This is a genomic window from Pseudomonas neustonica (genome assembly GCF_003797945.1).
GTDB lineage: Bacteria > Pseudomonadota > Gammaproteobacteria > Pseudomonadales > Pseudomonadaceae > Halopseudomonas > Halopseudomonas neustonica.
The window spans coordinates 1-55,303 of sequence record NZ_RKKU01000024.1; the positions used below are offsets into that span (position 1 = coordinate 1).

Genomic DNA, 55,303 nt, shown 5'->3' on the forward strand with positions numbered 1-55,303 from the left:
GGCTTCCTCCAGATTCGCAGTCACCCGCGACACCCTTGCCTCTGGCTAACACTTCCCCTTGCCGGGCGTGTAGAGGACTTTCACCTCCAAGTGAGTGCGCCCTGCCGGGCGCACCATAAAAAAACCCTGCCGGGGCAGGGTTTTCAATGAGTGGTTATTCACCTTTGAAACGATGAAGAATATGCTTTCTCCAATTGCTGTATTAAGTCGTGCATCCGACTATTTATTTCATACAACGCAGGGTCGTCACATGAAAGCACGCGCCTGGGCGTAGCTCTATAGGCATTATGAGCAGTGATTGACTGCCGAACACTTTGAGCATTTACCACCTGCCCATTGTCATCTTTCAGACACAAATGCTGGAGGTTCCTTTCCAGCCTCATCAAGGATGGATCAATGACGGAAGCAATCCGCGCAGCATCATCATCATCCTCACAAGTAAAGTAGGCAACCGCTTGTTCGCAAAGCGCTTCGACTTGGCTTATTGTTCTATCAAGAAATCCTCTGATTTCCTTTCTGGTCTCGCGAGCGTTATTGTCGGCCGAAACAACCTTCCAGCCAATGGCAATAAACAGCGCAGGTACAGCGACACGCAGAAGCTCCCAGGTTGTCTGAGCCCCATCCATAGATTAAACGCTCCTTGCTTCCTTCATGAATTTCCATGCTTCGTCTATGTAACTCTTTACTGAAAACCTAATCTCTAAGCGATTTTTCAACTGCATGTATGTGAAGCCGTGATAACGAATTAAGCCTGCAAACGCCTCGTCCAGGAAAGATGAACCTAGCGCAAGACAGCCTTCCAAATCGACAACTACTCGTTCACTTTCCGCAAAAGCCGGAAGCAAGCGATCAACCCGGAACTCCTCACCTGAGTATGGGCCATCCTTCTTTCTTCTGACGCATGGAAGCTTTGAAAAACTAGTAGCAACTTTGATCATGGTCTCACTCATCTTCATGCCTATGAATTCGATTGAATTCCTCTACGGGAATACTCCACTGAACAATGGTCCCGCCTATGCTTTTTTTGTGGCTTTTGGCAAATCGCTTGCCAAGCTCACCATCAAAACCAAAAATACCGTTGTTACTGTGAATTTCCATCACACCAACCTTGGAGTTTTTAACAACCTTCAAAATATCTTTCAGGCCTTTACCGCGAGAGCCCTCTTCTGTCCTTGTACGACCAAGCTTCAAAGCCAACTCAATCAGCGAGTGATCTTTCGATTTTTTACCCGCTAACCTCATCAAAAACTGCTCAGCCTCTTCGGGCCAAGTGCGCCTCAAAGTCCGAGGGATCCCTGCGCCAAGGTCGCAAATAACAACCCAGAAAATGCCGTCTTTTTCGCGAGCAAATGCCCACCATTTCATATTGACTGGAGAGGGGTTCCCATCGTTCCGTGGAAGTACGTAAGCGTGCTCAGATGAGTTGGCAATCGCCTCAGCCATGCCTGTGGTGACAGCAAGTCGCAGTTCAGTATTCGCCCCCTCAATCAGAACAGAAGGAAGCAATTCAGCTACGGCATCGAAGTCACCCTCAGTACCAGAAGCGTACATCCAGTTCACCACGCTTTCGTGATCAACCTTCTCTATTCTATTCTCGAGACCAAAGCGCTCTAAAAGCCCCACGTGCTGAAAAAGCTGCTCTACTACCTCATCTTCAGGGTAGTTAGGAATGAGCTTCCTCCTGCTCATATCGCACTCCATCAAGCGCTCAAGTTCTGCCAAAAGGAGAATCGTGCCACTTGGATGAAGCATCTTGATTTTGGAGAAGTCAATATAGACGCTGCTTATCCGTCCATCCAGAGCAGCCGACCGAATTTTGTGCAATAGGTCTAATAGGCTGCGCCTATGCGCTTTCGTCGTGATACATACAGTCTCAGGAAGTACAAATTTTCGGCTAGCAAAAAACCGACTGTCCTTTTTTTGCTTCTCTAGAAGGCGCTTCCCGCGCCGCCTAGCCTTGGTTTCACGAAGCAGAGCGCGCTTGATAGCACGCTGCACGCGGCGAACGGCGCGCTTTTGCTTGGCTTTTTCTTCCTTAGAAAGCCTTTTCATGACATTTCATCGCCAAAACTAGGGGGGGGGGCGAGATTATATGAGTTCCAAACTCAACCTACTACCCCATATCAAGATACTGTCAGCAACCGAAGATCCACCAAGTAGGAGCTATCAGCGTTTGAATAGGTCTCTCGCTCCAAAGGCTCTGCTTTCAACGGCGCCCCGCTGCGATCCCAGATAACCATATACTCACGCCCATCAGCCAGCAACAACTCCATTGGCACGCTGGGTTGATCGCGCAGTGCTTCCAGTTGCCGCACTACTGACAGCGGCGTCCACACCCCTCCGTTGCTGCGCAGGTCAATGCTGCGTCCCTGCAGCTTTGTCCCTTCCTGCACCAGCAGCGCCCCAGTCAGCGAGTACTCAATGGTTTGCTCGATGGGGTTGTGATCAAACTCGTTGACCCACTGGAAGTCATCATCCAGTTCTATGCCTGCTAGCCGCATTACATGCTCCTCAATCCAGCTTGCTCAAGAATCCCCAAAAGCGCCTCTTCTTGCCCTTCGCCTACGGTCAGATCCACGGAACTGCCGCGCGCGGTCTCTAGCCGAATAACCTTGCTTGGCTGAGTAGACTGCTGCACTGCGGGGGCTTCACTACCAGGCGCACTGGCTTGCGCTGGATGTTCCCGCTTGCTGCGGCGGGTCTCGTTGTTGATTGATTGCAGCACGCTCATGGCTTCACCCAAGTTGCGCAAAGCCTCACCATTGCCCGCCGCGCGGGCCTCGGCCATTTGCGCCTGCAGATCACGTTGGCGACTTTCCAGCCTGCGCTTCTCAATGGCCTCGGTGTTGCCCTGCAGGCGGTCCAGTTCGTCCCGCAGGCCATCCAGCGTGCTGCGGCTGCTATTGCCTAGTTCCTGCATGCGCTGGCTAGCACTAGCAATGGCCGCATCCAGCTGCTGCAGATCGCTATCTTCCAGCAGATCCAGCTGATTACGGGCGCGTGAGGCTTCGCGAATAAAGTCACCCAGCCCCACCGCGCCTGAGTCGTAGCCCTCCATCAGCGTCTGCAGTGATGCGGTTTGCTCCAGAAACTGCTTCTGCAGCTGCCGACTGGCGAACAGGGTTTCATCTGCCCAGCGCGCAAACGGTCCCCGAAACTGATCAGCCAGCCCCGCCTGCAGGTCGCCTAGCTTCTCATTCACAATGCTCAGCGATGCGGCCGTGCCTTCCAGGCTGCTGGTGTCCAGATCAATATCGACACTGCTGATGCCTTTCAGCGAATCGAACGCCTCCAGCGCCTTGCTACTCAGCTCGGCCAGAGGCGACCGGGCGGCGGTCATCACGTCATCAAAGAAGGTACTAAAGGCATCACGAAAGACGGCCTGCTGCTCAGCACGCGCTGATGCCGCCGCCGCTTCTGCATCAGCCTGCGCTGCCAGTGCTTCGCTGACCGACTGCAGCTGCTTCTCCAGATTGCTCTGAGCGTCCGCCTGGTCGCCGGTGGATTTAGTCAGCTTCTCTTGCTGTTTCTCCAGCGCGGCGACCGCCTTTTTGTACTCGTCAACACTGAGCTTTCCATCCTCATACAGCTTGCTGATGGCTGACCGCAGCTTGCTGATATCAACATCAGTCTGTGCGCTGCCGATAGCTCTCTGCACATCGGCGAAGTCTTCCAGCTCGGCGATTACATCCGAGAGTGACGCAGCCGTTTTCGCAGCTTCGCCGCCGATAGCATCCAGCTTGTCTGCAACAATGCCCAAGCCTGCGGCGTATTCCTGCTGCGTGATAGCGCCCTCTTGATAAGCTCGCAACATCGCAGCCCGCAACCCTTCCAGCTGGGCCACGGTGCTCGCGGTGTCGATCAGCTTTTGGGCTTGAGCAAAATCAGCGATAGCCTCTGTGCCGCTAACCGCCGCGTCAATGGCTGCGTCTTTTATCTGCTCCTGGTTATTGATCAGCTCGTCAGCCAGCGCCTGATTCAGCATGCGCTGTTGTTCTGTTGCACTCGCTACGGCGCCAACAACCTCTCGCTGAGTATCTGCAACGGCATCAGCACCCGATGACCATGCATTGCGGATATCGGCCATATCCTGCTTAAACTGATCTGCTGCGCCATCGGTCAAACCATCAAGCACCTTGCGGGCCTTGGCTACGCCGGCCTGCAGCTTCTCGCCACCCAGCATGTCAGGTATCGCGTCCGCGAACTCACCAATTACTCCCAACGACTTTGAAAGCGTGTACGTCAGAACCGTGACAAACCCCGACAAAAAAGCGGTCACCAGGTTAGCGCCGGTTCGCAAAGGCCGTGTGAACAGCTCTACTTTGCCCGTCAGGTCGTCGATGCGCTGGCCAAAGGTGTTAAACCACTCTGTGCTGTCATCAACCAACTGGTTAAAATCAACAGCGCCCAGCTCGCGCGCGAACGCCTTTACCCGCTCAGTACCTTGAATGAACGCATTGCTCAGTGATTTTGCTAGCGCATCCAACCGTCCATCGCGGTCCATGCCCGCAATAGCATTGCCAACATCCAACAGCTGCCGCTTGACGTAATCCAGCGCCCCGCTTTTTGCGATTCGATCAAGAAAGTCGCCAGCAACATCGCGCAGGTTACTAACGATGCCGGTAAGGCGCGTCATGTTGGCAGCAGCAGAGCCCTCTGCTGCCGCGCCAATCTCTTTGATCAAGTCACTGATTACATCGCGGCCCAGCTTGCCCGCGCTGCTCAGCTTTTGCAGTTGCTCGGTGTTCTTGCCGGTGACCTTCTCTAGCAGATCCCACACCGGCACACCGCGCTCAACCAACTGCAGAATCTCTTCACCCTGCAGCTTTTGCTTAGCCCAGGCCTGGCCGAGCGCCGATGAGATGCCTGTCAGCTTCTCCATCCCGCCGCCCAGCTTCTCAGACTGGTCGGTGATGGCCTGCAGCGTGCCGTCCATAGGATCAAGGCCAAACGCCTTGAGCAACGTGAACGCTTCAGTTACGTCTTGCAGCTGCAGCGGCGTATCACGGGTGAATTTCTTGATCCACTCGGTCGCCTGCTCGCCGCCCTCAATGGAGCCCATCAGCGCCGTTAGCTGGGTCTGCATGCCCTCGAACTCGTCGCCCGTGGACAGCATCGAGATAATGCCATCACGCAAGTACCCAACACCTGCTCCCAATCCCTGCAGGGCTTTGTCTACCAGGTAGATACTGACTAACCACTTGCCAAACCGGATCGTTGCATCAGATACGCCCGTGCGCACGCCCTGCACTGTGCGCTGATACTCATCTGCTGAACGGGTGGCGCTGCGCTGCTGCCGCTCAAGATCCCGCAACTCTGTGGTGTTGTCTTTAAGCGCCCGCTTGGCCTCGTCAACATCAGCAGCCAGGCGCCGCTCTTCGTCTGCAAGTTTGCTGGTATCCACACCAGCATCTTTTGCAGCTTTCTCAATCGCTTGAGTTTCAGCCGTGAGCTTATCCAGCTGCCGGGCAGCACGTGATGCTTCTTTCTCGGTTTCGCGCAGTGATATCTGTAGTCCTTTACTACCGGCGTTTCTCTCCAGTTCATCGCGCAGCTCTGTAGCACGCTTTTCGGTGCGCTCCAGCGTGCTGCGCACTCGGTCAGCAGCATCACTAGTGGTACGAAAAGCCGTTGCCAGGCCTTGGGCCGACTTGGCTTTATCAAACTCGTCACGCAGGCCCCTGCTTTTACTTTGCACATCTTCAAGCGCCTTTGAGACCTTGCGCGCCTCGGGCGACATCTCGTCTTTGCCACGTAGGATGAACTGAATCAGGCGGTCTTTGATGCTCATGGGCTGGATTCCGGGCAATAAAAAACCCCGCACCGGCGGGGTTTTATTTAACTTAATTTGTTATTTCTTAGCAGGTAAGGTCATATCAGATAGGAGCCAGTCGGCAATTCCATGACGATGAAATATAAACCTAACCTCCTCACCACTTTCATCTGTGAAAGTTACAACAAAACGACTCAAGGACTCGTAGCCCATAGACGCGTCTTCAAAAGGTTTCTGAGCAGGCTGCTCATGCTCAGCGGGTAATACAGGTTCTTGCGAGTCTCCAGTGTCAGGCATTTCACCTCCCGCACCACCGGCTTTAACAGCTGCCATTGCAGGCTTTTCTCCCTGCATCATTCTCGCAATACCTGCAGGCGTAATCATCGAATCTACAACAGAGTCAACCACCTTAGATGCTAGAGCAATTCCCATTGCAGCAAACGGATTACCTTCTAGTTCAACAGTTACCTCCTCCATTATCCGCGCATTAACTTGGTCCTTCATATTCTGACGAAAGACAGGGTAATCCACATGACTTGAGAGGGCTTCAGCATCCCGCTGTTCAACTGCTGACTGAATACTGTGAACCACTAGAAAGGGGGAAGCGACTACATAAAGAAGCCCAGCAACCAGCAACGCCCCCACTAAGTAAAAAAGCTTGCTGCCTCCTTTTCTGTCGGACACTTGCCGCAGGTTACTGGCTTCATTAGCGTTTGCAGCTTGGCTTTGACGTGCAAGGTACTTTGCGAAGTAAATATCACACTTCGGACACTTCCCCTCATCCTTCGCCTGCTCAGCCATGGTTAGTTCGTAATTACATGCAGGGCATTGCTTCATTCAGGTATCCCTTCCTTTTTATGAAAGGGAAACCTTAGCACGAGAAAGTTGAGAGCAAATAGCCTTAGCCCGCGAGTTCCATCTGGCAGAACTTGCTGATATCACTTGCCACGACAGTGTCATCGGCCAGCAGCTCACCCGGTGCTTCCAGCTTCAGGTATTCCTGACCCAGCACCTGCAGCTGGCTTACCACGCCCAGTTTCACGCGACGCGGGCGAAGGCTGAAAGGTTCGCCGCTCTGTGCATCATTGAGACCAGCGATGTAGATTTCCAGCTCTACCGCAGGGGCAGTCATCATTTGCAGCACGCTGGAGCCGCGTGGCGTGTAGCTGGCCTTAATACCCGCACTGGTGATGTTGGTGGTAGACATCACAATGATGCCGTGTGGGTTCAGCAGGTAGTCGGTACCCGCTACCAACGGATCATCACCGGCTGTTTTCAATACCGGTGCCGGCGTCATGTTAGGCAAGTACTTGAACGGGATCAGTTCACCCACTATGCCTTCACACGCTAAAGGCTCGTCGACAATCGCGGTGGTAGGTACTTCCGTTACCAGCGAGCGTGTTACCCGTGCAACGTTCTCCGGGGTCAGGTCGTACATGCCAATGCTGGCGGTCACGTCTGTGATGCGCTCACGCACGTTGCGGTTACCACCACCGCCACGGAAGTTTGGCAGCGTGGTGCGGTTGGTCTGGTAAGACAGGTTAAAGGCGTCACAGTTGCCGATATCCAGCAGTGCGGCCTGGCTCTGATAGGCGCGGGCATAGATGATGCCCTCACCCACAAACGAGCGGTCTACTTGTGCCATGGTTGGTCCCTCTGGTTATTGCTTGGCGGCGGGCTCTGCCTTTGCAGGCGCAGCCGTTTGCTTGTCGGTTAGCGATTTGGGTGCTGATACAAACCCGTGTTTGATGGCGTGCTCTGCTACAGCGGGCGGCAGATCCTGCTCGCCCTTTTTGAACAGCAGCACTGCACCGCCCGTGGCGTAATGAAACGCCTGGGTGACATTGTGTTTAGGCATGATGCCTCCGGTTATTTCAGGGGTTGGACGTACGTGATTTGCAGCGGTAGAACGTGAGCAGCCCACACGCGGCCGGGGCCGGGCGGCAATGGCGATTCAGACTGGAACGCAGCCTTTTGCACGCCAATGGTCAATACCCCGGCTTTGTTGCCAGCCAGCGCAACCTTGATGCCCAGCCGCGCAGCCCGGAGCACAGGCGCGAAGCCTCGCACTTTGGTAACCGCGGTGATGTTGATGGTCGTCTGTTCGCGCACGCTGCCGTGCCCAACGCGCTCCAGCTCTTGCGTGTCGCCGGGCTGCAGCACGATGAACTGATCGGGCAGCTCCGGATCGGCAGCATCAAGCACGCGCAGCACGCTGTCTTCAAACACCAGCGCGCCAAACTCTGGCACCGCCGCCAGCCGCTGCTCCAGCTCGGCCAGCAGCAGGCTCTGAACGTCATCAGGCATATCAGGGCCTCACGTAGAAGGTGATCAGGGAACCATCGTCAGACTCGATGCCATCCAGGTGCATAGCCTTGTCGGCAAGTAGCTCGACCGGCTCGCCTGAATTGCTGCGGAACGCTCCTTTACGGTCATAGCCACCCAAAGCGTTTTTCAGCACGCAGATGGTGACTACCCGCTGGACCGCGCCAGACAGCTCATCGATGCGCTCCACGTCTTGCTCGACAATGGCATCAAGCCCCTCGACCGCTACCGAACCGGAAGCGGTGAGGAAATCGACGCGGCCATCCTTGAGCGACGCCAGCAAGGTTGCATCCATCTCGCTGGTCAGATCGGCGAAGCTGGCCATGGTTAGATGGTCAGCTCACGCACCGCCAGTGGCTTGGTGCAAAGGTGTAGCGGGTTTGACTGCGCCTCACCGGCGATACCTTTATCAAAAGGCAGCCGCTCCAGCTTGGCGTAATACGGGAGGCCCTCGGTGTTGACGACTTCCATGTAGTCCGCCGGGGCAAACGCGGAAATAAACAGACCGGGCACGCCATCCGGCACCAGTTTGGCGCGGTCACTAGCAACAAAGGGCTGGCCGTTAACCTTGCCGCGATAGCGTTCCCAAAGGATGCCACCAAACACGAACGCCTGCCGGCGATCGCCGCGCAACGTGCTAGCCCCTTCACTCGCTATATACGTTTCACGCACATTTTTATGGCTGATCAGCTTGTTCCAAAACGCCTGACCACACCAGGCATGCGCACCTAGTCCACTCAAGTTGCCGAGAGCATCTTCCTGCACGTCCAGCACCTCGACACACTTCACGCTTACGTCCGTCTCTGGGTTGTTCAACTCAAAAGAAAAGGCCTTTGGACGGGTCAGACCAAAGCGGTGGTAAATGTCCAACAGCACGTTCTTACCGTTCGCATCCAGCACTTGGCCATTAATGGCCCCTACTCGCTGGTATTCGTGCGTGGCGTCCAGCTGCTTCTGGCACTTTTGCAAGCGGCGCTCAACTACGCGCTGCGCTTGTTGGAGCTCAGTAGTGCTGCCAACCATGCGAATGTTCTGGATCTCATCCGCAAGAATCTGGAAGGTTTGGGGCAGATGCACGGTGTTGAAAGGAATCAAGCTGCGCTTATCACCCGTTACAGCCATACCTACGCCGCCTCGTGCAGCCGCTGGTACTAGCGCCAGGGTGGTACCGTCCTTTTCGATCTGCACGGTGGTGCTGTTAACGCCTTCTTCTTCAAACAGACCGGACGCACCGATCTGACCAGGCACTTGTGGCTCTTCATTGATCACGGCGAGCAACGCCGGAACGCTAAAGGCCTCATCTTCAAAAATGGAAATCTCAGCCATGGTGGGCTCCTTGCAATAAAAAACCCCGCCGCAGCGAGGTTTTGAGGGGTTGGTGTTTCAGGTCAGGTTAGGGGCGAATAACGATGCCCTGTGCCAGCAGATCAACAGCGCCGTTTGCGTCGATGCCAGTGAGCAGGCGTTCCACCACCTCGGCATCCCGCGTTATAGCAACCGCCAAAGCGTCCGTTTCAGTCGCGTCGACCGAGGCATAAAGGATGCCGGAGGCGGCGCGTCGGCCATCGTCCGTGCCGTCATCGTCATAAGGCACGTATTCACCCAGGTTTGCGGTCACGGCCAAAGTGAAGCTGTGCCTTCGGCAAAGTCTGTGCTACCAGCAGCTAGGGTGAAACCCAGTCCCGCCATCTCAAACGCTTCGCCAACCTCCCCGCTGCCAATCACCGCACCGCCAGGCCCGGTAACATCAAAGGTGCCACCTGCTGCTGCAGCTTCTGTAATGGTCAGCAGATAGTTGCCAGACACCGCATCACTGGTTATGGCAATGCTGCCGATAGTGCCATTGCCAGTGTTGCCGCCATCAGCCGTCGGCACCATTGCATTGGCAGCTGTAATAGCAGCCAGTAAGGTGCCAGCCAACACAATACCTGCGCCAGCGGCGACCACGATGTTGGCACGGCTGCGCGAACCGTTAGCCTCCGAAAGGAGGAATTCACCGGCGTGTACGCCTTCAGTTTTGATACTCATGCTTGCGCTCCTTTCGAGGCGTTTTTGTTACGTCGAGCAGCGTAAACAGCGCTCGGGTTAACAGCCTTAACGCTTGGCGCCGGCTGGTCATCCACCGCAGGGTGGTTGCTAATTTCAACTTGGCCGCTACTGGCAACCAACTTGTCGAACAACTTGCCGCGCGCCACGTCAGGCGTCAGGCCATCCTTGATGAAACCGGGCGCCAGATCGGGTTGCTTAGCCATGATGCAAAGCGCCCGCACGTCCTTGGCTTGCTTCACCGCTGCCCGCACGCTGGCTTCATCCTTAAGGCCGCTTGCTTGGATAATCACTTGTGCCTGGTCGGCAATACCGGCTTTGGCACACTCCGCCGTGGCCAGCGCTGCAAGCGCGACCATATCTGGCGGGTCGGCCTCCGGTTCAGGTTCTGGCTCTGGTTCGGGCGGATCAGCGGGTGGATTAGCCATTTGGGCCTTAACCGCTGCCGGCATGTTGTTGTAACGATTGAGGATGCGCAGGCTCGATGCGTTGCTCACACTGCCGGCCCCGGTAAGCACCTCATCAACAAAGCCCTGGTCCTTGGCCTCTTGTGCCGTGAGCCAGGTTTCCGCGTTGATCATGCGGCGCAGCTCTGCATCGTCCACATTCAGCGTGCGGTGCTTAAAGCTGGCCACGATGCCTTCAACCATCTGATCCATGATGTCCGCGATCTTGCGAAACTCTTCGCTGTCGCCAGCGGCAAAGGTCCAGGGGTTGTGCATCATCAGCATGGCGTTGTCGTGCATTTGCACGCGATGTGCGCCCATTGCCACCACACCAGCGGAGCTGAGCGCAAAGCCGTCAATGCGCGCAGTCACTCGCTCTCCGAGGCGCAGCAACGCGTTATGGATGGCAAAGCCGTCACCCATCTCGCCGCCGATGCTGTTGATGGCGATGACGATGTTTCGCTGCCCGTCATCCGCCGCTTTCAGCTCATCTACAAACTGTTTAGAGGTAACACCCCAGGTGCCGATCTCGTCGTATATCTCCACCTCAAGCGGTTTGCTGGGGTCTTCAGACACATTGTTGATGCGATACCAGCCGCCGTCCTTGCTGGAATCGCCAGTGCCTTTGTTCATGATCCGCCAGGGCGAAGAGGCAGCCGCAGCCATCGCCAGGGCAATCATGTATTGCCGGTGTTTCTTCATGGTTAGGTTTCCTCTTCGTTGGTGTTCTTGCCGCTAGCTTCCGTGCTGGCTGAGGTGTCGACCTTGTAGGCAAGGCCAAGCCGTCTTGCTCGCTCATTGTCTTGAGCGTTCTCGTTGTCGATCACCTCAGCGTCATAGCCTGTGCGCAGTGCATGCTCGCTTCGGCTCAACAGGCCGCCGCCGATTTCCAGCAGCTTGCCCTGCACATCCTGTACGGGGTGGTGATAGGCCCAGCCGTGCGGAATCCAGCGCGTGCGCAAATACCCGCGGCGCTTGGCCGGTTCGGCGTAACCCGGAAGTTCGATCGCGCCTGAGAGCACGGCAGCGTCCAACCAGGCAGCACGTACCGGCCTGCAGAGCTGGTGCACATACACAGAGAACTGAAGCTGCTCGATGCGGCGCCTGAAATCGTTAAGCAGAATCCGCAATACGCGATCGCTTATATCCTTCATGTCACCGGTCAACAGTTCATAAGGCAACTCAACACCGGCAGCGGCCGCCTGCAGTTGCTGCCGCATGAAGTCGACATAGGTATTGCCTGCATCTGGCGGGTCTGAGAACTCGACGGTCTCCCCTTCCAGTAGCTCCTGCATGGAGCCGGGCTCTAGCGCGACCATCGGCGTGCCGTCGGCATCTGTCGTTAATGGCTCCCCGGTTACGGTGTCCAAGCCTCGCGGGCCTTCCGACGCAGGTTTCTTGATGAACCCGGCAAACAGGTTGCTCACCTCCTGGCGAAACAGAACCGCATCGTCGTAATTATCCAGAGACCGCAGCCGCAAGAGCACCGGAGCCAAGCGGGGTATGCCGCGTAGCTGGCCTGCCTCAAGCACTTCGTAGATGTGCAACACCTGGTCAGCCGGTATCCGGTGCAAGGCGTTAAAGCCAGCTAGGTGGGCATTCGCATCACCCGGGTTCTGCTGGTACATCCAGTAAGCAGCGCGCCGGCCAACTGCATCAAACTCAATACCGGCCCGCACGATGTTGCCCCGCCGGGTTTTGAAATTGCGATCAATGGGCACGAACTCTGCCGGTAGAATCTGCAACTGAAACGGCACCACCAGCCCGTCTGTATCTCGACGGTAGCGGTACCGCACAAAACATTCGCCGGACTCTTCAACCATCCGGCTGATTAGGGCCTGCTGGCCGTAAAAATCCGTTCGGCCATCTGCGTCGGCTTCGTCCGCCCAGTCCTCCCACAGCTCCTGCAGGATGGTGCGGATCGCCTCATCTTTGATCTGTGGCCTTGGCGTAATGCCAGTGCCAATAATGTTGGTCACCCGCTTGTTTATGGCGCTGAGCGCGTAGGGGTCGTTGCGGACCGCTGCACGGCTTCGGCGACGCAGCAGCGGCAACGCCGGTAGCGAAACGCTGTTCATCGCCACATCAGGTGCGTCCCAGCCCTTTGCGCGCCGACCGGTACCGGCTCCCTCGTAGCTATTGCGGATACGTTTGGCGACTACTCGTTGGCGGCTCATCGGATACCTTTGCCCCCATGGTAAAGCCGCGTGACCCGAGAACGGCCCGAGCTGGCAGCGGACTCTCGTGCGGACTGTTTTATATACTCAGACTCCAGCATCCGTAGGCTGGCCAACTCTGCGCGCTGCAGTTCGCGGTCGCCTTTGCGCATCCGCTGGCCTTTCTGCAAGACCTCATCAATCTGCGCCCGAACACTGTCCAGGCGCTGCTGTGCAGTGCTCATCGTGTGCCTCATCAACTATCGGCGGTTGAGATAACCGCTGCGGGAGGTGCGCCGTCTTGTCGGCTTTGCCGAGGTGACGGGCGTTTGTGGTTGCGGCTCTGAAACCTGCTCTGGAGCTGCCTGCTGCGTATCAGTGCTTATGCTCTGATTAGCCGGTTCAGCAAACAGACTGCGCTGAGTGAACGCTGCTCGCAGGCCTTCCCAATCCACCACGGTGTAACGGGGAATGCCCAGGTAGTGAGCCATGGCCAGGTTGTAAACCAGCAGATCCAGCGCTTCGTTTCGTTCTGCCTTGGCCTTTGTCCATTCCTGACGCTTGAAGCCTTTCACGTAGCGCGTGATTTTGCGTTCGGCTACACACTGGTCATAAAAGTCGTCAGGCAGATCCTTGGAAAAGTGCAACGCACCAGGACCTTCACCCAGCGCGTAACGGTTATAGATCCAGTCTTTGGCCGTATCGGTACCAATCAGCCACAGCTCAGCGCCCTGCTTCTCTACAGTGCCTTTCCAGGTCACATCAACTTTGGACGGCCGCTGTGCAATGACCGGGCGCCCTGACTTACTCGCCCCCTTAACGGCAAACACATTGCGCCAGCGCCGCAAGCGGCAGAACTGATACACCTCATCGGTGTGGTGGCCACCGGAGTCCACTGCCGTGGCGCGGATGGCGAGCTCTATGCCCGACGCATGCAAGTAGCGCCGTTTAAGCTCCACATCCAGCGCGGCCCAGGTGCGCTCGTCTGATGGGTTGCCCTGGATCACCTTGTGGTCAACCACCCAGCGCTCCATACCCTCGCCCCAGCCGATCACCATCAGCTCCAGGCGGTCGCCTTGCGTATCCACCGCCGCCGTTAGCAACAACGCCTCCGCCGGTACTGTGCCGAGGCGGTAATCTTCTGCACGCGCTTTCAGCTCACTGGCCTTGGTCATCTCCTGCGCGGAGTCCCAAACCTCGGCCAAACGAGTGTTGTAAAACACCTGCATCGGCTCAAGGTCGCCCTTATCAGAGGCGATTGATGCCTTGTCGTATTGCTTTGCCAGGTCAGTCCAGGAGAGCCAGCCGGGCGGCATATAAAGCGCAGAGAGCGTGAAGCTGACCGTTTCGCCGTCACCGTCCGCGTGCCCGCGCCACTCGCCTGCAGCCAACATCTGGCCCTTGTGATGCTCTTCGATGAACGCACCAGCACCGCTACAATCAGGGTTGCTGCACAGGTAACCAGCCCAGCTGTAATCTTTGGCCCATTTCAGGTTCTGCCAAAGCAACACCTGGTGCTCGCCACAATAAGGGCAAGGCACGTAAAAGTGCCGCTGATCGCCCTGCATGAACAGGTCATCAATCCGCGATACACCCTTGATTGTGGGTGAGCTGGAAAAGTAGAACTTGGCGTTGCGGCCAAAGGTGGTACCGCGTGTTTCGGCCAGCTCAATCGGGTCGCCTTCGTTATCAACATCAACGTCCCAACGGTCGACCTCATCGCCATAAACAAAGCGGGCTGACACCTCGGCCAGGTTGGCTGCTGAGCCTGCTGTGGTCGCGTAAAGCGTGCCGCCCTCAAACTCCTTGGTGTCCAGCGTGTTGCGTGAATCCCGCGAGCGGGACTGAGCTACACGGTCCCGCAGCACTGGCGTGACCTTGATGGTTTTATCTATCCGGCCACTAACGCGCTTGGCCAGCCCAAGACTAGGCAACAGCGTCAGGATGTTGGCCGGTGCCTGGTGGATGATGCTACCGATCCAGTTCAAGGCGATCTGCGTTTTCATCATCTGCGAGGCGACCTTGGTCACAACCCGCTTTGCCGGATGAGATGGCGACAAGCAGCGCATGGGCTCACGCGCATAGGGTGTGCGATCCGTGCGGTAGGGGCCGGGTTCAGCAGCGCCGGTATCACGCGGAATCCGCATGTATTTGTCAGCCCACTCGTCGGTCCACATCTCCGGATCAGGCAGCAAGCCTCGCACATACGCCGAGCGGTACTGCTCGGCACCGTCCGCGTATTCAATCGTCATGGCATCAGTTCGGTGGGTGCAGCACCTGTTCCAGATCCGCCGCACTCATGCGGCTAGCATCCTCCAGCACGCGCCGCAGGTGGGTGGTAAGCATCCGTTCGAGTTCCCAAGAATCAGTAATCGCGGCCAGGTCAGGCGCAATTTGCTTTGGCAGACCCAGCAGTAAGTCACGCATAGCGCGGCCAGCGATAAAGGCGGCTTGCTCTACAGCAGCGCGATCAACTAGCTCACCTGCCGCCTTGAGGGCTTCGCTTTGCGCGAGCTGCGCAAGGAAGTGTTCGCGCTGCGCACGGGATGACTGGTAATCAAATTTGTCAGCGGGCTTTCCGTCGGGCGGCGCTGTATCTGCCGGCGCGTCAGGTGCAACGTGAACACTAACGCCCTTCTCAACTCGGTCTCGCTGGTGGCGGTCAGCAACACCCGCTTTGCTTGGATCTGCGCTGTTTTCTAGCAGAGCCTTTGTCTCAGCGACCAGCACACGGCCTTTGTCATCGAGTACCAGCCGCCCCTGACTGTTCAGCTTTGATACGTAAGACTTGGAGCAGCCCATCAAAGCCGCAAACTCAGACTTGCTTGCTGTCTCCATTACGCCACCTGTTAACCGTTAACCATGCCCGGTTAACCAGTTCACCGAGTTCACTAAGTCTCACAGCCTCCCGCTAACGAGAAAACGCGAGCCGAATTACCCTTGACCGTTCAGACCTCCAGGGGCCCCCCGCGCACTGGCGCGGCACACTACCAACCAAGCCCCCACCATCACCGCCGGACCTTGGCAATGGCCCGGTCTATCGCCCCTTCAACCAGCGCATCGTTCTCAGCCACCTGCCGAACCACTCGGAAGAAGTCGAAGCGGGCGGCATAGTTGGGTTGTCGCACAAACAACAACACCAGGGCCATGGTCTTGCCCCGTCGCTCTGCGATACCAATGGGGCGCTTACCCCGCTTGAGCACGAAGAACGCCTTAGCGTGGCCTTTCTTCAGGGAGCGTCGGCTCTGGCTGGCCGCAAGGGTTGAGCCTGATGGGTTATCAGCGCCCAGCCCAGAGAGGATCTGTTGCATCTGGCCACGAGACAGGTTGCCGTAAGCATCCATGCGAGCGCCCGGCCCCGGAGCCAGAAACATCCCAGAGGGCAAGATGCCTTTCTCTCGCAGGCGCTTCTCCGACTGTTTCACTCGGCGGTCACCGCCATACACCTGCGGACTAAACCAGGCCTCGGGCGCTTGCCCACCACCAGCACCACTCTTCTCGTCTTTGATCCAAACCGCCGCTTCAGGCCGTGATGCCTTCGCATACAAAACACGGAACGCGTTGATCGTGAAAGGCGTAGGCCGGTCGAACACTGTGCGCGCCTCGCCCTGCAGTTGCTTCACTGCCTCGGTACCCACCTCGTTTAGCGCCAAGGCCAAAGCTGCGTTGCTCTGCGGGCCTAGCCGCTTCAGCTCGGCCAGCGCATCGTCCAGGTCTGTGACGCTGATACTGCCGTCCATCATTCTCTTGGGTCGGGCGGGCGCTGGCTTGGCAAATCACACACCCCTGCCCGCTTGGCAGCCCAACGCTCAAACAAACTACTGGCCACGTCACCGCCCAGCATTGCCGAGAAGATACACAGCGCCGCGCTAAGGTACGGATGCACTGCCAAGGCAAACGCCGCCATGAACACCGCAATGCCCACCAGGCCAGCCGCACCAAAGCGCATGCCGATGCGCGCCGCCAACTGCTTCCAAGTGAGGTTGATCAGCGTAGACGCTCGCAGCATCTCCCCGCTCAACCCAGACGCCAGTGCCAGCAGTATCGCCATCCACAATGGGATCTCGGCAATCGCCTTGCCGATAGGAGCAGGATTGCTTGGGTCAGACATGCGGCCTCCGGCGCAGTGGGCAACCCCTGCACGCGCAGAGGCCAGAAATAGAAAAGCCCCACAACATTCTCATGTGTGGGGCTTTGGGTTGCTGGCAGCCAATCCAGCAGGGGAACAGCCTAGGTGGTCTCGCCTGACGCACCTATACAACGTTAGCCGCTATTAACGCGCAAACCCCCAATGGCGTAAAGGGCTGATTAACGCCATTCCCGGCGCATTGTGTCGGGCGTGTGTGCAAGGTTTGTTGAACGTGGTTTCACACCAAAACGCGCCCGACGAACGGTATTAACTATTTTCATGCCGACCGCTTCAACCATGGCAACTCAGCCAGCAGCAGCGGCTCCAGCAGTACATGCAGCTGATGCAGCTTGCTGCGGTAGGTCTCAGACGATCGCCACTCCATGCGGCGCATCTGGTGCTCTACCAATGGCATCGGGTCTGGCAGGTAGCGCACACGGGCCAACTTCGACAGCTCAATACCCACCTTGCCCTTTCCGCCCACCATCTCAGGTTGGCGCAGCTGCACCAGGGCAGCCTCAACCGCAGCGCCCACCGCACCCAACTCACCAGAAGCGAGGCCCACAGCCCCGCCACCAGCGCCGTTACCCGTACTGCGGATCATCACACCCTGGTTATCAATCGCAGCGCCCAGCGTGCACGGCAGCGCCGCCACAGTGCCGCGCGTCCTGTACTCATGGCCCCACGCAATCAGCGCTCGCTCTACTACTTCAATCATCGCATTCCCCTTAAATTCAGACCCCGGACAGATATAGGCCAACCCCGGACAGCACCCTAGACACTTAAATTCTTTATAAAACATCTACTTGGAATTAACTGTCTAGGGTGTCTAGGGTTGATAGGGTTATTTGCTCACGCATGAGAAAAAAAACTTGAATATCAGCCTTAGATAAATGCGCGCACCCGCGCACGCGTGTAAACCCTAGACACCCCGGACAGTACCCCGCAAAGCCACAAGGCACGCGGCTTTCGGCTGTCTAGGGTTGGGCAAATAAAGGGTAGACACACCCTAGACACCCCAGACAGATCAGTCATCAGTCCTACTCCCAGCCAACGGTGGCACAAACCCTATGCACTTCTCCCACTTGTCGGGGTGCCAGCCCGCCTTCTGCGCAGCCATGCGCCACGCATGCACCTGCGCGCCCACCTGCTTGGCTACCGCCAGATCAAGGTTGGGGTCGGGGGAAGGAGTAAAAAAAATAGATCGTCGCCGGTCGCCGTTGTCATCCGTCCAGAATATCTGCGTCTCAGACTTGAACGTATCTGGCTTGGTCGACAAAAACAGGCTGAACTTCGTCTCGCTCAGTGAGTGCTCTTTTAGCTTCGAGCACCACTCCAAAAACAAATCATGCAGATCCTGCGTGCGACACATATCAAAGGGCACACCCAGCTCACCTGCTTTCCATTGGTGGTAGAACGTATCCCAGCTGGCCCGGCTCAGTTCAACCAATCGCTGACGTGCAGGCGTCTCTGGCGGGCGCGTGCGTTCATCAAAGTCACCCAGGTCATACTCCAACAGGTAATCAAAGAAAGCCTCGATACCGCCGTTTTTCAGCTCATAACCAATGCGCTTTTGTGCCTTTGGCGGCAGCGTCTTCTCTGGCCACAGAATCAGCATGCGCCGGTCATTCTCGCCAATGGGCCAAGGCAGAATCTCATTCGATAGAAACACCGCGTTCATGTAGTTGGCCTCTTCCCAACCGTTCACAAACTTACTCTCGATCCGCACCGTCTTGCCCGTCACCATGTGTTTAATCTTACCCACCTGGTTGTAACGCTGGTCCCGGCTCACTACCTCTTCAAACAACCCGTACAGCTTGTTCGACTGCCATTGCGTCCAGTTGCTCTCCAACTGCGCCTGACCAACAGTCGCACCGTAAGCACCGTAAATCGGACGCATGATGTCGCCAAACAACAGACTCTTGCCCGAGCCCTCCATGGTCGAATGCATCAATACCGCCGTATCCAGCTTGGCACCCACACGCTGCAGCGGGTAGGCCAACCAACGCGTGAGCCAGTCGATGGCGTCCTTCTGGCCATTACACAAAAAGCTGATCAACCAGATCATGCCCTCACAGGCCGAGCGGTTCGGTACCGGCGTCAGCGGCAAGCCCTCAAAAGTATTGATTGTATCCGCCGGACTCTCAATCATCTGCGGATCAAACAGCAGGTTCTCAGCCGGAATAACCCGCCGATCCTTACTGTTCTGCCACAGCGTAAACGCATCGCCCAAGGCCAGCTTCACCGCCCCAGCGGGTAAGCGCTGGCGTAACTGACGATCGTAAATATCCTGCGATCCATCCAGGTACACATAGCGCCAATTAACATCACCGCCCGACTCGCCAGCCTTCAGCCGCTTGCCCAGCTTGGCGTCATTCTCCACCCGCTTCGCATTATCTGGATCGATCGCCTTTTTCTCTGGCAACTCAAACCACTGCTTCGCCAACGCCTTACCCACCAGCGCCTCAAAGCCTGCCTTGCGCACAATGGCCCGGCGGTGCAAATCAAACACCTTGGTCTCACCCTCAACTAACGCAAAGCGCGCGCGCACCTTTTCCAGATGCCAGCCCTCCCCGCACCCCTCAGACAGTTCAGCCGCCGCCGGCGGCTCAATACCAGATGGGGCCGGGGGAAGATCATCCGCGCTCGGCGCAACGCAGCGCACCGGCTCATTAGCCGCAGCCAACAGTTGTTCGCGTACAACCTCAAGGCCAAACTCAACATGCAGATCATTCCAATCCACCTTACGCGCCGCCGTCATGCCGCCACCTGCTCAGGCACAACCGGGAACACCACCGTAAGGCCCAGCTCCGCCGCAATGGCTTCCGCCGCCGTGCGGCCCGGATTCTTGCCGTCTGGCTTGGGGTCATCATCACCCGCCAGAATCAAGCGCGCCGCCGGGTGCTTCTGGCGGATCAACCGCGCAAGCACCGCCATGTTACCCACATCAACCGTCATCACCGTAGGCCACTCGCTGGCCTGGGCAACACTCGCCGCCGTCGCGTAGCCCTCGGCTGCCACAATCACCTCGGCACCATCCAGCGTACCGATGCAATGCATGCAGCCCTGCTTACGCGCAAACTTCGGAAACAGCTTGGTACCGCTGGCCGATATCGCCTGAAAGCTCCACACCACGCCGTCAATATCCCGCAGCGGCACCACAAAAGTGCCCGCGTCCAGCTTCATGAATGAGTGATGGTCAGGTCGCGGGTTAGGCAAGTTGGCAAAAAAACGGGCGATATCATCACCCGCCCACAAATCACAACGCATCAGCTGCGCATCAATGCTCAGCACCACATTGCGCGTGATAAACCGCACACCGTAAGGCGGAACCTGTTTACGTTCCAGGTATTCGCTCTTACCGCGCGCCTGCGTAAACTCCGCCAGCAGCCGCCCGGTAATGCGCTGCACCTCAGCCTGCATTGCCGCCAGCTGCGCTTCATCGGCCTCAACCTCAGCCTGGCGTTGTTTGCGCCGCGCTTCCTGCTCCGCCTTGCGCTCACGCTTCTCTTTGGCGGTGAGCTCGCGCTTAGTCGGCTTCCAGCCGCCCTCTTTGGCCAAATGCACCACCGTGCCGATGGTCACCTTCGCGCCCTTGAATGACTTCCACGCACTCAGCGCATCAGCTGGCTTGTAATCCGGGCTGTTCTGGCTCCAGCTGTTCCAATCGTTAAAGCCGTCTTCTCCAAAGTGCGCCTTAACGCCCATCCCTATCTTCACCCAGCTGTCGCGGTTAGTGTCAGCGTCGATATGGGCCAGCAGGCCGGGCAGATCATCAAGGGTAATATCGGGTAACTTAGACATTGGCCACCCCCGGATAAGCATCATGCAGCACGCCATCCAGCAGGCGCCCCGCCGCTTTGTTGCCTATACGCTGCATCCAGGCATGGTTGTCGCCCTCTGCGCCAAGGTCGCTACCATTCTCGCCTAGGTCAGTCAGGCGAATACGCAGCACACCTTCAACAGATGGATACCCCATCACGGCAGGGCCACGCGGCGCCCACTCGCCCCATTGCTTGAACAAGAATGGCACCCCAGCTCCAACGCACTGATCACGCAACACGCCGGCCCACTCTGGATGCATCGGCCTGGCTTTCGGTCCCGACTCACCGCCAGCCACAACCCAATCAATCCTCCGCATGGGCGTACTGGGCATGCCAAGGCGCGGGTCGGTGCTGATAGCAGGTATCTCGCCCCGCCCAGCGCAGCGGGTACAAGCCCCACCAGGGAAGCGGCCAAGCATCCCGGTACCACCGCACACAGAGCACCAGAAATTCACAAACGGAAGGTTCACAGGCCCCAACAAAGGCTCAGCACTGATCCACCGAACAGCCGCCGGCGCTTCCAGCAACAACGGAATCCGCGCATCAGCCGTAGCCTGATCTTCAACGCTCACGCCGAGCCACACATTCTCATAAGGCCAATTGGGCCCGCAGTTATCGTACCCACCTCGGCCACCGCCTGCTGGCTTCCACTCCAACCCCGGAGGCCAGGCTTCCGCTATCCTGAACGGGTAGTCAAGGCCGTCGCAGGCCCACTCAAAGAACGCCAACATACGCTCAGGCCGCTTGGTCAAAATCTGGTAGGTATGCCGCGTGGTCACGCTCATGATGCTGAAAATCATCGCAATCACATCAAAGGGCACATCCTCGTGAAACAGGTCGCTCATTGAGTTGACGAAGATCCGCCGCGGCTTCACCCAACGGAGCGGCTGGTCAAAGGCCGACTCGACCACCCGCACCTTGCCATTCCACTGCCCACCCTTAGCGATCAGGCCTTCATACGGCATGCCCGGCCCGCTGAAGCGCTTCGCCACGCCCTCGGCGTAACAGTTGCGGCAACCCTCACTCACACGCGAGCAGCCGCGTATAGGGTTCCAGGTAGCGTCCGTCCATTCGATTCCGGTTTTATCGGCCACGGATCACCCCCTGCTGCTCCATAATGCTCTGGCAATCCACGCAGGTTTCCACACCCGGCAGCAGCTCACGACGCTTGAGAGGGATTGGCCTATCGCAGGATTCGCAGAAAAGGTGGTCAATGGGTGATCGAGCGGCCTTGATACGCTGCTCCGTCAGGGCATCATCCAGCATCTGTTGGGCGCGCTCACTCCCCTGCTCGCAAAGATCAGCCATGGTCGCCACCCTCCAGCGCCTGCCGCGCACCCGCGCAGATACCCAAAATCTCGCTGATCACCTTATGCGCGCAGTGCTCCAGCTTCTCGACCTCGTGCTGCTCCCACTTATTGTCTGCCACGCCTTCATGCAGACTGCCAACAAATGCCCCCTCAGCAGCCAGCATCTTGCCCAGCGCCTCAAGCGCCTGGCGGGTGGCCGGTACCGGTTGGGGTTTAAACAGTAGCTTGCCGCGTGCACGGGCAAAGGCATCGTCAATGCGGTCATCGTCTACCGCCTCAGCCACCGCCATAAACTCATGCAGCATCAGATGGTGAGTAGCGTTGGCCACGCTGATTTTCTTCTGAAAGGTGTCGTAAGGCAGCACCACCGTGGCAGCCAAAGCAGTCACCCCACCGCGATAATCGCGGGCAGCAACATAAACGGCTTGGTGGATATCGACCACCGGACCGGCGTCCGGCAGCAGGTGTTGTCTACTCATTGGCGTTAATTCCCCTGTAACGCCGTAGCCAAGGCGCGGCTATACCGCTTATGCTTGGTCTACAGCATCCCACCCCTTTTGCACTGGCTGTGTCGGGGGTGGGTCGTTGAGGCGCCGGGGTGTTACCCGGTACCGGACTGCAGGGTCAGGGTCTTGCTGTGGTAGGTGGGCCCCTGATTCCTGCCTCTCTTTTGCCAGTCGCACTGCGGCTGGCTTATTGTTCTGGCCTATTGGCCCTGTGCCGGTAACGGTCTGCTGGTGAGGCTCCCGCTACCGGCTCCCGCCGCTGAATGACGTGGCTGTGTCTCCGGCGGGTTGTTGTTCATGCGGCTTGATTCTGCGCCTCGTTGCCACGCAGGTAAGCCCAATTGATATCAGACCGAATATCTTCGCAGGTAACCGCGCCGCAACTGGCGATATCGATCCGTATGGCAAGATCTGCACTAGCCCGCCGCCCATAGGCAACCTGCTTGAGCTGGCCGGGGGTTGAGTCGCAAGCCTTTGCGAATGTCTTGAGCTCTGAATCACTCATAGGGCGGATGAATTTAACAAGTTCCATAATTGAGCTTCACCGTAATTGCTCTAAACGATGCGCCAATACTTACTTATAGGTAATGCCAAGTCAATACCTTTGGGATGTTTACTTTTGTGTAACGAACGGCGACCATTTCTGAATGACGACAATTGACACCCGCCGGGCCAACCTGGCGCTCATTTTAGAGAAAAAGCACAAAGGCAATAGAACCGCTCTGGGCCGCGAAGTCGGACGCCAGGGCGGCTACGTGGGCAGCATGCTACCCAACGCAAACAACCAGAGAGCATTCGGCGAAGCCATAGCGCGAGATTTTGAGAAAAAGCTGCGGCTACCCTCCGGATGGTTCGACACGCCTCACGATGAGGTCATGCCTGGTAGTGATTTTGAGCTTGGGCCGGAGATCACCAAGCCTTTTCAACGCACAAAAATTGTAGGGACTGCACAATTGGGCCCAGACGGATATTGGGACGCATTGGCCGAGGCTGATGGCTGGCTGGATGTACCGACAAACGACCCGGACGCTTACTCGCTCCGCGTCAAAGGTGAATCAATGGCGCCTGCTATACGTAGCGGATGGGTGGTGTGGTGCGAACCTAACCACGCATTGATTCCAGGTGAATATGTAATGGTGCGCCGGCGCTCCAATCAGGAATGCATGGTTAAAGAGCTGCTCTATGAGAACACCGAGGAAGTTAGCCTCATGGCCGTAAATGACGGGTACGGGCGGATAACTATCCCTCGCGATGATATTGAGCAAATTCATTACGTGGGCGGGATCGTGCCACCTAGTAAGATCAGGTATTAGCCAATGAGCTCCAAAGAACTAGAAGACTTAAAAGCTGAAGATATAATCGCGTTGTCAGTAGATGATGTCGTTAGAGCCGTAAGTCAGTTAGGGCAAGACAGCCCGTGTTTAATATGTAAAAACCCAGACCACTCATTGGCTACAGATGGCGGCAAAGCTTGCCTAGCGAACAGCACCTTAGTCAGCCATACAGATCAGTCTCTTTGGTTTTACGTTCTGATCTGCAAGAGCTGCGCAAACACCCGATTCTTAGAAGCAACAGTAGTTGCACACCGAGCATTGGAAGGAAAGAACAATGCGGAAAGATAATGTCGTGCTTTTTTCTAACAAAGCCATAAATGACAGCTCTAATGGAAAAGACCATACTGGTAGCGGAAACCCGCCAGGAGGTGGTGAAATGGAAAGACGTATGCAAGCGCTTGAGGCAGCGATTCCAGACATTCGGGATAAGCTGACTCGCTCAGAAACGAAGCTAGACTCCATTGAAAAGCATGGGGCCACCAAAGCTGATCTTGCCTCGACAGAGAGCACTTTGATCAAATGGTACGTTGGCACCGCTTTTGCCTTGGTAGGCTTAACCTCCGCCATGGCATTTGGCGTCGCGCGCTTACTCCAGTAACACACTCTGAACAACAGCCCTGCACGAGCAGGGCTTTTTTATTATTAAAATACTTACTTAAAGGTATTGATTTAATCATTACCTTTAAGTAGATTTGTGTTGAACCCACCTACCACACAGGGTCAACACAATGCGGACACAGCCAAGATCTACCTGCCCGGTCTATTTGCACCCTGCGGTGCTTAAAAATCCGGACGCAATCAATAAAATCGTCGCCGATACCGGGCTCGCGATTGTCGTCGGCGGCAACCGTGCCGCCCTCTCCCTTATCAAACAGCCAGTGCGCACCCCCAACAGCAAGCTGCCAGAGCCTAATGGTTTCTGCCAAGCACTGTGGGCGGTGGCCGCTCGTGCAATTAGCACACCCTCTAGCAACTCCGCGGATGACAGCGGCCCATGGGACGGAGGACATGCTGCATGAGCCGCCTAACCCTCTCTCACAACAGCCTCAACCTGCTGCCCACGCATGTGCGCACCACAGGCACATTCCGGCACAGGCTCATACGCCCGGGCGCATCCGGTAACAGCGTATCGATAGAAGCGGCGCTTACCACCGAGCACACCGACCGCCACCTCAACATCAGCGTGCGCATCGAAGGCACCACCAACAGCTTGAGCATTCCCAAGACGGGCGTGCGCGACCTGGTGCGCAAAGCGCAGGCCTTTATCGAAGCCTGTGCCAACGGCACGCTCGACACAGCGCAGGTGGCGGCATGAGAAAGGCCCAACTGAGAAAAGAGTCACTGCGCTTCATCCGTCAGGCGCTGATCGCCTGCCGCGAAGAGGAGTATTGCTCAAACGATACCGCTTATGGCCGCTGCCTTGGCTCAATCTCTATGGCATCCCGAGTGGGCGCCATCAGCCTGAACGAGCTTGAGCTATTACTGACTTTGGCTCAGAGCGCGGCCAACATGGCAGCGCGCGACCGCCGCGCCAAACCGGAGGCCTCCCATGCCGCATAAATACGACCTGGCCACCGCCGCCAAAATGCTCGGTACCGGGCGCAACCGCCTGACAGCAGAGCTCAAGCGCCGCAAGATTCTGGACTGCAACCGCCTGCCGCGTCAGCAAGACATAGACGCCGGGCGCTTTCATGTTGCGCTCAAGCAGCACACCGGCAACCCACTGATGAACGAGGGCAACGGCGTGGTCTACGCCAAAACCTTCGTTACCAGTAAAGGGCTGCTCTGGCTCGCCAAAGAATTGGGCGTAGAGGTAGTGCAAGTGCCCTCAACACAGGAGCACGCCGCGTGATGAGCCACCCTAAACCAAGCACTCACAACCCCATGCCCATCATCGAAGAGGCCATCGGCGCGCTCAAACTGATGCAGGTGCACTTTGACCACCCCACCACCATCAGCAAAGAGGTGGCCAGCGCCACGGTCAATGAAGCCATCGAGCGCCTACAGCTGATCCAACCCAGCGCCCTGCGCTTGGCAGAAGCCTATGCCTCCGTGCGCACAGTAGCGCCTAAACACTGCACAGTGTGCGTAGCACCCGCCGCCGCAGACGGTTTCCAACTGATTGCCGTCATCCTCAACGGCACCGTAGTTGAGCAACAGGTTATCGCCAGCACACCGCAAGCCCTGGTCGAGCTACTGCGCGTGCGCAGCACAGCCCAAGCCATTGCAGAGGTACCCGCCGCATGAGCAACGCCACTTTGCACCAACTCCAGCGCCGCCACACGCGGCCCTATTTAACGCTCAGCGAACTGCGGGCCGACCATTTCCCGCACATCCAAACAGACCGCCACCTGCGCCGCATCATTGAAGAAGGCCAGGTCGCCATCACACTCCAGCGCCTGCACGACTCCAACCGTGCACCGTTGGTAGTAACCCTGCCAGAGCTGGCTCGCTACCTAGACGCCCAGCTCCAGCAGCACCACGCCGCCTAGCGGCAACCAACCAAGCCAAAGGAACACAACCATGAAAGCAACCGACCCCGGCGAATTTATCGCCAACCTCAACGCTGGCGTATTCAACCAGCAGCTCGGTACCGCCCTCAGCGAAGTAGCCAGTGGTGTATGCGAGCACGGCAAAAAGGGCAAGGTCACCATCACCCTGGAGCTCAGCCAGATTGGTGAAACGCACCAGGTGAAAGTCGCGCACAAGCTCGACTACACCGCCCCCACCAAACGCGGCAGCAAGCGCGAAGACACCGCGCTCGAAACCCCGTTCTACCTCACCGCCAATGGCCTGCAGCTGTTTGCAGATAACCCCACTGGCCAAATGTTCACCAAAGACCAGGCGCCGGTCACCGCCCGCACCTAAGCAGCACCGCAACACCAAACCACCTACCACAAGGAAAGCAACATGACATTGCCACTCGATACACTGGAACGCATCACGGACACCCACGCCGCAGCTAATGGCAAACCGTTGAACACAAACACGCCAGCCATCCTGCTGCCGCACCAATTCAGCGTGGAATCGCTGGAGCAGCTGGAAGCGCACCGCGCACGCTTTCGCGGTCGCCTTGCCACCCAATCGTTCCGCGACTTCTGCGCCTATGTAGAGCAGCACCAGAAGCTGGACGACCTGCCCCAAGGCTTTGTTGACCAGGACGACATGAGCTGCACCGTGCTGTTCAACCTTGGCGACCAGAACCTGCCCGGCCACGGTGACGACAAAGCCACGCTCAAGCTCAAGCCCACTGCTGCCTTCAAAGCCATGCAACAAATGGCAGGCCGCGCCCACAAGCAAGCCGATCTGGCCGAATGGATGGAAGACTGGCACGAATTCATCACCGTACTGGATAGCACTGGTGAGGGAATGCCCGTCTCCGCTGCCGTGCAGAAAATCCGCACCATCACCATCAAAGCCCAAGCCGAGCGCACCAGCACAGAAACTACCTTTGGCGCGCAACGCAGCAGCATGGACAGCATCGAAGCCGCCCACGCCGAAAAGCAGCCCGCCGACTTGCTGTTTCTCGCCTCACCCTATGACGGACTGGAAGCCCGCACCTTCACCCTGCGTCTTAGCATCCTCACCAGCGAACCGCCGGTCATCAAGCCGCGCTGGGTAATGCAAGAGCAGCAAGAAGAGGAAATGGCGCAGGAGTTTAAAGACAAGCTCACCGCCGAGATTGGCGGCCTCTGCCAGCTCACCGTGGGCACCTTCGCCCTCGGTCAGTAATCACCTACAACCAGCCAGCCCGCCGCCGCACCTACCACACACGCGGCGCCGGGCACCGGAGACACAGCCAATGAACAGCCAATACATCATCATCGGGGCAGGCATCATCATTGCCCTCATCATCAGCGCCATCGTCCTCATCGCCGCAGCCTGGCGCGCAGGCAGACGCAACGGCTTTATTGCTCGCAAAACCCGCTACGGCGAAGAGTTGCAGCAACTACGCACCGATTTGCAAACAGCCAAGGCAGAACAGGAACAGCTACGCCACACCCTGCGCAAATCAGAGCAACAAACCCAGCGCCTACGCACTGACATTGAGCGCACACGCGACACAGCGGCCCAAGCCCTAGAGCAACAGCAGCAACGCCATGGCGACGAGCTGGCCGCAGCACAAGCAGGCACGCCCGCCATCACCGAATCAGACCTCAAGAACGTGCAGCGCATGGTAGACAAGCTCAACCACCTGTCGCTCGACCTGCGCAACAAGAACCGCTTCAGGGATTCCAAAGAAGCCGCCAACCGCGCCGCCACCGGCCAGCGCCTGATCGACCGGCTGTTTGAAGAGCGCTTTAAATCCCTCAACACGCCTGATGCAACCAGCACCTTGACCGCAACAGCAGACGTTGCCGCCGACCGCTTTGAAGCGCCCGTCGCCAATTGGGGCCAGAAACCATGACAACCGCCGCCCTCGTGCACGAGCACGAACTCAAAGCCCAACACAGCGCCCACGCAGCCAACATCGCCCTACTACTGCGCACCCCAGCAGAAGGAGCTGCCGCACGCGAACGGCAGCTCAAAACCATCGACAACCTACGCAACCAAATGCTGGCCATCGACACCCAGCTCATGCGCATCAGCTGCGCACAGGAGGTGTGACCATGCAATCACCCGATCAGAACGTAGAGCGCAACCGCCAACTGCTGCTGGACCGCTCACTCACCGGCCTGAAGAAGTATGGCGTCACTACTGAGCGCGGAGACCTGAGCCTGAATGAGTGGCTCCAGCACCTACTGGAAGAGCTGCTGGACGCGGCCAACTATGTGCAGGCGGCGATGAACAATGCTCAGCCGCCTAGCACCAACCTTTACTCTTGTCCGGAAACCAACAGCCCCCCCTGCATCATCGGGATAGCACCAACGCATCTGAACGTTGCACTTGAGCTGCGCAATGAACGGCTGCGCCAGGTCAATGCCGAAGGCTGGCCCCCCGAGCACGACGACGAGCACGCCAGTGATGAAATCGCCGCCTTTGCTGCCCTATACGCCCTGCCCGAAGCATGCCGGGACTGGGACGCCCGCAGCACCGGCTACGGCAACACCCTGGCAGAAGCCATCACACCCAAAGGCTGGCAACCAAAACTCGGTGACCGCCGCCGCGAGCTGATCAAAGCCGGCGCCCTGATCATCGCCGAAATCGAACGACTGGACCGCGCAGCCCAGCGCGACGGGGGTGACATGTGAAAGCCATCCACGAGAACGATTACACCGCGATCGGCAACCAACACGAGCACGTAACCAGCCGCATCAACGACATGCTGATCGAGCTGCAAAATCACGCCTATCAAACCGGCGTAGAGCGCGGCAAAGAGCTGGCCAAGCAAGCCGCAGCCGAGGCAGGCACCATCTCGCCAACGCTCTGCCAGACCATCCATCTCGGCCAGCCCGGCGTCATTATCGAAGCGGGAGCGATGATCGGTCCGGATGATGAAGAGGTCGCCACGCTGACCTTTTCCCGATTTGCCGGTGCCGTGCGCCTGACCTTCCCAACGCAAACCCAGGCACTGGCCGTGCTGGCTGCGGCAACTGCCGAGGACTGCACAGAGGCAGGCGCGCAGCCGGTGGCCTGCGAATGCGGCGACAGCTATCCGCCCGGCAGCTACGGCGCGGGCTTCATCACTCAACTGCTCGCCATGGTTCAGGTACGCATTCTGGAAGCCATGAGCCACGCATGCAGCCCAAAACCGGCAGCGCCTGCCGATTACGATCCAGAGCGCGAGAACGCCGCGTTTGAGTCGTACGTCGCGTCTCTATCCGGCACAGCTAAAAAGTCCTTGTCTAAAGATGACATCGGCTTGTACCTCGACAGCTGGGTCGGTCCCGCTCATGACGGATGGCAAGCACGCGCCCGGATTGGGCAAGCGCCTGCCGCGCAGGATGTTGCGGGGCTGGTTGAGGCGTTGGGACGGGCATTGGATTTCATTCGAGGCGATGGCGACTTTGAACACCGGGAAGCACTGGAGCGCTGCGAGTGCTACGCATGCGTTACGGGCGAGATCATTGATTCCCTCGCCGCCCACCAGAGCGGAGGTGCAGCATGAGCAAAGCAACCGAACTGCTCCGCGCAGCAGCCACGCCCGAAGACCTTGTCACTGATGACGAGCTGAACAAAGCCTGGGGCAATGCAAACTTTGGCGGCATGGAAAAGCGCGAAGTGATCCGTGTCGGCACACTCAAGTGCCTGGTGGGCTACCACCAAGGCTTTACCTCAAAGACTATCTGCACCGAGCTCGGCTTGATAAACGCTAAGTACAAGGTCACGCCAAAAGGCCGGGCTTACCTGTACCTCAGCTGCCGCAACGGGTGCAATCTATGAACCTCCACACCCAATACCAGCTCAACTACGCCAACGACCTGCGCATAGACCTCTTCGCCGGCGGCGGCGGAGCAAGCACCGGCACAGAAATGGCCACCGGCAAACCGGTCGATATCGCCGTCAACCACAGCGAAAACGCCATCAGCATGCACCGGCTCAACCACCCGCACACCCAGCACTTCACGTGCGACGTGTACGAAGTAAAGCCCCACCAGGTCACCAATGGCCGGCGCGTAGCACACCTGCACGCCTCGCCCGACTGCACCCACCACAGCCAAGCCGCTGGCGGCCAACCGCGCAGCTCGGCCAGCCGGTCACTGTCGTGGGTTATCGCCATGTGGGCCGGCCAGGCAGCACCCACGATGATCACCATGGAAAACGTCAAGCAGATCCGCAACTGGGGTCCGCTCATTGCCAAGCGCTGCAAAACCACCGGGCGCGTCATCAAGCGCGACGGCAAAACCGTTGCCGCCCCGGGCGAACGGGTACCGGTCAGCGATCAGTTTCTGGTGCCAGACCCCAAGCGCAAAGGCCAAACATGGCGCGCCTTTCTCAAGCACCTGCAGAGCCTTGGCTACCAGGTAGAGCACAAACTGTTGCGCGCCTGCGACTACGGCGCCGCCACCACACGCGAGCGCCTGTTTCTGGTGGCCCGCCGCGACGGCCTGCCCATCTGTTGGCCAGAGCCCACCCACTTCGAGCACCCCAAGCGCGGGCAAAAGCGCTGGCCAGCAGCGGCGGACCATATCGACTTCACCCTGCCCAGCAAATCCATATTTGACCGCCCCCGCCCATTGGCCGACGCCACAATGCGCCGCATCGCCAAGGGTATTCACCGCTTTGTGCTCGACACCGCCCAGCCCTTCATCGTGCCCATCGCCAACTGGAGCACCGAGAACCTGCACCCCGTTAGCGACCCGCTACGCACCATCACCGCCCAGCCCAAGGGCGGCACCTTCGCCGTAGCAGCGCCCACGCTGGTTAAATTCCGGGCCGACCACATCGGCCAGCGCCTGGATGAACCCCTGCCAACCATCACCAGTGGCGGTGGCAGCAAGCGTCCAGCAGGCGCACCACATGCAATGGGCATCGCTAGCGCAGCGCTCATACCCTTCTATGGAGAGAAAAGCAAAACCGAAAGCCGCTCATCCAGCCTGGAAAAACCGCTCAAAACCCAGACAACTGAGAACCGGCATGGCCTGGCCACCGCCTTCATGGCCCAAATGAACGGCGGCAATAACACCACCCCCGGCCACGAGCTCACCAAACCGGCCAGCACCATCGTCGGCAAGGGCAGCACACAACAGCTGGTCACCGCCAACATGGTTACTCTGCGTCAAAACTGCAGCAGCCAAGCCGCAGACGCACCGCTGCCAGCCATAACCGCAGCCGGACAGCATCACGCCCTGGTGCAATGCACCCTGTCACCCGAAGTGATAGAAGAGAAAGCTCTGCGCGTTGCGGCCTTCCTGATGAGCTACTACGGCACAGACAACATCTCAGCCGCAGACGCCCCGCTGCCCACCATCACCACCAAAGACCGGCTCGCACTGGTCACCGTGGTCTACCAGGGCGCAACCTACGTCATCATCGATATCACCTTACGCATGCTCCAACCCAAAGAGCTCTACGGTTGCCAAGGCTTCCCCAGCAACTACAACTTCGAGCGCGGTCACGATGGCCGCACCTTCTCCAAATCCGAGCAGGTCAAGATGGTAGGCAACAGCGTCAGCCCCTACCCGCAGTGCGCATTGCTGAAGGTCAACAGCCACGACCAGCAGCTGATGCAGGGGGTGGCGGCGTGACCTGCCACCTACACCGCTGCACCAACCTGCCAGAGCCAGGCTACATCGAGCGCGGCACGCGCCCGAAAAAGCCGGTGCCTTGGCTCGTCAACTACCTGATAAAAACCCCGGACGGCAAAACCCACATCGAGAATACCGTCATCCGCCAGCCCGTCACTATCCCCGAGCTGCTGGCCATTATGGACAAGATGATCGAGCGATTCGGCGACGAGGTGGGCAACGTTGCCACCCAGGTTACGTGGGATGCATTCGCCCGAGGCGGGCAAGGGAACAAGAAGAGGGGCAAGCGGAAATGACTCAGTACTTTTTTACAACAGGCAGCACCGACTATCTGCCGCCAGAGCACTCAGGCCGCCGCCTTGCTGTGATCGAACGCAAACAGTCGATACACGCCGGCCCGCTCGACTTACCGCACTTGTGCGATATCTGCGGCAAACGCCGCAACCAGGGCAATCACCAACGCTGCTCGAAGCTGCGCCAACAGATCCGCAGAGGCAGACAACCATGAGCGCCGCAAAGGTACTAGAATTTGAAGAACTGCAGCGCATCACGGGTTACACCCGGCGCGCTGACGTAGAGAAAACGCTGCGCGCACAAGGCATCAGGATATTCGCCGGGCGCAAAGGCCCCTGGACAACCATTGACCTGGTGAACCAGGCAGGCGGGCTTCGCGTTGCCGATAACGACACCTATGGACCTGACATCGTATGAGACGTGGCCGCAAGCGCAAGCACAACCCCCACATCCCGGCACATATCGACCAGGCCGCGCTGCCAAATGGCGTGTACTTCGATCACCGAGGTGAGGGTTGCTGGTATAGGCTCAGCTTCAATGAAGCCGGCAGACGCACACGCCAGAACATTTGCGGCAGCAAGATCACTCTGTCAGAGCTGCACCGACTGATTGAAGATATTGAGGGCATAGACACAGCCAGCCTGGACTACCTCTTTGCCGAGTTCCACGGCAGTGACCAGTTCAAGCAGCTGTCACTCAAAAGCAGAAAGGATTACGAGTATTGCCGCGACGTGCTGGCGGTATTCCCTACCAAGCTGGATCAGCCCTTGGGCAAGCTAGCCGTGCGGCGCTTCACCGCACCCATGATCCAACGCATCATCGACAAGCTGGCCGACAGTGGCCCATCAAAAGCAGCGCACTGCTTGCGCTATCTGCGCCGGGTTATGCAGTGGGGCCGTAACCGTGGCTACCTGGACGACAACCCGGCCAAAGGCTTGGAGGCGCCAAAGGAAAGAAAGCAGCGCCGGTTACCAGACACTCAGGTTATGAACGCTCTGATCCAGCGAGCACAGCAACGCGGCCAGCTTTCGCGCGGCCAACTGGGCGCCTGCTCGCCTTACCTGTGGATTGTGATGGAACTGAGCTATTTATGCCGGTTGCGCGGGATCGAGACCATCACGCTCACCGACGCTAACGAACGGCCGGAAGGCATCCTGACAAACCGACGCAAAGGCAGCAGAGATAATATCGTGGGATGGACTCCGCGCCTACAGAACGCCTGGAACGCCGCCAAGGCAATACGCGCGCAAACGTGGGAGAAGAGAAAGACCGCCGTGAACCTGCAACCCTCACGCCGGCCGATCATCGTCGGGACCAGCGGCAGGGCTTTATCAAAATCAGGGCTGGATACAGCCTGGCAACGCTTCATTACTGCAGCAATAGAGGATGGCGTGCTAACACCAGAACAACGCTTTGGCATGCACGACTTTAAACGGAAGGGAATCACAGACACGAAAGGAACGCGGGCCGACAAGCAGCAAGCCAGCGGGCATAAGGATCAGGCGATGATGGACGTTTACGACTTGAGTGTGCCGACGGTTAGGCCGTCGGCTGACTAGACGCGTCAAGGTCTTTTATTGCTTGCGCGACAAACTTCGCGCCCTGGAAGACCTCCCAGAAAAACGATTTAAGATCTTCTTTGGCAAGCCTGTTCAGCTTTCGGTGTACACAAACATCAGCATGAGAGTGAGCCTCATCGAGAGGTGTTGAAAAAACACTCAGCGTACGCGGCCCCACAGCGCCCTCTACTTCGCTCTCGGTTCGAGCGTTACGAAGCTCACTAGCCTCGCATGCGACAAACCCAAGGTACACCCGCCTGCGCACACCTTCACGCATGGCGCGCTTGACACCAAAATCATCAACCTCTGCTCGTGTAGTCATGTCCAAGCGACGAACCGAAAGCCCTTTATTAAAAGCATCTCCGAACGTAGCAGGCGTACAAGCTAATGACATACGTATATCGGGATCATCTAGCTCAACGTGAGTGGGGTCTTCAATCAGCCGAGCTAAGCTCTCATCGTCGGCCACTGCATCAACCTCCTCCAGCTCTGTCGGCAATCCCTCAGCAATCGCAATATCTGCATCAGACAACTGAAGTGCAGCTAGCGCTTTGCACTTTTCCTTGTCATCGCTGGTAATTATTGGTCTGACACGCTGTGGCATTTGCTGTCTTAGTTACAGAGATTCAATAAATGCCCAAGCTTGCTCGAGCTCTTCCGGATGATGCAGGTTCGCCTCAAAGAGCGTTTTCTGACCGGTTTCTCTGTTGCGGTATACGCATGCCAGCTCGTGACCGCCATAGAATGAAACAGAGAAATACGCCAGACCGGTATCCCAAAAAAGCCCAGGAATCCCTTCCTCGTCAAGCATTGCACTTACATCAGGGCACCTTTCTACTATAGATCCAAGCATATAAAGGAAAGCATCAGCTGCTTCAAGACACTCAGAAGTCGGTGCTAGTGCATCATCTCCATCCCACCCGTCAACCAGAGTCCGATAATGCTCCAACGCAGCATACGCGCGAACGCAGTAATCACGCGAGACCAGCTCTCCATCAGACAAAATGCAAGTGGTCTCAATGGTAGGAGCAACGCTGCTCAATGCGAGAAGGTCCTGAATGTATGTGTCCAAGCTGGAATCGACAGATCCTACTGCCGAGGAACGGTACTGCCCTGCACCATTAAGACCCGCAAGGGACTGTTTAATCCCGTATTGAACAAAGCTCCATACGCGAGCGCTAATCGCTGATGTGGAAATAGATTGCCCTTGAAAGGGTAGCGGCAAAGCAGTCATGGTCATTAACTCCCTGTTCTCAACCCGATGGCGTTAAGCATGTTATCTGACAAGATATCTGTAATATGATCTTTATGCACAGATTTTAGACTATATACCAAGCCATCAAGTTCATCCCCCGGTACAAGTGCAACACCATGAGTTAGGGTTATGTCGACTTGGCTAAAGTACGAACCGTCAAAAGAATCTGCCATTCTGACGTGATTGATCTTGCCCAGATTGAGCGACTCACGCCCTTCCAACTCATCAAAAAAACCGTAATGAGAATGCCAATACTTAGACTGCTGTACAGCCCTTTTTGAGAGCAGCTCTGACTGCCCGTTAAACAACTCTGCAGGCTCCCAGCTTATATCTGGCGACGTAAACTCGTCACGGTACTCTAAAGTCAGCTTTTCAGCTTTAGAGCCAGACACACCAAACGCATTGCGCCCAATGTCAAGGAAATACTTAGCCTCAGCCCAGAAGGAGTTGAAATCAGTATATTCATTGGTGCAGAAAACAGCACGACTGCCCGCCACCTCGAACCATTTCGCCTCGGCACCATCGGGCTTCCTGATGAAGTAACGGTATCCCGACTCCTCTTCGTGAAGCCGATCTGAGTTATCCAGTACCGGAAACGGAATATTGAGGCTCCGGATTACGCGACGCATATTTAGCTTGGAGCGGAAACGTTTGGCCTCCTCCCGTACAAGAGAGAGACCGCCAGCTCCTATCTCACTAGGGAATTCGAGCACCAAGGCAACAGCCTTAATAGAGTGCACATCATTTACAGGCGTGATCACGATCAAGCGTTCCCTTGGACAGGCAGAATCTACCTACTGACAATTGGTTAGCTACTATACCCATGAGCATAGACTCAAGCAATTCTGGCGCCAATAGACCAATCATCAATGTACGTAGATTTGTACGCGGGCTCACAAAAAAGGCCTGCGATCAGACGCAAGCCTTTGTTTTTTATGGTGCCGGCACCAAGAGTCGAACTCGGGACCTACTGATTACAAGTCAGTGTTATTGTCACGCAATCAGAGGCTCTTAAAGACTATAAATCAAACTTTATCTATCTCATCATTTTGTTTATAAAGGATTTATTTTCCGTAAAGCCCAAAACAGGCAATGTATAACCACGAAATAAAAATGGTCAAACTCCTACCCGAATCCTACCCGAAACGCTAAACTCCTACCCGAAACCTACCCCAAAAGGATCGGCCATGAGCAGCAATCGCTCTGCATTGAAAGAACATTTTCTGAAGCGGCTAAAGTACGACCCCGAGAAAGACCGCCAAGAATTCTTCGATCCTCCTCTTTACGGCCAGGGGACTTTCGGCGTACGGGTGAACAAAAGATCAATAGCGTACATCCTGCTATACAGCTTTCACGGCAAACCAAGGCGCCTGACCTTGGGTTCCTATCCAAAGATGTCACTGGCGGATGCCCGAGCCAGATCCAGGCATGCCGCCCAGCTGGTAGAGCAAGGCATCGATCCAGGTCAGAAAAAGACACTTGAACTGTTCGAGTACCGGACGAGCCCTTCCGTCGCTGATGCCGTGGACACATACCTTGAATGGGCCATGGCCAACAAAAAGTCTTGGAAAGAAGACGAGCGGATGCTCAAGAACGATTTTGTAAAATGCATTGGAGACATGAAGCTTCAAGACGTTAAGCGCAGGCAGATTTTGGCTCTACTGGATGACAAGGCCAGAACCGCCCCGGTCGCAGCGAATCGCCTGCAAGCTGTAGTTCGGGCGCTGTTCAATTTCTGCGTAGAGCGCGACATTATCGAAGCCACACCACTGGTGAAGATGAAAAAAATAACGAAAGAAACACCTAGAGAGCGGGCTCTCAATCAGCACGAATTAGTTTGGTTTTTAAAACGCTTAGCAAATCCATCGATTACCGTAGCCACTCGTTTTGCGTTACTGCTTTCCTTGATGCTTGCGCAGCGTTCGGGGACTATTGCTGCAATGCGCTGGGTCGACTTGGATTTGAAGCAAGGGATCTGGGACAGGTCCGGCCGCTTTGAGAAAAACAATAATCCCGTCGCAATCCCCTTGTCCTCCCATGTAATCAAAATCCTGCAACACCTAAAACATCTTCAAACGGTAAAACTTGAAAAGAGCGGCGGTGCCGCAGAACCCAGCCCTTGGGTTCTGCCTGGCAGAGGTACGTCATCACATCAGACTCAACCTTCTTTAAACCGGGCAATGCGCAGACTTTATGACACGTATGTCGCCGACGCAGAGCTTGTGAAGTCTGAAGGGCTGCTTCGAATTGCTGAAGGGTATCCAAGGCCTACTGCTCATGACCTGAGGAGAACCGCCACGACTCATATGTCAGGCCGGGGCCTGGGCAAGAACGTACGCAGCCGAATTCTTAATCACGCGAATCTTAGCGTGGACGCGATCTACGACAGATATGCATATTTCGACGAAAAAGCGAAGGCTTTGGATGACTGGCACGACCATCTGCTCAGCTTATTCAAAGAGTCATTTGGGCACCGAAATTGGCTAAAAGATTATGGCCGCGAAACAACTCAGGCTAACAAGATCGAAGCTAAACCGGCAGTGGTCGAATCTGACGCTCCTCGCGCATTTATGATTGGTGGAAAAGAAATCCCGTTGTCAGAGCCTCAGATCGAATGAAGGGTAAATACGCTTAAAGTCCGCTATACATTGCTTTCACCAATATTTCGGAGTTCACTATTGAGCAACCAGGCCTGTGGCAGCATTTTTGATCGTGGCTGTTCATCGAGTTATGGGCCGTACCTGAGCAAACCAGAAACCAAGGCACTGGCCCACGTCAAATGGAAATGGCTGAAGATCTGGTAAAAGCAAAAGGCTGTATCGGCATCTGGTTTGATACTTTTGATTTTCAGGCTCCCGAGTATTTACCCGAAACAAGGCTTTACTCAACTAGGTCAGCTTGATGAGCTCCCACCAGGACAAAAGCGGTTTTTTTGAAACGACTGATCTGAGAAGAAGAACCCAAAAGACTACCGTCAGTGACACATAGAGACACATTGAAAAGCCTCTTGTTTGCTCCCGCCCCTGGAGTTAACGCACGTTATTCAGCTCGCTCTCCACCAGCTCCAACAAAGGCCCCGGACCGAACTCGGTCAGGCAGAGTTTCTACCCTGAACTAGGGAGTGCATCGCTGTACTAGCCGATGCATTGCTTTTCGCCGACTGCCTTAGGGTTTGTCTGGTGCATCGCCAAACAACTTGCCGGAACCGGCCCAGTCCGATGGCGCCACGTCTTCGAAGATGACGTAAATGTACTCGGCCGGAGTAACCGTGTTTTTCACAATACTCTCGGTAATATCAGCAGCAACAGTGGCTTTTTGCGCGTGCTATTTCCCTTCAAACCAGCTAGCTCGTACGACGGGCATGGTAGATCCTCTTTCACAATGGATAGAAATGAAGAAGGTATCGACCTGATGATCAGGTTCGGCGAGCTCAAGGATGTCGGTGGGCTGGTGGCACGCCGTCTGGCGCGGCAACGCTGGGCTATTTGCGCGGCGCCCAGCTACCTGGAACGATATGGGACACCTCAACAGTTGGAAGATCTTGTGCATCACCACTGCATCGTTGGCCATAGGCGTGGCCAGCCGCTGTCCTGGCGCGTGCAACAGCATTCCCAAACTGTGCGGTTCGCTCCCCCGGTGACCCATCAAATTGGGGATGGCGAGGTAATGATCCTGGCGGCGGTAGCTGGGGCAGGATTGTGTCAGATGCCGCGCTGTCTGTTCACGGATGACATCAATGCCGGGCTATTGGTAGAGGTACTGGGGGCCTATGAGCCCGAGCCCGTTGAAGTGCACGCGGTATGGCCAAAGGTGTCTCACCTACGGCCGAAAGTGCGCTACGTAGTGGACGAACTGGTACAGCTTTTTGAGCGTTGGCGTTGATCGAGGTCCATCCGAAACCACGCTCTGGTATTCCCAGCGATCCTGGGAGCTTTTGCGATACAAAAGTCACCTTCAATTCATTCTCTCTCGGCGTAAACGTTCAGCAACACATAGCAGCCGTAGCCTATTACAACACCCCAAAGCGCGGACGATAACCCGTAGAGAGACATACCGGAGGCAGTAACCAAAAAAGTAACCAATGACGCTTCACGATCCCGGCCCTCCTCCAGCGCAGAAAACAGATTGGAAGCAATCGCTCTCAACAATGCCAGACCCGCCAGCACTGCGACAAACGCGGCTGGCAATGACGTGAACAAGCTCACGATGGTCCCCGCAAACAAGCCGCCGATAAGATAGAAAATACCGTTAAAGACACCTGCGACGTATCTACGCGATAAAGCTTTGTGAGCATCTTCACCAGTGCAGATCGCCGCCGTGATTGCCGCCACTACGATGGTAATACCCCCAAAAAATGCTATAGGTAGCGATAACAAGCCGGTTACAGCGATTATAGGTTTGGCTTTGACCGGATAACCTGCGTTTTGAACGATAGCTATCCCTGGGAGAAATTGACCGGTCAGGCTCACCAGCACCAGAGGAATAGCAAGACTCAGGGTGGCACTCAAGGTCCATTCTGGCCGGATAAATTGCGGAACTGCCAAGTTCAAACCAATACCAGAAAGCGATGCGCCCTCCAGCAATATCGCCAGAACCACACCAGTAACCAATAACAGTATCAGGGTGTACTTAGGGAATAAGCGCCGAAATACCATATAGGCCACAAGCATACCGATCGCCAACTGCGGCGTGTTCTCAATGGCGACGAACGCCCCTACTCCAAACTGGAACAGAATGCCTGCCATCATCCCTGCGGCGATGCCTTTGGGTATTGCGCGGACAAACGTATCGAAAGCGCCCGACATGCCGATGACTACAATGATGAGTGCTGCCGTAATGTAGGCGCCAATGGCCTCATTCAAAGATAACTCTGGAAACAGCGTAACAAGTAAGGCTGTACCGGGCGCTGACCAAGCAGTGACTACTGGCGCTTTGAACCAAACGGACAGAATGATCCCGGATATACCCGCGCCTATCGAAATAGCCCAAACCCAGGAGGTCATCATATCCGTGGATATACCGGCACTTTCTCCGGCTTGAAAAAAAATCGCAAGCGGCCCTGAGTAGGACACCAACACAGCCAGAAAACCGGCAACCGCTGCGGGCAATGATAAGTCTTTCAAAAATCTCGACATAACGTTCCGTTGTGACAACATTATTGTTGGTTAAAAAAGAGCCCCATGCGCTTACGCGCCGGGGCTAAAAGAGGGCTGGACGGAGTTGCCAACCCTGGGTCGCATGCAGGATCCGATATCTAGTTACTGCTGACGTCCATACCAGGGAGCTTTGATACCGGCGCTGACTTAGAGTCAAGTCCACGCCGGCCAACTAGCGCTATGGCCACAGTGGCGATGGCGCCTGGCACTGCAAGTGCGAGGAAATTCATGTGATGCGGCATGGCCGTCGCTAGCAGCGCACCACCCAGCAACGGGCCAACGATGGCGCCATTGCGGCCGATCCCAGAGGCCCAGCCAAGGCCGGTAGAACGAATGGCGGTTGGGTAGTATTGGGCGACGTAGGCATACAAGAGGATCTGCGAACCGATAGTGGTTGCACCGGCGATACCCACCAGCGTGTAGAGGAACCACATCGGACTGTCGTAGCCAAGCATAACCAAGGAAGCTGAGGCCATGATAAAAAAGGTTACCAACACCGAACGCAGCGATAGACGATCCGCTAACCAGCCGCCACCAACCGCGCCGACAATTGCTCCGACGTTGAGCACCATCAAAAACATAAGGCTTGAGCTCAAAGCATACCCGGCGTTCGACATCAATTTAGGTAGCCAGGATCCGAGGGCGTATACCATTAACAGGCAGCAAAAAAATGCTATCCAGAACATCACGGTGCTCATTGCGCGGCCGTTGCGAAATAGCTCCAGCACCGGTGCCTTGCTGTCGTTGGTAGGCGGTACTTCAAGCACATCATCCTTACGGATGTTCATCAGCGGCGCGATTTGCTGAAGCACATAGCGCGCCTCGTTCTCGCGCCGCTGCGCCATCAGGAAGGCTACGGACTCAGGTAGGTATTTCAGCATTAAAGGGAGCAGTAGCATCGGCACGCCGGCCAGATAAAACATGATCTGCCAGCCGAAATTAGGCACGATCCAGATACCCAGGCCAGCAGATATCATCCCGCCCACGGCGTATCCACTGAACATCAGCGCTACCAGGGTGCTGCGTTTGCGCGCTGGCGAGTATTCGCTCATCAGCGACACCACGTTTGGCATAACGCCGCCAATGCCGAGCCCAGCGATAAAGCGCAGCACGCCAAATTGCCAGGGCGTGGTAGCCAGGCCGTTAACCACCGTGGTCACACTGAACAGCACTACGCAGCCAATGATAACTTTCTTGCGGCCCACTCGATCCGACAACATACCGAACCCCATAGCGCCGAACATCATGCCAAACAGCGCACTGCTGCCTAGCAGGCCGGCAACGTAGGGGCTTAGTTGCCACTCGTCCATGAGGATAGGCAGTACCACACCGTAGATCACCAGGTCGTAGCCGTCGAAGATGATAATCAGGGTGCACCAGAAGAGCACCCTCCAGTGAAAGCGGCTGAATGTGGCGTTATCGATAACGTTGTTTACGTCGATATTTCTCATCGGTCTGTACTCGCCTTATTTGTTTTTGTGCGGGAGTTACCTTCCTGGTTTAAGTGACGAAGCCTGTTAACCCAGGTCTCCACCGGCGACCGGAATCACGGTTCCGGTTATGAAACTGGCGGCGTCCGATGCTAGGAACAGAATGGGCTCTGCCTGCTCATCCAGATCGGCATAACGCTGCATGAAGCTGTTCTGTTTGGTCTGATCGACAAGGGTCTGGTACCAGGCCTTTTCCTGGTCGTTCTGAGTGCTGAGGTTGCGCGGCGTCAGCCGTGGCGGAGCCTCCGTACCGCCGGGCGCAGTGGCATTCACACGGATGTTGTGCGGCGCGTACTCATAAGCCAGGTTGACGGTCATGGCGTTGACGCCGCCCTTGGCAGCGCCATAGGGCACTCGCATCAGCCCTCGGGTAGCAACGGAGGAAACGTTGACGATCACCCCGCCCTGCTGCTCCAGCATGTAGGGCAGCACTGCGCGGCAACACCACAGAGTGGGAAACAGTGAGCGCTGGATTTCCTTCGCGATTTGCTCAGGGCTATAGTGCTCAAAGGGTTGCGCCCAGATGGTCCCGCCGACGTTGTTGATCAGGATATCGATCCGGCCAAACTGCTGATAAGCCTCCGTCATGACCTTTTCTGCGCCGGCCCAGGTTTCCAGATCAGCCTGGACCGCGACGGCTTCTGCGCCCTGCTCCCTTAGATCAGCAGCGACCCCCTGAACATACTCGGCGATGTCAACCAACAGCAGCCGGCCGCCCTCTGCCGCAGCCAGCTCGGCTACGCGCTTGCCAATGCCCTGCGCAGCCCCGGTGATGACCATAACCTTGTCGGTGAAGCGGGCGCTCATGCCACCTGCTCCTGCGCGGCTGACAGGCTTGGGGTGAACTTCTCGTAATGGAAGGAGTTAGGGGTGATGCCCTGCTCGCGGAAGAATGCGAGGACGGAATCGACCATGGGCGGAGGCCCGCACAAATAGACGTCTACATCGCCTTCGTTGAGAGGTGCCTCATCCATGTGGTGCGTGACGTAACCCTTGCGCGCGTGGTCGCCGTCGGTGCTCGACACGCAGGTGACGTAGGTGAAGTTGTGCAGCTCGCTGACGAAGCGGTCGAGTATATCCAGACAAACCAGATCATCCTCAGTGCTGACGCCATAGACCAGATGCGTAGGCAGGTCACAACCGTTGGCTTTCATGTGCTCAAGCTTGGCCAAAAACGGGGCCAGGCCAGTGCCGCCAGCCAGCATCAAAACCGGACGCTCGATTGGCCGGAGATAGAAGCTACCCATCGGGCCAGTAAGTGTCACCTTGTCACCGGTACGCGCTTCGCCCACCAGCCAGGAACTCATTAGCCCGCCTGGCACATTACGGATCAGAAAACTCAGATCCCGGCTGCCGGGCCTGGAGCTGAAAGAATATGCCCGGGTTTCCTCGGTGCCCGGCACCTGAATGTTCACGTACTGCCCCGGTAGGAAGGCGAGCTCCTCCTCTACCCTGATTTTGAGCTCGATGGATGTAGGCGAGATCAGGTTCACCTCGGCAACCTTCCCGGTCACCGCCGCATTACCGGTCTTGCACATGGTCGAAGGTACAGGAATTTCGACAACACAATCACTGGAGGGCACCATCTGACAGGTCAGGACCATACCCTGCGTCACTTCCTCTTCGGACAATGCTTCCTCGAGATACTCCTCGCCCAAGTCAAACTCTCCCTGGCGGCAGGCACCCTTGCAGGTACCGCAAACGCCGTCGGAGCAATCCATGGGCAGGTTTATCTGCGCACGGTAGGCCGCATCCAGCACAGTTTCGCCTTCGTTGCAGGACACAAAACGGGTTACACCGTCTTCAAAGTTAAGCGCGATGTTATAACTCATGATGCTGCTCTCCCGATCAATTACAGGTGGTAAACGTCCAGCACCTGATTGATGCAATCGTTATTCAGGACCAGCCGCTTCTCCCGAATCAGCGGCTGTTTACCGGTGACATCCAGGGTGTAGAAGGATGTGCCGAAGAATTCGGCTGTCTTCTTGTAGCGATAGGCCTTGGTCAGCCAGTTGAACCGCAGCTTCACTTCACTCTCGGTCTGGGACAGGATCTCCAGATTGCTAGTGAAATGCGTGGTCCGCGGTTCGGGCATGGAGCTAGCGCCGGAGCGCTCAGTCTTGATGCGGTAAACCCGATCCTCCAGGCCATCCTTGTTGGGGTAATAGATAAGCGAGATTTCCCGTTGCGGATCTTCGGTCAGCTCATCGTTGTCATCCCAGGCTGGCATCCAGTAGGTAACGTCTGCGTGGTAGCACGCCAGCCATTGATCCCACTCACGGTCATCCAGAAAGCGCGCTTCGCGGATGATGAATTGCTCAATGTCGTGATAACTCAGGCTCATAACGCTGCCTCCTCTGCGGTCACCGGAATGAGGTTAGCGCGTTCGGCCTCAATGGCGCGGAGCATCTCCACCTGCCAGTGCTGGTGATGATTTACATACAGGCCTTCATCATCGGGCTTGGCGCCACTCATGCTGGGCTTCATGTCTAGCTGGTTGGCATGCTCATCCGGACCGTCAATCCAGTGCGTGGCACCGCGACTCATGTCGTTCCAGCGCATACCCTGTGCTTCGTAACCGTTCTGGCAAGCGCGGAATTCTTCCAGGTCATCCGGTGTACCCATACCGGTGACGTTGAAAAAATCCTCATACTGGCGAATGCGCTTGGTACGTAGCTCAGCCGGCTCGTTCTTCGGGCCGAAAGCATAGATGGTCACCTCGGTCTTGTTGACGCTGATCGGACGAGTCACGCGGATCTGAGTGGAGAACTGATCCATCAGGTACACATTAGGGTACAGACACAGGTTCTTGGTGGTGCGCACGATAGAATCGGCACGGGCCTCGCCAAAGGTCTGACGCAAGCGCTCAAGCTGGCTGAAGATCGGCCGCACTTCCGGGTTTAGCAGACGTGTCCAGAGCATCATGTGGCCGTTTTCGAAGGAGTAAAATCCGCCGTCAGCCGACCAGCTCTTGGCATCAACTGCCTCGGTGCCGCCCTTGTCATAGTTGCGCTGGCCCATGGTGGATAGGTAGTTCCAGTGCACGGTGCCAACGTGGTAACCGTCCGCGCCATTCTCAGCGGTGAGCTTCCAGTTGCCCTCGTAGGTATAGGTCGAGGTGCCCCGCAGGATTTCCAGACCGTCTTCAGACTGATCCACGATGTTGTCAATGATCTTGGTGGTTTCCCCCAGGTGTTCCTCAAGGGACACCACATCGGCATTCAGGCTGCCGAAGAGGAAGCCGCGATAGTTGCCAAACTTCGGCAACTGCTTGAGATCATGCGAGCCGTCAGTATTGAACTGCTCTGGATAGCCACCCTTCTTCTGATCCTTGGCTTTTAGCAACTGGCCGTCATTACGAAAGGTCCAGCCATGGAAGGGGCAGGTGAAGGAAGCCTTATTGCCACGTTTCTTGCGGCACAGTGTCGCTCCACGGTGCGAGCAGGTATTGAGGATAGCCTTGAGCTCGTCATCCTTGGTGCGGGTAATGATCACCGGCTGGCGGCCTACAGTTACGGTGAAATAGTCGCCCAGTTCGGGGATCTGGCTCTCGTGAGCCAGGTAAACCCAGTTACCTTCGAAGATATATTTCATCTCCAGTTCGAATAGTTCCTGATCGGTAAATATGCCCCGGTCGCACTGGTAACGACCGGTTGCAGGGTCTGCGACGACGGCGCCCTTTACCTTTTCAGCGAGTTTTGAGAGTTTGCTAGTCATGATATTCACTCCGCATTTTCTAGAGCGCGGGGACGCGCATGGCGCTCATACAGCTCGGCCTTGTCCGTGGCAACCAGCACCACGTTGAACTCGACCTCAGTAATCGGGCCAGTTATGCCATGCTTTTCAGCCGTCTCGGAGCGCTGCACAGGCTTGGCGTCTACCACCAGCTCTTCGCGCGTGGCGAAGGCGAAGTCATCGAAAGTGTATTCATCACCAGCGATGTTGACTTGGGTGGTGAGATGTTTGAAGCCAGGCTTGGCCACGAAGTAATGAATATGTGCGGGACGCTGGCCATGACGACCCAAGTGGTTCAGTAATTTCTGGGCAGAGCCTTCTGGTGGGCAACCGTAGCCGGAGGGCATGATGCTCTGTGCGGCGTAGCGGCCGTCGGCATCGGTCTTGATGCGACGACGCAGGTTATATTCGCTCTGCGACTGATCAAAGAAAGAATAGGCGCCTTTGGTGTCGGCTTGCCAGATGTCGACCATAGCATTGGCGACCGGAACACCTTTCTCATCAGTAACCTGACCCTTGATCAGAATGACTTCCGCTTCCTTGTCAGAGCCGTCGTCCATGCGGGCAAAGCCGTCGCTGATAGGCGCACCTGCAACATACAACGGGCCTTCAATAGTGCGCGGGGTGCCGCCAGCCAAGCCGGCCTGCTCATCCTTAGCATCCTGGCGGATGTCCAGATAGCGGTCCATTCCCAAGCCCGGGGCCAGCAGCGCAGCTTCACCGTTGGCGCCCAGCTCACCGACGTAATACACGGCGCTCCAAAACTCCTCAGGCGAAACATCGAAATCTTCGACGATCTGGAAAATGTCGTGCATGACACGGTGAACGATTTTCTTCACCCGTTCATCACCACCGGATTTGTTGAAGCCGGCAACCTTCTCCAGCAGTTCCTTCACATCGGCAGCTTGCATCGTTTTAACGGTCATTGTCGGTCTCCTCAGTTTCTTGTTTTTGTTGCTCAGAACGTTCAAATCAATCAGCAACAGGCTTTTTATGGCGCCTGGGTTTGGGTATGCGCCGGGTTTCTGTAATCGTCCCTGTCAGCTGTCGTCTTCACGGATAGAGGACGGGTGACGGCACAGGGGTGCGACGGAAATATCCATATAAGGGAACAGCGGCAGGTTACTGATCAGCTCCTGCAGTTCAGCGTTGTCCGCAACATCGAAAATGCTGACGTTGGCGTAGCTACCCGCTACCCGCCACAGGTGACGCCACTTGCCTTGCTGCTGCAGGTCTTGGGCGTAGGCTTTCTCGAGCGTCTTGACCTCCGTAGCCACATCGGCAGGCATGTCATGGGGGATATTCACTTTCATCTCGACTTTAAAAAGCATGGGATTTTCTCCAGTTGCTGAGCTTTAGGCGCGTTATGTCTTGCGGCGATAGAAGGCCAACTTGTCTTCGTCGATGTCGACGCCCAGGCCCGGGCCGGTGGGGAGGTCCACACCGTTGTTATGAAAGTTGAGCGGCTTGACCACGATGTCGTCCTTCATCAACAGCGGACCGAACATCTCGGTGCCCCAATGCAGGGTTTCCAGAGTGGACCAGGCGTGCAGGGACGCGACGGTACCGATGGTGCCTTCCAGCAAGGTGCCGCCATACAGACCGATACCAGCGGCTTGGGCTACCTGTGCCTGCTGGAGTGCACGGATGGGTCCGCCGGCCTTGGCTATCTTCATCGCTACCGCGCCGGAAAAGCCGGCAGCGGCCAACGCAAAAAGATCCTTGGCATCGGCGACAGACTCATCAGCCAGAATGGGGATATGAAACTTGTTTGAGAGCCGTACCAGCGCGGCAAAATCCTTCATTGGTGTGGGCTGCTCGACCAGGTCGATGCCTGCAGCCTGCAGTTCGGCCATGCCCTTTGCAGCAGTGCTTTCATCCCAGGCCTGATTGACGTCGACCCGCACACTGGCGTTGTATCCGACTGCTGACTTGATCGCGGCGACATGGCGGACGTCATCCATCAGCGCACGCGAGCCGATCTTCAATTTGAAGTCGCAGTGGCGGTTCTGCGCCAGCAGGGTTTGAGCTTCGTCGATATCCTTCTCGGTATCGCCGCTGGCAAGCGTCCAGAGCACCGGAATATGGGCATGCAACGCTCCGCCGAGCAAATCAGAAACCGGGCGATTCAAACGTTTGCCTTGCAGATCCAGTAGCGCGGTCTCTATCGCGGACTTGGCCAGGTTGTTTCCACGCGCAGCATGGTCTAGCCTTACCCTAAGGGTATTGATAGCGTTCGCTGGCTGATTCAGCAGCAACGGCTTGAAATAGGCGTCGATAGTAAGCTTTACGCTTTCAGGACTTTCGGGACCGTAAGCCAGGCCACCGATGGTAGTCGCTTCGCCCAGACCTTCGAGCCCATCCGAATCCTTCATACGCACTATCACCATGGTTTGAACCCCCATGGTTGTCATGGATAGCTTGTGCGGCCGGATGGTTGGTATATCAACCAGGATGGCTTCGATGGACTGAATGGTTGCGGGCATTTGCTCTCCGAATCGCAGGTGGAAAAATTGTGATTCGAACAGTACAAAGTTTCATGAAGATGAACCAATACAGATTAAGTAGAGAGCTATACCTTGGAGGTATGGATGGAGCTAAGACACTTGCGCTACTTCATGGCAGTGGCGGAGGAGCAGAACTTCACGCGGGCAGCAAAACAGCTTTTTATAGCTCAGCCTCCCTTAACCCGCGCAATCAAGCAGCTGGAAGAGGAAATAGGTGTGGAGCTATTTATCCGTAAATCGCGGGGCCTTGAGCTAACCACAGGCGGCAGATATTTTTTGGAACAAGCTCGCCAGATTCTCGACAAGGTAAATGCCACCGTTAATGACACCCGGCGGATCGCTCAGCACCGTAAAACCGTTTTCTCCATAGGCTTCGTACCCTCGGTGTTCTATGGTCAGCTGCCACTGATGGTCCGCCGCTTGCGGCGTAACAAGAATCTGGAAATCGTTCTGCACGAATTGAAAACCCGCGAGCAAGTGGATGCGCTCAAGGCCGGCAAAATAGACATAGGCTTTGGCCGCATTCGCATCGAAGATCCTGACGTCGATCAGGAGCTGCTATTCGATGAACCCATGATTGCCGCCATTCCCGCAGGCAATCCTCTAACTCATCACAGGCCGTCTATGAAAGAACTCTCTGCATGGCCAATGATCACTTTCCCCTCAGGCCCCGGCCCCAATTTCTCCGACCTTACCCAAGGGTTATTTCACCGACGCGGTTTGCGGTTGAACGTAATCCAGCAGGTCAATGATTTGCAGACAGCGCTATCACTAGTGGCGTCTGATATGGGCTTTACTCTGGTGCCGGAACAAGTCCGGCGATTACATAGAGAGGGCGTGGAGTACATGCCTCTGGATGACGACAACATCACCGTACCGGTAATTGCCTGCCGCCGGCGCGGAGAAAACCCCAATGCGGTCATGCGCTTGGCCAACACCATCCTCGATGGATTGGTGGAGAATCGGCTGACCGGACGCTACCCATAATCACCCTGCCGTATCTGGATCGCGCTCTATCGCAAAGCTCAGCGCGTGGACTGCCTCACGGCTTCAGCGGCTTGCTGCAGACGAGACAGGTAAACGTCCTTCAGCGTTTGCATATCCACCCGCGCCGCGTTAGTGCTGATATTGATCGCCCCAAGCAGTTCGCCGTTGCCGGCAAACACCGGCACTGCAACCGAGCGCAAACCGGAATCCAGCTCCTGGTCGACGATGGCATAACCCTGCTCTCTTGCCTTGATGATCTCTTCTTTCAAAGCAGCGGGTCGGGTCACAGAGAGCGCGGTAAAAGCGTGCAAAGTTACCCTGGCGAAGTACGCATCAAGCTCTGCCTCTGACAATTGCCCTAGCAGTACTCTGCCCATGGACGTATAAGCGGCCGGCAAGCGGGTCCCTACCGACAACGTGATGGCCATTAGCCGGTGCCGGGCCGACGAGCGCAGCACATACACCACATCATCACTATCCAGCACCGCCAGTGAAGACGATTCGCCCAGCTCAGCGGTAATGTCCTCCAGGTGTTGCAGAATTACCGCGCGGTAATTGTTGGAAGCCTGATAGGCGTAACCCAACTGCAGCACCCTAGGCGTCAGCTCGAACTGCCTGCCACTACGTTTGACGAAACCCAACGCGTGCAGGGTGAGCAGAAACCGCCTGGCTTTGGCCCGATCCATTTCGGTGCGGGCGGCGACTTCACTTAAGGTCATGCGCGCATGCTCGGCATCAAATGCCTGCAACACCTCCAGGCCCGCGGCCAGCGCCCCTACATAGTCGCGATCACCCGGTTGAAGAAGCTGATCTTCCACTGTAACTCCCCATTTTGCTCAATAATTTGCGGCATGTTAGCAGCTAGTTCGGTGTCCGAACATCTGTGCATTTCGGCGGATGATTAAATTTTATCCTTGACGACGGCAAAAACTTGGCTCCATTATGTTCGCATATTAAACATATGTTCGTTTAGCGAACTTTAATCAATCGCGATAATGGAGATACAGTAATGGCTGAATTTCTCACCCTCCAGGAAGCTGTGAGCCGCCACATCCACGATGGCGACACGGTCTGCATGGAAGGCTTTACCCACCTGATCCCGTTTGCGGCAGGCCATGAAGTCATCCGTCAGGAAAAACGTGACCTGACGCTGGTGCGCATGACGCCGGATCTCATCTACGACCAAATGATCGGCGCCGGCTGTGCCAAAAAGCTGATCTTCTCTTGGGGCGGCAACCCTGGCGTGGGTTCCCTGCATCGTTTGCGTGACGCTGTGGAAAAAGGTTGGCCGAACAAGCTGGAGATTCTCGAACACAGTCACGCAGCCATGGCCTGCGCCTATGAAGCGGGCGCGGCCGGTCTTCCACTGGCGATATTGCGCGGGTATGTGGGCAGCGACCTGCCAAAAGTAAACGACCAGATCAAGTTCATTGAGTGTCCGTTCAGCGGCGAACGCCTAGCGGCCGTGCCCTCAATTCGCCCCGATGTAGCGGTGATCCACGCGCAGCGCGCTGACCGCAAGGGCAACGTGCTGGTTGAGGGGATTATCGGCATTCAGAAAGAGGTAGTGCTGGCGGCAAAGCGCAGCATTGTCACCGTAGAGGAGGTAGTGGACGACCTGAATGCCGGCGTTAATGCCTGCGTACTGCCCTCTTGGGCCATCACGTCGATTGTAGTCGCGCCGCGCGGCGCCAGCCCCTCCTACGCCCTGGGTTATTACGACCGGGACAACGCCTTCTACAAAGAATGGGATGGCATCGCCCGTGACCGGGAGACGTTCCAGGCCTGGCTGAAAGAAAATGTGTTTGAAAAAGGAGCTGCGTAATGAGCGATTTTACCTCTGCGGAAATGATGAGCGTCACCGCCGCTCGAGCGCTGACCAATGATATGACCTGCTTCGTGGGTATCGGTGTGCCCAGCGAGGCTGCCAACCTGGCGCGACTGACTCACGCACCCGATGTCACCCTGATTTACGAATCCGGCACCTTGCAGACCAAGCCTGACGTGCTGCCGCTCTCCATTGGCGACGGTGAGCTGTGTGAATCTGCGTTGACCACTGTTTCGGTACCGGAAATGTTCCGTTACTGGCTACAGGGTGGTCACGTCAGCGTCGGCTTTTTGGGTACCGCTCAGCTTGATCGCTACGCCAATATCAATACCACGCTGATTGGAGATTATCTTGAGCCCCAAGTGCGCCTTCCAGGTGGTGGTGGAGCGCCCGAAATCGGTACCAATGCCCAGGAAGTGTTTATTACGGTCAAACAGTCAAAGCGCACTTTCGTCAAGGACGTGGACTTCATTACCACCGTCGGCTTTGGCCGTGACGGCAAAGCCCGAGATAACGTGCCTAACATAGGACGGGGTCCGACCGTGGTGATTACCGACCTGTGCATTCTCAAGCCCGATCCGGACACCAAAGAACTGGTGGTTACCTCGCTGCACCCTGGTGTGACCCGCGAGCAAGTGATCGATGCCACCGGCTGGGAGATCCGCTTTGCCGAGCAACTGGCTGTCACACCCGCGCCGTCTGCCCGGGAGCTTGAGGTCTTACGTGACCTCAAGGCCCGCACCGACGCCCATCACGCAGCCCAACAGTGAGGCCTACAATGACTGATGTTTTTCTCTGCCATCCAAGGCGCTCCGCTATCGGGCGTTTCGGCGGCGCCCTGGCCAGCGTGCGCCCGGACGATCTGGCCGCGCAGATATTCCGCGCCGTGCTGGAACAAGCACCGGACCTGGCCCCTGCTGCCATCGACGAAGTAATGATGGGCTGCGCCAACCAGGCGGGCGAAGACAATCGCAACGTAGCGCGCATGTCTGCCCTGCTCGCCGGGTTGCCTACCTCGGTGCCTGGCACCACGCTCAATCGCCTGTGTGGCTCGGGTATGGACGCGGTGGGTAGCGCCTTTCGGGCGATTCGCGCCGGCGAAATGGACCTGGTACTGGCCGGTGGCGTGGAGTCCATGTCCCGTGCACCCTATGTCATGGGCAAGGCCGGCGACGCCTTCTCCCGTGGCCAACATATCGAAGACACCACGATCGGCTGGCGCTTTATAAATCCGCTGATGAAAAAGCAATACGGCGTGGATTCCATGCCCGAAACGGCGGAGAACGTAGCTGAGCAATTCAACATATCGCGGGCAGATCAGGATCAATTCGCACTGGCATCCCAGCAGAAAGCCGCCCGGGCACAGCAGGCGGGCATTTTCGCCGAGGAAATCGCGCCGGTAAGCATTCCCCGCCGCAAGCAGGAGCCACAGGTATTCGACACTGACGAGCACCTGCGCAGCACCACCCTTGAAAAGCTGGCTGCACTACCCGCGCCGTTCCGCACTGGCGGCAGCGTGACAGCCGGCAATGCTTCCGGCGTCAATGATGGCGCCGCCGCCATGCTGGTTGCCAGCGCGGCGGCCGTGAAGCGGCACGGGCTTAAACCCATGGCCCGTATTCTGGGTATGGCGACAGCCGGTGTGGAACCGAAAATCATGGGAATCGGTCCCGTGCCGGCGGTGCGCAAGCTGCTCGAAAAACAGGGCATTCGCATTGAAGATGTGGATGTAATAGAGCTGAACGAAGCCTTCGCAGCCCAAGGGCTGGCCGTCTTGCGTGAGCTTGTCATCGCCGACGATGATCCTCGAGTGAACTCGAACGGCGGCGCCATCGCCCTCGGCCACCCGCTGGGGATGTCCGGCGCCCGTCTACTTCTGACTGCGGCCCACCAGTTACAGCGCACGGGCGGCCGGTACGCGTTGTGTACCATGTGCATTGGTGTCGGTCAGGGCATTGCTACACTCATCGAACGCGTTTGAGCTAAGGACATTACATGGCATTTCTAAAACATAAGGGCCGCACAATTTGTTATCGCCTATTGGGCGACAATGACAAACCGCTGCTGATACTGGCTCATGCTTTAGGTATGACGCAGGGGGCGTGGGACGAAGTTATCCCAGGTTTGCTCAGCAAATTTCGCATTCTGACCTGGGACCTGCCCGGGCACGGTGGCAGTGCGGCTTGGCCCGAAGCGTCCGAGCAGATCTCAGCGGAAGATCTGGCGGCAGAAGCGCTGGCGCTGGCGGATTTAGCCGGCGCTAACACTTTTTACTTCGCAGGCACGTCTATCGGGGGCGTCGTTGGTCAGCAATTGCTTGCCTACCACGAGCATCGGTTGACCTCCGCCGTACTTACCAACACCGGCGCGGTGATTGGCACTCGGGATGGGTGGGCGACCCGGTCTGCCGATGTGCTGCAGAAAGGTCTTAACAGCATGTCTGCAGCAATCGTACCGCGCTGGTTTAGTACGGCAAGCTGCCAGCAGCAACCTGCCCTGGTAGAAGGCTGGACGGTGATCATGAGCCGTGGCGATGATCGCAGCTACGCCCTGCTATGCGAGATGCTTGGGACCTGTGATTTCAGCGAAAAGCTGCAACAGCTTCGTACGCCACTACTATTGGTCGGAGGCAGCGACGACGTCGCCACACCACCAGCGTTACTGGAAACCCTGGCGCAGATTAGTGGCGCCGCTGCGCCGATTATTCTCGAGCAGGTCGGCCACGTTCCTTCGGTAGAGTGCCCTGGTGAACTGAGCCAAATATTGATCGACTATATGGTCTGAGCAGCCAGCACAGTCAGGCTTGGTGCTTCCCTAGCCTGACCCACTACTCATACTGCATTACAACTTTCAGAATATGGACAAACCTCTGCATTCTGAGGATAGGCTCAGCCATAGAGATGCATTAGCGTTCAGCAACGATGGAAGTCGTACCACATGGAGAAAGCTATGACCGAAACTCTCACGTCCCATCCGGACCGGGCTTTCACCGGATCGGCCAAAGCATTAGCTTATGGAGCGCTGTTGCTGACAATTCTCAGCTCAACGGCGCAGCTATTTTTCGCTAATGCTGGAATTCAGTTCATTCTCGCGGCCATAACGCTTGGCCTCGCAGCTGTCGCCTTGACATTCTGCGTCAAAATCAAGCCCACCCCCGTTGCCATTTACGAGCAACCGCAGAGGCTCTTGCCGGAGCCGCCAACAGAGCCTGGGCCGGAGTCAGAACTGGACACGGGAAAAAAAGCCCTAACCTTACCTATTCAAGCTTCCCCAGCACCCTTAATCATGAAACACCTGGACGATTTACGCGTTAATGTGGAAGCAGTTCTGGAGGAAATGATCGAGGCTGGCAGGCTGGCCAAGGCTTCAGGTACCAAGGTGGACCACAGCGCCAGTTGTATCTCCGATTCGGAAGCATCTATCCGCGAGCTGTCCGAGTTCATGAACCGTATTGATGACATCTTCATTCAGCTGGGCAATCAGTCCGGTGAAATCAGCAAGATCGTAGGCAACATTCAGGATATAGCCAAGCAGACCAACCTACTGGCGTTAAACGCTTCCATTGAGGCGGCACGCGCGGGGGAGTACGGCCGGGGCTTTGCAGTAGTCGCCGATGAAGTCCGCCATCTAGCAGTGCGTGCGAACGAATCAAGTACCGGCATTGGTGCCATTGCTAAAAATCTCAATACTACTTCAGTTGAGGCTGGTAAAGGCATGTCTCGCATCCGCGAGTCATGTAACCGCTGCCTGGATCAATCCAGCGAAGCCTTGCGGGCGATGACCGATATCAAGACCGGAGCAGTGGCACGCATGGGAGTTGTGCAGGGTATTACCGACCGGCTAAAGGTTCAGCGTGAGCTCACCCAACAGCTACATAGAGACCTCAGCGCAGAGAAGGAATAGAGCGGTAGCCGGGCAAGCCCGGCACGCGACCTAATGACGACCCGTGTGAGCCGCTTTGAGCCTGCGATATAAAGTAGCTCTGCCAATGCCCAAGCGCTTAGCCGCCCGGCTGACATTTCCCTCCTCCAAGGCTAGTGCCTCTTCAATCACCACCCGCTCCACGGTTTTCAAAGTTCCGCCTTCTGCTGCAAGCCGCCCCAGCGCGGCGTCCGCTTGCGCAGCGGTAATTTCTTCCGGCAAGTGACAAAGCTCCAGTGCAACTCCAGGTTCCGCCACCGCGTCAGCATGTGTCAGAGCATAGAGAAGCTCCCGCACATTGCCCGGCCAGCTGTAGCGGAGCAAATGGGTCAAGCACTCTTCCGAAAGTTCGCGCCCCCCCTGTGTTGATCTGGAGCACTGTTGAACTATGAAAGCTTTCAAATCCGAGCGCTCTGAAAGCCGGGGTAAACGCACTATCATGCCTTTGATACGATAGAGCAGATCCTCTCTGAATTCTCCGCACTTGGTCGCATCAGCCAGATTACGATGGGTAGCACAGATCAGCTGGAATCGGACTTTCTTGGGGGTAACACTGCCCAATCGAGTCACCTCGCGGGTTTCCAGCACTCTCA

Annotated in this window: 65 protein-coding genes and 4 pseudogenes (1 of these 69 cut by a window edge); 27 read left to right on the plus strand and 42 right to left on the minus strand. The window is 56.7% G+C overall.

Features of this window, described 5'->3' with window-relative positions; genetic code table 11:
- Positions 1-158 precede the first annotated feature (158 nt).
- The 27 genes from EF096_RS15560 to EF096_RS15690 form a co-directional block, all read right to left on the minus strand.
- On the minus strand, positions 159-626 hold the full coding sequence (locus EF096_RS15560) for a hypothetical protein (RefSeq protein WP_123890721.1): 468 nt from the start codon (positions 624-626) through the stop codon (positions 159-161).
- Between the two features lie 3 nt (positions 627-629).
- Complete coding sequence (locus EF096_RS15565) at positions 630-938, minus strand: STAS-like domain-containing protein (protein ID WP_158611301.1); 309 nt, start codon at positions 936-938, stop codon at positions 630-632.
- Between the two features lie 4 nt (positions 939-942).
- Positions 943-2,052 (minus strand): hypothetical protein, encoded by a 1,110-nt coding sequence (locus EF096_RS15570; protein WP_123890723.1) that lies wholly within the window; start codon positions 2,050-2,052, stop codon positions 943-945.
- Between the two features lie 71 nt (positions 2,053-2,123).
- Positions 2,124-2,501 carry a hypothetical protein gene (locus tag EF096_RS15575; RefSeq protein WP_123890724.1) on the minus strand — a complete coding sequence of 126 codons (378 nt, stop codon included), beginning with the start codon at positions 2,499-2,501 and terminating at the stop codon, positions 2,124-2,126.
- Complete coding sequence (locus EF096_RS15580) at positions 2,501-5,791, minus strand: tape measure protein (RefSeq protein WP_123890725.1); 3,291 nt, start codon at positions 5,789-5,791, stop codon at positions 2,501-2,503. Before EF096_RS15580 ends, EF096_RS15575 begins: the two co-directional genes overlap by 1 nt.
- Positions 5,792-5,851: 60 nt before the next feature.
- Positions 5,852-6,610 (minus strand): DUF2939 domain-containing protein, encoded by a 759-nt coding sequence (locus EF096_RS15585; RefSeq protein ID WP_123890726.1) that lies wholly within the window; start codon positions 6,608-6,610, stop codon positions 5,852-5,854.
- Positions 6,611-6,674: 64 nt separating this feature from the next.
- On the minus strand, positions 6,675-7,418 hold the full coding sequence (locus tag EF096_RS15590; RefSeq protein ID WP_123890727.1) for a phage tail tube protein: 744 nt from the start codon (positions 7,416-7,418) through the stop codon (positions 6,675-6,677).
- A gap of 15 nt (positions 7,419-7,433) precedes the next feature.
- Entirely contained in the window at positions 7,434-7,631 is a 198-nt protein-coding gene (locus EF096_RS15595) for a hypothetical protein (RefSeq protein ID WP_123890728.1), read from the minus strand.
- 11 nt (positions 7,632-7,642) lie between these two features.
- Entirely contained in the window at positions 7,643-8,080 is a 438-nt protein-coding gene (locus tag EF096_RS15600; RefSeq protein WP_123890729.1) for a hypothetical protein, read from the minus strand.
- 1 nt (position 8,081) lies between these two features.
- The gene (locus tag EF096_RS15605) at positions 8,082-8,423 is read right to left on the minus strand and encodes a hypothetical protein (protein ID WP_235869766.1); all 342 of its coding nucleotides are present in this window, start codon (positions 8,421-8,423) and stop codon (positions 8,082-8,084) included.
- 2 nt (positions 8,424-8,425) lie between these two features.
- Complete coding sequence (locus EF096_RS15610; RefSeq protein WP_123890730.1) at positions 8,426-9,424, minus strand: major capsid protein; 999 nt, start codon at positions 9,422-9,424, stop codon at positions 8,426-8,428.
- Positions 9,425-9,491: 67 nt separating this feature from the next.
- Entirely contained in the window at positions 9,492-9,716 is a 225-nt protein-coding gene (locus EF096_RS20470) for a head decoration protein (protein ID WP_235869771.1), read from the minus strand.
- The gene (locus tag EF096_RS15620) at positions 9,713-10,126 is read right to left on the minus strand and encodes a head decoration protein (RefSeq protein ID WP_123890732.1); all 414 of its coding nucleotides are present in this window, start codon (positions 10,124-10,126) and stop codon (positions 9,713-9,715) included. Before EF096_RS15620 ends, EF096_RS20470 begins: the two co-directional genes overlap by 4 nt.
- Positions 10,123-11,292: a head maturation protease, ClpP-related gene (locus EF096_RS15625; protein WP_123890733.1), complete on the minus strand. Its 1,170-nt coding sequence runs from the start codon at positions 11,290-11,292 to the stop codon at positions 10,123-10,125. Before EF096_RS15625 ends, EF096_RS15620 begins: the two co-directional genes overlap by 4 nt.
- A gap of 2 nt (positions 11,293-11,294) precedes the next feature.
- Positions 11,295-12,767, minus strand: coding sequence for a phage portal protein (locus tag EF096_RS15630; protein WP_123890734.1), 1,473 nt, complete (start codon positions 12,765-12,767; stop codon positions 11,295-11,297).
- Positions 12,764-12,991 carry a hypothetical protein gene (locus tag EF096_RS15635; RefSeq protein ID WP_123890735.1) on the minus strand — a complete coding sequence of 76 codons (228 nt, stop codon included), beginning with the start codon at positions 12,989-12,991 and terminating at the stop codon, positions 12,764-12,766. Before EF096_RS15635 ends, EF096_RS15630 begins: the two co-directional genes overlap by 4 nt.
- Positions 12,992-13,006: 15 nt before the next feature.
- Complete coding sequence (locus EF096_RS15640; protein ID WP_123890736.1) at positions 13,007-14,998, minus strand: phage terminase large subunit family protein; 1,992 nt, start codon at positions 14,996-14,998, stop codon at positions 13,007-13,009.
- Between the two features lie 4 nt (positions 14,999-15,002).
- On the minus strand, positions 15,003-15,584 hold the full coding sequence (locus EF096_RS15645; RefSeq protein WP_123890737.1) for a terminase small subunit: 582 nt from the start codon (positions 15,582-15,584) through the stop codon (positions 15,003-15,005).
- A gap of 170 nt (positions 15,585-15,754) precedes the next feature.
- The gene (locus EF096_RS15650) at positions 15,755-16,486 is read right to left on the minus strand and encodes a hypothetical protein (RefSeq protein ID WP_123890738.1); all 732 of its coding nucleotides are present in this window, start codon (positions 16,484-16,486) and stop codon (positions 15,755-15,757) included.
- Complete coding sequence (locus EF096_RS15655; RefSeq protein WP_123890739.1) at positions 16,486-16,857, minus strand: phage holin family protein; 372 nt, start codon at positions 16,855-16,857, stop codon at positions 16,486-16,488. The genes EF096_RS15650 and EF096_RS15655 overlap by 1 nt, the downstream gene beginning before the upstream one ends.
- Before the next feature lie 295 nt (positions 16,858-17,152).
- A complete protein-coding gene (locus EF096_RS15660; protein WP_123890740.1) occupies positions 17,153-17,593 on the minus strand; it encodes a hypothetical protein in 441 nt (146 codons plus the stop codon).
- 309 nt (positions 17,594-17,902) lie between these two features.
- Positions 17,903-19,636, minus strand: coding sequence for a DUF5906 domain-containing protein (locus EF096_RS15665; protein ID WP_123890741.1), 1,734 nt, complete (start codon positions 19,634-19,636; stop codon positions 17,903-17,905).
- Positions 19,633-20,679, minus strand: a complete 1,047-nt coding sequence (locus tag EF096_RS15670) for a PriCT-2 domain-containing protein (protein ID WP_158611302.1) — start codon at positions 20,677-20,679, stop codon at positions 19,633-19,635. Before EF096_RS15670 ends, EF096_RS15665 begins: the two co-directional genes overlap by 4 nt.
- Positions 20,672-21,793 carry a DUF5131 family protein gene (locus EF096_RS15675; protein WP_123890743.1) on the minus strand — a complete coding sequence of 374 codons (1,122 nt, stop codon included), beginning with the start codon at positions 21,791-21,793 and terminating at the stop codon, positions 20,672-20,674. Before EF096_RS15675 ends, EF096_RS15670 begins: the two co-directional genes overlap by 8 nt.
- Positions 21,783-22,007: a TraR/DksA C4-type zinc finger protein gene (locus EF096_RS15680; protein WP_123890744.1), complete on the minus strand. Its 225-nt coding sequence runs from the start codon at positions 22,005-22,007 to the stop codon at positions 21,783-21,785. Before EF096_RS15680 ends, EF096_RS15675 begins: the two co-directional genes overlap by 11 nt.
- Positions 22,000-22,488 carry a phage regulatory CII family protein gene (locus tag EF096_RS15685; RefSeq protein ID WP_123890745.1) on the minus strand — a complete coding sequence of 163 codons (489 nt, stop codon included), beginning with the start codon at positions 22,486-22,488 and terminating at the stop codon, positions 22,000-22,002. The genes EF096_RS15680 and EF096_RS15685 overlap by 8 nt, the downstream gene beginning before the upstream one ends.
- A 322-nt stretch (positions 22,489-22,810) precedes the next feature.
- Positions 22,811-23,047 (minus strand): helix-turn-helix domain-containing protein, encoded by a 237-nt coding sequence (locus EF096_RS15690; protein ID WP_123890746.1) that lies wholly within the window; start codon positions 23,045-23,047, stop codon positions 22,811-22,813.
- Positions 23,048-23,162: 115 nt separating this feature from the next.
- Between EF096_RS15690 and EF096_RS15695 the strand changes: the two genes are divergently transcribed.
- The 18 genes from EF096_RS15695 (at position 23,163) to EF096_RS15785 (ending at position 33,831) form a co-directional block, all read left to right on the plus strand.
- On the plus strand, positions 23,163-23,828 hold the full coding sequence (locus tag EF096_RS15695) for a S24 family peptidase (RefSeq protein WP_235869767.1): 666 nt from the start codon (positions 23,163-23,165) through the stop codon (positions 23,826-23,828).
- 295 nt (positions 23,829-24,123) lie between these two features.
- Entirely contained in the window at positions 24,124-24,447 is a 324-nt protein-coding gene (locus EF096_RS15700) for a hypothetical protein (RefSeq protein WP_235869768.1), read from the plus strand.
- Positions 24,448-24,864: 417 nt separating this feature from the next.
- Entirely contained in the window at positions 24,865-25,164 is a 300-nt protein-coding gene (locus EF096_RS15705; RefSeq protein ID WP_123890747.1) for a hypothetical protein, read from the plus strand.
- Complete coding sequence (locus EF096_RS15710; RefSeq protein WP_123890748.1) at positions 25,161-25,409, plus strand: hypothetical protein; 249 nt, start codon at positions 25,161-25,163, stop codon at positions 25,407-25,409. The genes EF096_RS15705 and EF096_RS15710 overlap by 4 nt, the downstream gene beginning before the upstream one ends.
- Positions 25,399-25,701 carry a phage antirepressor KilAC domain-containing protein gene (locus tag EF096_RS15715; protein WP_123890749.1) on the plus strand — a complete coding sequence of 101 codons (303 nt, stop codon included), beginning with the start codon at positions 25,399-25,401 and terminating at the stop codon, positions 25,699-25,701. The genes EF096_RS15710 and EF096_RS15715 overlap by 11 nt, the downstream gene beginning before the upstream one ends.
- Positions 25,701-26,096: a hypothetical protein gene (locus EF096_RS15720; RefSeq protein WP_123890750.1), complete on the plus strand. Its 396-nt coding sequence runs from the start codon at positions 25,701-25,703 to the stop codon at positions 26,094-26,096. Before EF096_RS15715 ends, EF096_RS15720 begins: the two co-directional genes overlap by 1 nt.
- Positions 26,093-26,341: a pyocin activator PrtN family protein gene (locus tag EF096_RS15725; RefSeq protein WP_123890751.1), complete on the plus strand. Its 249-nt coding sequence runs from the start codon at positions 26,093-26,095 to the stop codon at positions 26,339-26,341. Before EF096_RS15720 ends, EF096_RS15725 begins: the two co-directional genes overlap by 4 nt.
- 31 nt (positions 26,342-26,372) lie before the next feature.
- Positions 26,373-26,717, plus strand: a complete 345-nt coding sequence (locus tag EF096_RS15730) for a hypothetical protein (RefSeq protein WP_123890752.1) — start codon at positions 26,373-26,375, stop codon at positions 26,715-26,717.
- Positions 26,718-26,759: 42 nt separating this feature from the next.
- Complete coding sequence (locus EF096_RS15735; protein ID WP_123890753.1) at positions 26,760-27,581, plus strand: DUF2303 family protein; 822 nt, start codon at positions 26,760-26,762, stop codon at positions 27,579-27,581.
- A 70-nt stretch (positions 27,582-27,651) separates the two neighbouring features.
- A complete protein-coding gene (locus EF096_RS15740; protein WP_123890754.1) occupies positions 27,652-28,257 on the plus strand; it encodes a hypothetical protein in 606 nt (201 codons plus the stop codon).
- On the plus strand, positions 28,254-28,457 hold the full coding sequence (locus EF096_RS15745; protein ID WP_123890755.1) for a hypothetical protein: 204 nt from the start codon (positions 28,254-28,256) through the stop codon (positions 28,455-28,457). Before EF096_RS15740 ends, EF096_RS15745 begins: the two co-directional genes overlap by 4 nt.
- A 2-nt stretch (positions 28,458-28,459) precedes the next feature.
- The gene (locus tag EF096_RS20400; protein WP_177412362.1) at positions 28,460-29,041 is read left to right on the plus strand and encodes a hypothetical protein; all 582 of its coding nucleotides are present in this window, start codon (positions 28,460-28,462) and stop codon (positions 29,039-29,041) included.
- Complete coding sequence (locus EF096_RS15755; RefSeq protein WP_123890756.1) at positions 29,038-29,898, plus strand: hypothetical protein; 861 nt, start codon at positions 29,038-29,040, stop codon at positions 29,896-29,898. Before EF096_RS20400 ends, EF096_RS15755 begins: the two co-directional genes overlap by 4 nt.
- On the plus strand, positions 29,895-30,173 hold the full coding sequence (locus tag EF096_RS15760) for a hypothetical protein (protein WP_123890757.1): 279 nt from the start codon (positions 29,895-29,897) through the stop codon (positions 30,171-30,173). The genes EF096_RS15755 and EF096_RS15760 overlap by 4 nt, the downstream gene beginning before the upstream one ends.
- Positions 30,170-31,978, plus strand: coding sequence for a DNA cytosine methyltransferase (locus EF096_RS15765; RefSeq protein WP_123890758.1), 1,809 nt, complete (start codon positions 30,170-30,172; stop codon positions 31,976-31,978). Before EF096_RS15760 ends, EF096_RS15765 begins: the two co-directional genes overlap by 4 nt.
- The gene (locus tag EF096_RS15770) at positions 31,975-32,274 is read left to right on the plus strand and encodes a hypothetical protein (RefSeq protein WP_123890759.1); all 300 of its coding nucleotides are present in this window, start codon (positions 31,975-31,977) and stop codon (positions 32,272-32,274) included. The genes EF096_RS15765 and EF096_RS15770 overlap by 4 nt, the downstream gene beginning before the upstream one ends.
- Positions 32,275-32,482: 208 nt before the next feature.
- A complete protein-coding gene (locus EF096_RS15780) occupies positions 32,483-32,689 on the plus strand; it encodes a DUF4224 domain-containing protein (protein WP_123890761.1) in 207 nt (68 codons plus the stop codon).
- Positions 32,686-33,831, plus strand: coding sequence for a site-specific integrase (locus tag EF096_RS15785; protein ID WP_123890762.1), 1,146 nt, complete (start codon positions 32,686-32,688; stop codon positions 33,829-33,831). The genes EF096_RS15780 and EF096_RS15785 overlap by 4 nt, the downstream gene beginning before the upstream one ends.
- Here the strand turns inward: EF096_RS15785 and EF096_RS15790 are convergent.
- The 3 genes from EF096_RS15790 to EF096_RS15800 are packed head-to-tail and all read right to left on the minus strand — an operon-like array spanning position 33,812 to position 35,847.
- Positions 33,812-34,435 (minus strand): hypothetical protein, encoded by a 624-nt coding sequence (locus EF096_RS15790; RefSeq protein ID WP_123890763.1) that lies wholly within the window; start codon positions 34,433-34,435, stop codon positions 33,812-33,814. The genes EF096_RS15785 and EF096_RS15790 overlap by 20 nt on opposite strands.
- 12 nt (positions 34,436-34,447) lie before the next feature.
- Positions 34,448-35,065 carry a hypothetical protein gene (locus tag EF096_RS15795; protein WP_123890764.1) on the minus strand — a complete coding sequence of 206 codons (618 nt, stop codon included), beginning with the start codon at positions 35,063-35,065 and terminating at the stop codon, positions 34,448-34,450.
- Positions 35,066-35,070: 5 nt separating this feature from the next.
- On the minus strand, positions 35,071-35,847 hold the full coding sequence (locus EF096_RS15800; protein ID WP_123890765.1) for a hypothetical protein: 777 nt from the start codon (positions 35,845-35,847) through the stop codon (positions 35,071-35,073).
- Positions 35,848-36,273: 426 nt separating this feature from the next.
- Here EF096_RS15800 and EF096_RS15810 point away from each other — a divergent pair, with 426 nt between their 5' ends.
- Positions 36,274-37,704: a tyrosine-type recombinase/integrase gene (locus tag EF096_RS15810; protein ID WP_123890766.1), complete on the plus strand. Its 1,431-nt coding sequence runs from the start codon at positions 36,274-36,276 to the stop codon at positions 37,702-37,704.
- Positions 37,705-37,799: 95 nt separating this feature from the next.
- Positions 37,800-38,022, plus strand: a pseudogene (locus EF096_RS20640) (GNAT family N-acetyltransferase); the annotation flags it as partial.
- Between the two features lie 229 nt (positions 38,023-38,251).
- Here EF096_RS20640 and EF096_RS20645 read toward each other — a convergent pair.
- Positions 38,252-38,449, minus strand: a pseudogene (locus EF096_RS20645) (tautomerase family protein).
- 21 nt (positions 38,450-38,470) lie between these two features.
- Here EF096_RS20645 and EF096_RS15820 point away from each other — a divergent pair.
- Positions 38,471-38,968: pseudogene (locus EF096_RS15820) on the plus strand (LysR substrate-binding domain-containing protein); the annotation flags it as partial.
- A gap of 77 nt (positions 38,969-39,045) precedes the next feature.
- On the opposite strand, the gene EF096_RS15825 reads toward EF096_RS15820, so the two are convergent.
- The 9 genes from EF096_RS15825 to EF096_RS15865 form a co-directional block, all read right to left on the minus strand.
- Positions 39,046-40,221: a benzoate/H(+) symporter BenE family transporter gene (locus tag EF096_RS15825; RefSeq protein ID WP_123890767.1), complete on the minus strand. Its 1,176-nt coding sequence runs from the start codon at positions 40,219-40,221 to the stop codon at positions 39,046-39,048.
- Between the two features lie 119 nt (positions 40,222-40,340).
- Positions 40,341-41,693: an MFS transporter gene (locus EF096_RS15830; RefSeq protein WP_123890768.1), complete on the minus strand. Its 1,353-nt coding sequence runs from the start codon at positions 41,691-41,693 to the stop codon at positions 40,341-40,343.
- Between the two features lie 66 nt (positions 41,694-41,759).
- On the minus strand, positions 41,760-42,539 hold the full coding sequence (gene benD, locus EF096_RS15835; protein ID WP_123890769.1) for a benzoate diol dehydrogenase BenD: 780 nt from the start codon (positions 42,537-42,539) through the stop codon (positions 41,760-41,762).
- Positions 42,536-43,564 carry a benzoate 1,2-dioxygenase electron transfer component BenC gene (gene benC, locus EF096_RS15840; RefSeq protein WP_123890770.1) on the minus strand — a complete coding sequence of 343 codons (1,029 nt, stop codon included), beginning with the start codon at positions 43,562-43,564 and terminating at the stop codon, positions 42,536-42,538. The genes benD and benC overlap by 4 nt, the downstream gene beginning before the upstream one ends.
- A gap of 20 nt (positions 43,565-43,584) precedes the next feature.
- A complete protein-coding gene (gene benB / locus EF096_RS15845) occupies positions 43,585-44,076 on the minus strand; it encodes a benzoate 1,2-dioxygenase small subunit (RefSeq protein ID WP_123890771.1) in 492 nt (163 codons plus the stop codon).
- A complete protein-coding gene (locus EF096_RS15850; RefSeq protein ID WP_123890772.1) occupies positions 44,073-45,449 on the minus strand; it encodes a Rieske 2Fe-2S domain-containing protein in 1,377 nt (458 codons plus the stop codon). The genes benB and EF096_RS15850 overlap by 4 nt, the downstream gene beginning before the upstream one ends.
- Before the next feature lie 5 nt (positions 45,450-45,454).
- Positions 45,455-46,393, minus strand: a complete 939-nt coding sequence (gene catA, locus EF096_RS15855; RefSeq protein ID WP_123890773.1) for a catechol 1,2-dioxygenase — start codon at positions 46,391-46,393, stop codon at positions 45,455-45,457.
- Between the two features lie 114 nt (positions 46,394-46,507).
- Complete coding sequence (catC, locus tag EF096_RS15860; protein WP_123890774.1) at positions 46,508-46,798, minus strand: muconolactone Delta-isomerase; 291 nt, start codon at positions 46,796-46,798, stop codon at positions 46,508-46,510.
- 33 nt (positions 46,799-46,831) lie between these two features.
- The gene (locus tag EF096_RS15865) at positions 46,832-47,953 is read right to left on the minus strand and encodes a muconate/chloromuconate family cycloisomerase (protein ID WP_123890775.1); all 1,122 of its coding nucleotides are present in this window, start codon (positions 47,951-47,953) and stop codon (positions 46,832-46,834) included.
- 105 nt (positions 47,954-48,058) lie between these two features.
- Between EF096_RS15865 and EF096_RS15870 the strand changes: the two genes are divergently transcribed.
- Positions 48,059-48,961 (plus strand): LysR family transcriptional regulator, encoded by a 903-nt coding sequence (locus EF096_RS15870; protein ID WP_123890776.1) that lies wholly within the window; start codon positions 48,059-48,061, stop codon positions 48,959-48,961.
- A gap of 38 nt (positions 48,962-48,999) precedes the next feature.
- Here the strand turns inward: EF096_RS15870 and EF096_RS15875 are convergent, their stop codons facing one another.
- Positions 49,000-49,779: an IclR family transcriptional regulator domain-containing protein gene (locus tag EF096_RS15875; protein WP_123890777.1), complete on the minus strand. Its 780-nt coding sequence runs from the start codon at positions 49,777-49,779 to the stop codon at positions 49,000-49,002.
- Between the two features lie 191 nt (positions 49,780-49,970).
- On the opposite strand from EF096_RS15875, the gene EF096_RS15880 reads away from it, so the two are divergent.
- From EF096_RS15880 to EF096_RS21010, 5 genes and pseudogenes are all read left to right on the plus strand, one after another.
- Positions 49,971-50,786, plus strand: coding sequence for a CoA transferase subunit A (locus EF096_RS15880; RefSeq protein WP_123890778.1), 816 nt, complete (start codon positions 49,971-49,973; stop codon positions 50,784-50,786).
- Positions 50,786-51,559 carry a CoA-transferase subunit beta gene (locus tag EF096_RS15885; RefSeq protein WP_123890779.1) on the plus strand — a complete coding sequence of 258 codons (774 nt, stop codon included), beginning with the start codon at positions 50,786-50,788 and terminating at the stop codon, positions 51,557-51,559. Before EF096_RS15880 ends, EF096_RS15885 begins: the two co-directional genes overlap by 1 nt.
- 8 nt (positions 51,560-51,567) lie before the next feature.
- Positions 51,568-52,770, plus strand: a complete 1,203-nt coding sequence (pcaF, locus tag EF096_RS15890; RefSeq protein ID WP_123890780.1) for a 3-oxoadipyl-CoA thiolase — start codon at positions 51,568-51,570, stop codon at positions 52,768-52,770.
- Between the two features lie 14 nt (positions 52,771-52,784).
- Entirely contained in the window at positions 52,785-53,573 is a 789-nt protein-coding gene (locus tag EF096_RS15895; RefSeq protein WP_123890781.1) for an alpha/beta fold hydrolase, read from the plus strand.
- A gap of 729 nt (positions 53,574-54,302) precedes the next feature.
- Positions 54,303-54,692, plus strand: a pseudogene (locus EF096_RS21010) (methyl-accepting chemotaxis protein); the annotation flags it as partial.
- 30 nt (positions 54,693-54,722) lie between these two features.
- Here EF096_RS21010 and EF096_RS15905 read toward each other — a convergent pair.
- A protein-coding gene (locus tag EF096_RS15905; RefSeq protein WP_123890782.1) for a sigma-54-dependent Fis family transcriptional regulator crosses the window boundary here: on the minus strand, positions 54,723-55,303 show its 3' end. Its footprint extends 1,315 nt past the window's final position; the window shows 581 of its 1,896 coding nt (coding positions 1,316-1,896); its start codon lies off the right edge, out of view; it ends in the stop codon at positions 54,723-54,725.

Coding starts and splice junctions, on each gene's coding strand:
- EF096_RS15560 (WP_123890721.1), bottom strand. CDS start 626: ATGGATGGGGCTCAGACAACCTGGGAGCTTCTGCGTGTCGCTGTACCT.
- EF096_RS15565 (WP_158611301.1), bottom strand. CDS start 938: ATGATCAAAGTTGCTACTAGTTTTTCAAAGCTTCCATGCGTCAGAAGA.
- EF096_RS15570 (WP_123890723.1), bottom strand. CDS start 2,052: ATGAAAAGGCTTTCTAAGGAAGAAAAAGCCAAGCAAAAGCGCGCCGTT.
- EF096_RS15575 (WP_123890724.1), bottom strand. CDS start 2,501: ATGCGGCTAGCAGGCATAGAACTGGATGATGACTTCCAGTGGGTCAAC.
- EF096_RS15580 (WP_123890725.1), bottom strand. CDS start 5,791: ATGAGCATCAAAGACCGCCTGATTCAGTTCATCCTACGTGGCAAAGAC.
- EF096_RS15585 (WP_123890726.1), bottom strand. CDS start 6,610: ATGAAGCAATGCCCTGCATGTAATTACGAACTAACCATGGCTGAGCAG.
- EF096_RS15590 (WP_123890727.1), bottom strand. CDS start 7,418: ATGGCACAAGTAGACCGCTCGTTTGTGGGTGAGGGCATCATCTATGCC.
- EF096_RS15595 (WP_123890728.1), bottom strand. CDS start 7,631: ATGCCTAAACACAATGTCACCCAGGCGTTTCATTACGCCACGGGCGGT.
- EF096_RS15600 (WP_123890729.1), bottom strand. CDS start 8,080: ATGCCTGATGACGTTCAGAGCCTGCTGCTGGCCGAGCTGGAGCAGCGG.
- EF096_RS15605 (WP_235869766.1), bottom strand. CDS start 8,423: ATGGCCAGCTTCGCCGATCTGACCAGCGAGATGGATGCAACCTTGCTG.
- EF096_RS15610 (WP_123890730.1), bottom strand. CDS start 9,424: ATGGCTGAGATTTCCATTTTTGAAGATGAGGCCTTTAGCGTTCCGGCG.
- EF096_RS15620 (WP_123890732.1), bottom strand. CDS start 10,126: ATGAGTATCAAAACTGAAGGCGTACACGCCGGTGAATTCCTCCTTTCG.
- EF096_RS15625 (WP_123890733.1), bottom strand. CDS start 11,292: ATGAAGAAACACCGGCAATACATGATTGCCCTGGCGATGGCTGCGGCT.
- EF096_RS15630 (WP_123890734.1), bottom strand. CDS start 12,767: ATGAGCCGCCAACGAGTAGTCGCCAAACGTATCCGCAATAGCTACGAG.
- EF096_RS15635 (WP_123890735.1), bottom strand. CDS start 12,991: ATGAGCACTGCACAGCAGCGCCTGGACAGTGTTCGGGCGCAGATTGAT.
- EF096_RS15640 (WP_123890736.1), bottom strand. CDS start 14,998: ATGACGATTGAATACGCGGACGGTGCCGAGCAGTACCGCTCGGCGTAT.
- EF096_RS15645 (WP_123890737.1), bottom strand. CDS start 15,584: ATGGAGACAGCAAGCAAGTCTGAGTTTGCGGCTTTGATGGGCTGCTCC.
- EF096_RS15650 (WP_123890738.1), bottom strand. CDS start 16,486: ATGGACGGCAGTATCAGCGTCACAGACCTGGACGATGCGCTGGCCGAG.
- EF096_RS15655 (WP_123890739.1), bottom strand. CDS start 16,857: ATGTCTGACCCAAGCAATCCTGCTCCTATCGGCAAGGCGATTGCCGAG.
- EF096_RS15660 (WP_123890740.1), bottom strand. CDS start 17,593: ATGATTGAAGTAGTAGAGCGAGCGCTGATTGCGTGGGGCCATGAGTAC.
- EF096_RS15665 (WP_123890741.1), bottom strand. CDS start 19,636: ATGACGGCGGCGCGTAAGGTGGATTGGAATGATCTGCATGTTGAGTTT.
- EF096_RS15670 (WP_158611302.1), bottom strand. CDS start 20,679: ATGTCTAAGTTACCCGATATTACCCTTGATGATCTGCCCGGCCTGCTG.
- EF096_RS15680 (WP_123890744.1), bottom strand. CDS start 22,007: ATGGCTGATCTTTGCGAGCAGGGGAGTGAGCGCGCCCAACAGATGCTG.
- EF096_RS15685 (WP_123890745.1), bottom strand. CDS start 22,488: ATGAGTAGACAACACCTGCTGCCGGACGCCGGTCCGGTGGTCGATATC.
- EF096_RS15690 (WP_123890746.1), bottom strand. CDS start 23,047: ATGGAACTTGTTAAATTCATCCGCCCTATGAGTGATTCAGAGCTCAAG.
- EF096_RS15695 (WP_235869767.1), top strand. CDS start 23,163: ATGACGACAATTGACACCCGCCGGGCCAACCTGGCGCTCATTTTAGAG.
- EF096_RS15700 (WP_235869768.1), top strand. CDS start 24,124: ATGCGGAAAGATAATGTCGTGCTTTTTTCTAACAAAGCCATAAATGAC.
- EF096_RS15705 (WP_123890747.1), top strand. CDS start 24,865: ATGAGCCGCCTAACCCTCTCTCACAACAGCCTCAACCTGCTGCCCACG.
- EF096_RS15710 (WP_123890748.1), top strand. CDS start 25,161: ATGAGAAAGGCCCAACTGAGAAAAGAGTCACTGCGCTTCATCCGTCAG.
- EF096_RS15715 (WP_123890749.1), top strand. CDS start 25,399: ATGCCGCATAAATACGACCTGGCCACCGCCGCCAAAATGCTCGGTACC.
- EF096_RS15720 (WP_123890750.1), top strand. CDS start 25,701: ATGAGCCACCCTAAACCAAGCACTCACAACCCCATGCCCATCATCGAA.
- EF096_RS15725 (WP_123890751.1), top strand. CDS start 26,093: ATGAGCAACGCCACTTTGCACCAACTCCAGCGCCGCCACACGCGGCCC.
- EF096_RS15730 (WP_123890752.1), top strand. CDS start 26,373: ATGAAAGCAACCGACCCCGGCGAATTTATCGCCAACCTCAACGCTGGC.
- EF096_RS15735 (WP_123890753.1), top strand. CDS start 26,760: ATGACATTGCCACTCGATACACTGGAACGCATCACGGACACCCACGCC.
- EF096_RS15740 (WP_123890754.1), top strand. CDS start 27,652: ATGAACAGCCAATACATCATCATCGGGGCAGGCATCATCATTGCCCTC.
- EF096_RS15745 (WP_123890755.1), top strand. CDS start 28,254: ATGACAACCGCCGCCCTCGTGCACGAGCACGAACTCAAAGCCCAACAC.
- EF096_RS20400 (WP_177412362.1), top strand. CDS start 28,460: ATGCAATCACCCGATCAGAACGTAGAGCGCAACCGCCAACTGCTGCTG.
- EF096_RS15760 (WP_123890757.1), top strand. CDS start 29,895: ATGAGCAAAGCAACCGAACTGCTCCGCGCAGCAGCCACGCCCGAAGAC.
- EF096_RS15765 (WP_123890758.1), top strand. CDS start 30,170: ATGAACCTCCACACCCAATACCAGCTCAACTACGCCAACGACCTGCGC.
- EF096_RS15780 (WP_123890761.1), top strand. CDS start 32,483: ATGAGCGCCGCAAAGGTACTAGAATTTGAAGAACTGCAGCGCATCACG.
- EF096_RS15785 (WP_123890762.1), top strand. CDS start 32,686: ATGAGACGTGGCCGCAAGCGCAAGCACAACCCCCACATCCCGGCACAT.
- EF096_RS15790 (WP_123890763.1), bottom strand. CDS start 34,435: ATGCCACAGCGTGTCAGACCAATAATTACCAGCGATGACAAGGAAAAG.
- EF096_RS15795 (WP_123890764.1), bottom strand. CDS start 35,065: ATGACTGCTTTGCCGCTACCCTTTCAAGGGCAATCTATTTCCACATCA.
- EF096_RS15810 (WP_123890766.1), top strand. CDS start 36,274: ATGAGCAGCAATCGCTCTGCATTGAAAGAACATTTTCTGAAGCGGCTA.
- EF096_RS15825 (WP_123890767.1), bottom strand. CDS start 40,221: ATGTCGAGATTTTTGAAAGACTTATCATTGCCCGCAGCGGTTGCCGGT.
- EF096_RS15830 (WP_123890768.1), bottom strand. CDS start 41,693: ATGAGAAATATCGACGTAAACAACGTTATCGATAACGCCACATTCAGC.
- benD (WP_123890769.1), bottom strand. CDS start 42,539: ATGAGCGCCCGCTTCACCGACAAGGTTATGGTCATCACCGGGGCTGCG.
- benC (WP_123890770.1), bottom strand. CDS start 43,564: ATGAGTTATAACATCGCGCTTAACTTTGAAGACGGTGTAACCCGTTTT.
- benB (WP_123890771.1), bottom strand. CDS start 44,076: ATGAGCCTGAGTTATCACGACATTGAGCAATTCATCATCCGCGAAGCG.
- EF096_RS15850 (WP_123890772.1), bottom strand. CDS start 45,449: ATGACTAGCAAACTCTCAAAACTCGCTGAAAAGGTAAAGGGCGCCGTC.
- catA (WP_123890773.1), bottom strand. CDS start 46,393: ATGACCGTTAAAACGATGCAAGCTGCCGATGTGAAGGAACTGCTGGAG.
- catC (WP_123890774.1), bottom strand. CDS start 46,798: ATGCTTTTTAAAGTCGAGATGAAAGTGAATATCCCCCATGACATGCCT.
- EF096_RS15865 (WP_123890775.1), bottom strand. CDS start 47,953: ATGCCCGCAACCATTCAGTCCATCGAAGCCATCCTGGTTGATATACCA.
- EF096_RS15870 (WP_123890776.1), top strand. CDS start 48,059: ATGGAGCTAAGACACTTGCGCTACTTCATGGCAGTGGCGGAGGAGCAG.
- EF096_RS15880 (WP_123890778.1), top strand. CDS start 49,971: ATGGCTGAATTTCTCACCCTCCAGGAAGCTGTGAGCCGCCACATCCAC.
- EF096_RS15885 (WP_123890779.1), top strand. CDS start 50,786: ATGAGCGATTTTACCTCTGCGGAAATGATGAGCGTCACCGCCGCTCGA.
- pcaF (WP_123890780.1), top strand. CDS start 51,568: ATGACTGATGTTTTTCTCTGCCATCCAAGGCGCTCCGCTATCGGGCGT.
- EF096_RS15895 (WP_123890781.1), top strand. CDS start 52,785: ATGGCATTTCTAAAACATAAGGGCCGCACAATTTGTTATCGCCTATTG.